This is a genomic window from Meiothermus granaticius NBRC 107808 (genome assembly GCF_003574355.1).
GTDB classification, from domain to species: Bacteria; Deinococcota; Deinococci; order Deinococcales; family Thermaceae; genus Meiothermus; species Meiothermus granaticius.
In genome coordinates, this window is sequence record NZ_QWLB01000028.1 from 1 (window position 1) to 48,974 (window position 48,974).

52 protein-coding genes are annotated in these 48,974 nt (G+C 61.7%); 34 read left to right on the forward strand and 18 right to left on the reverse strand.

Features of this window, described 5'->3' with window-relative positions; translation table 11 throughout:
• Window positions 1-26 precede the first annotated feature (26 nt).
• Genes Mgrana_RS10605 through Mgrana_RS10615 form a run of 3 tightly spaced genes read left to right on the forward strand, consistent with a single transcriptional unit; the run spans window position 27 to window position 2,762 of the window.
• Window positions 27-1,445 carry an MFS transporter gene (locus Mgrana_RS10605; protein WP_170146451.1) on the forward strand — a complete coding sequence of 473 codons (1,419 nt, stop codon included), beginning with the start codon at window positions 27-29 and terminating at the stop codon, window positions 1,443-1,445.
• Between the two features lie 28 nt (window positions 1,446-1,473).
• The gene (gene ubiE / locus Mgrana_RS10610) at window positions 1,474-2,223 is read left to right on the forward strand and encodes a bifunctional demethylmenaquinone methyltransferase/2-methoxy-6-polyprenyl-1,4-benzoquinol methylase UbiE (RefSeq protein WP_119357586.1); all 750 of its coding nucleotides are present in this window, start codon (window positions 1,474-1,476) and stop codon (window positions 2,221-2,223) included.
• Entirely contained in the window at window positions 2,220-2,762 is a 543-nt protein-coding gene (locus tag Mgrana_RS10615; RefSeq protein ID WP_240631331.1) for a hypothetical protein, read from the forward strand. The genes ubiE and Mgrana_RS10615 overlap by 4 nt, the downstream gene beginning before the upstream one ends.
• A gap of 4 nt (window positions 2,763-2,766) precedes the next feature.
• Here the strand turns inward: Mgrana_RS10615 and Mgrana_RS10620 are convergent, their stop codons facing one another.
• The 3 genes from Mgrana_RS10620 to Mgrana_RS10630 all read right to left on the reverse strand — a co-directional run bounded on the left by Mgrana_RS10620 (window position 2,767) and on the right by Mgrana_RS10630 (window position 5,182).
• The gene (locus tag Mgrana_RS10620; protein WP_119357588.1) at window positions 2,767-3,330 is read right to left on the reverse strand and encodes a 5-formyltetrahydrofolate cyclo-ligase; all 564 of its coding nucleotides are present in this window, start codon (window positions 3,328-3,330) and stop codon (window positions 2,767-2,769) included.
• 82 nt (window positions 3,331-3,412) lie between these two features.
• A complete protein-coding gene (locus Mgrana_RS10625) occupies window positions 3,413-4,006 on the reverse strand; it encodes an NAD(P)H-dependent oxidoreductase (protein ID WP_119357589.1) in 594 nt (197 codons plus the stop codon).
• Between the two features lie 54 nt (window positions 4,007-4,060).
• Window positions 4,061-5,182: an acyl-CoA dehydrogenase family protein gene (locus Mgrana_RS10630; RefSeq protein ID WP_119357628.1), complete on the reverse strand. Its 1,122-nt coding sequence runs from the start codon at window positions 5,180-5,182 to the stop codon at window positions 4,061-4,063.
• Between the two features lie 67 nt (window positions 5,183-5,249).
• Here Mgrana_RS10630 and Mgrana_RS10635 point away from each other — a divergent pair, with 67 nt between their 5' ends.
• The gene (locus Mgrana_RS10635) at window positions 5,250-6,032 is read left to right on the forward strand and encodes a YdcF family protein (protein WP_240631332.1); all 783 of its coding nucleotides are present in this window, start codon (window positions 5,250-5,252) and stop codon (window positions 6,030-6,032) included.
• Here Mgrana_RS10635 and cysK read toward each other — a convergent pair.
• Window positions 6,029-6,961 carry a cysteine synthase A gene (cysK, locus tag Mgrana_RS10640; protein ID WP_119357630.1) on the reverse strand — a complete coding sequence of 311 codons (933 nt, stop codon included), beginning with the start codon at window positions 6,959-6,961 and terminating at the stop codon, window positions 6,029-6,031. The two genes, Mgrana_RS10635 and cysK, sit on opposite strands and share 4 nt — an antisense overlap.
• A gap of 95 nt (window positions 6,962-7,056) precedes the next feature.
• Here cysK and Mgrana_RS10645 point away from each other — a divergent pair, with 95 nt between their 5' ends.
• Complete coding sequence (locus Mgrana_RS10645) at window positions 7,057-7,527, forward strand: FKBP-type peptidyl-prolyl cis-trans isomerase (RefSeq protein WP_119357590.1); 471 nt, start codon at window positions 7,057-7,059, stop codon at window positions 7,525-7,527.
• Window positions 7,528-7,535: 8 nt separating this feature from the next.
• Here Mgrana_RS10645 and Mgrana_RS10650 read toward each other — a convergent pair whose 3' ends face one another.
• Window positions 7,536-7,850 carry an FUN14 domain-containing protein gene (locus Mgrana_RS10650; protein WP_119357631.1) on the reverse strand — a complete coding sequence of 105 codons (315 nt, stop codon included), beginning with the start codon at window positions 7,848-7,850 and terminating at the stop codon, window positions 7,536-7,538.
• A 112-nt stretch (window positions 7,851-7,962) separates the two neighbouring features.
• Between Mgrana_RS10650 and Mgrana_RS10655 the strand changes: the two genes are divergently transcribed.
• Window positions 7,963-8,664 (forward strand): DUF4397 domain-containing protein, encoded by a 702-nt coding sequence (locus Mgrana_RS10655; protein WP_170146453.1) that lies wholly within the window; start codon window positions 7,963-7,965, stop codon window positions 8,662-8,664.
• Window positions 8,665-8,724: 60 nt separating this feature from the next.
• On the opposite strand, the gene Mgrana_RS10660 is transcribed toward Mgrana_RS10655, so the two are convergent.
• Together Mgrana_RS10660 and Mgrana_RS10665 are read right to left on the reverse strand one after the other, a co-directional pair.
• Entirely contained in the window at window positions 8,725-9,573 is an 849-nt protein-coding gene (locus tag Mgrana_RS10660; protein WP_119357592.1) for an SDR family oxidoreductase, read from the reverse strand.
• A 9-nt stretch (window positions 9,574-9,582) separates the two neighbouring features.
• Window positions 9,583-10,227: a hypothetical protein gene (locus Mgrana_RS10665; protein WP_119357593.1), complete on the reverse strand. Its 645-nt coding sequence runs from the start codon at window positions 10,225-10,227 to the stop codon at window positions 9,583-9,585.
• Window positions 10,228-10,295: 68 nt separating this feature from the next.
• On the opposite strand from Mgrana_RS10665, the gene Mgrana_RS10670 reads away from it, so the two are divergent.
• The gene (locus Mgrana_RS10670; protein WP_119357594.1) at window positions 10,296-11,342 is read left to right on the forward strand and encodes a GGDEF domain-containing protein; all 1,047 of its coding nucleotides are present in this window, start codon (window positions 10,296-10,298) and stop codon (window positions 11,340-11,342) included.
• A gap of 28 nt (window positions 11,343-11,370) precedes the next feature.
• Here the strand turns inward: Mgrana_RS10670 and Mgrana_RS10675 are convergent, their stop codons facing one another.
• Window positions 11,371-11,772 carry an NADH-quinone oxidoreductase subunit 15 gene (locus Mgrana_RS10675; protein WP_119357595.1) on the reverse strand — a complete coding sequence of 134 codons (402 nt, stop codon included), beginning with the start codon at window positions 11,770-11,772 and terminating at the stop codon, window positions 11,371-11,373.
• 34 nt (window positions 11,773-11,806) lie between these two features.
• Window positions 11,807-12,442, reverse strand: coding sequence for a hypothetical protein (locus tag Mgrana_RS10680; RefSeq protein WP_119357596.1), 636 nt, complete (start codon window positions 12,440-12,442; stop codon window positions 11,807-11,809).
• A 54-nt stretch (window positions 12,443-12,496) separates the two neighbouring features.
• On the opposite strand from Mgrana_RS10680, the gene Mgrana_RS10685 reads away from it, so the two are divergent.
• On the forward strand, window positions 12,497-14,116 hold the full coding sequence (locus Mgrana_RS10685) for a diguanylate cyclase (RefSeq protein WP_119357597.1): 1,620 nt from the start codon (window positions 12,497-12,499) through the stop codon (window positions 14,114-14,116).
• 3 nt (window positions 14,117-14,119) lie between these two features.
• Here the strand turns inward: Mgrana_RS10685 and era are convergent, their stop codons facing one another.
• On the reverse strand, window positions 14,120-15,034 hold the full coding sequence (gene era / locus Mgrana_RS10690) for a GTPase Era (RefSeq protein ID WP_119357598.1): 915 nt from the start codon (window positions 15,032-15,034) through the stop codon (window positions 14,120-14,122).
• A 92-nt stretch (window positions 15,035-15,126) separates the two neighbouring features.
• Here era and dprA point away from each other — a divergent pair, with 92 nt between their 5' ends.
• The 4 genes from dprA (at window position 15,127) to Mgrana_RS10710 (ending at window position 18,265) form a co-directional block, all read left to right on the forward strand.
• Window positions 15,127-16,140, forward strand: coding sequence for a DNA-processing protein DprA (gene dprA, locus Mgrana_RS10695; RefSeq protein WP_119357632.1), 1,014 nt, complete (start codon window positions 15,127-15,129; stop codon window positions 16,138-16,140).
• Between the two features lie 69 nt (window positions 16,141-16,209).
• The gene (locus Mgrana_RS10700; protein ID WP_119357599.1) at window positions 16,210-17,220 is read left to right on the forward strand and encodes a 1-aminocyclopropane-1-carboxylate deaminase; all 1,011 of its coding nucleotides are present in this window, start codon (window positions 16,210-16,212) and stop codon (window positions 17,218-17,220) included.
• A 17-nt stretch (window positions 17,221-17,237) separates the two neighbouring features.
• Entirely contained in the window at window positions 17,238-17,942 is a 705-nt protein-coding gene (locus tag Mgrana_RS10705) for an AzlC family ABC transporter permease (protein ID WP_119357600.1), read from the forward strand.
• Window positions 17,939-18,265 (forward strand): AzlD domain-containing protein, encoded by a 327-nt coding sequence (locus tag Mgrana_RS10710; protein WP_119357601.1) that lies wholly within the window; start codon window positions 17,939-17,941, stop codon window positions 18,263-18,265. Before Mgrana_RS10705 ends, Mgrana_RS10710 begins: the two co-directional genes overlap by 4 nt.
• A 5-nt stretch (window positions 18,266-18,270) precedes the next feature.
• On the opposite strand, the gene Mgrana_RS10715 is transcribed toward Mgrana_RS10710, so the two are convergent.
• Genes Mgrana_RS10715 through mntR form a run of 3 tightly spaced genes read right to left on the reverse strand, consistent with a single transcriptional unit; the run spans window position 18,271 to window position 20,628 of the window.
• Window positions 18,271-18,585, reverse strand: a complete 315-nt coding sequence (locus tag Mgrana_RS10715) for a nucleotide pyrophosphohydrolase (RefSeq protein WP_119357602.1) — start codon at window positions 18,583-18,585, stop codon at window positions 18,271-18,273.
• A 56-nt stretch (window positions 18,586-18,641) separates the two neighbouring features.
• Window positions 18,642-19,922 carry an Nramp family divalent metal transporter gene (locus Mgrana_RS10720; RefSeq protein ID WP_119357603.1) on the reverse strand — a complete coding sequence of 427 codons (1,281 nt, stop codon included), beginning with the start codon at window positions 19,920-19,922 and terminating at the stop codon, window positions 18,642-18,644.
• Entirely contained in the window at window positions 19,912-20,628 is a 717-nt protein-coding gene (mntR, locus tag Mgrana_RS10725; protein WP_119357604.1) for a manganese-dependent transcriptional regulator MntR, read from the reverse strand. Before mntR ends, Mgrana_RS10720 begins: the two co-directional genes overlap by 11 nt.
• Window positions 20,629-20,783: 155 nt before the next feature.
• Between mntR and prfA the strand changes: the two genes are divergently transcribed.
• The 5 genes from prfA (at window position 20,784) to Mgrana_RS10750 (ending at window position 24,164) form a co-directional block, all read left to right on the forward strand.
• Window positions 20,784-21,851 (forward strand): peptide chain release factor 1, encoded by a 1,068-nt coding sequence (prfA, locus tag Mgrana_RS10730; protein ID WP_119357605.1) that lies wholly within the window; start codon window positions 20,784-20,786, stop codon window positions 21,849-21,851.
• An 18-nt stretch (window positions 21,852-21,869) separates the two neighbouring features.
• Entirely contained in the window at window positions 21,870-22,346 is a 477-nt protein-coding gene (locus Mgrana_RS10735; RefSeq protein ID WP_119357606.1) for an NUDIX hydrolase, read from the forward strand.
• Between the two features lie 29 nt (window positions 22,347-22,375).
• Complete coding sequence (locus tag Mgrana_RS10740) at window positions 22,376-23,449, forward strand: glucose-1-phosphate thymidylyltransferase (protein WP_119357607.1); 1,074 nt, start codon at window positions 22,376-22,378, stop codon at window positions 23,447-23,449.
• 89 nt (window positions 23,450-23,538) lie between these two features.
• Window positions 23,539-23,757, forward strand: coding sequence for a type II toxin-antitoxin system Phd/YefM family antitoxin (locus Mgrana_RS10745; protein ID WP_240631333.1), 219 nt, complete (start codon window positions 23,539-23,541; stop codon window positions 23,755-23,757).
• A complete protein-coding gene (locus Mgrana_RS10750; protein ID WP_119357609.1) occupies window positions 23,754-24,164 on the forward strand; it encodes a type II toxin-antitoxin system VapC family toxin in 411 nt (136 codons plus the stop codon). Before Mgrana_RS10745 ends, Mgrana_RS10750 begins: the two co-directional genes overlap by 4 nt.
• 22 nt (window positions 24,165-24,186) lie before the next feature.
• Here Mgrana_RS10750 and Mgrana_RS10755 read toward each other — a convergent pair whose 3' ends face one another.
• Entirely contained in the window at window positions 24,187-25,011 is an 825-nt protein-coding gene (locus Mgrana_RS10755; RefSeq protein ID WP_119357610.1) for a glycosyltransferase family 2 protein, read from the reverse strand.
• A 59-nt stretch (window positions 25,012-25,070) separates the two neighbouring features.
• On the opposite strand from Mgrana_RS10755, the gene Mgrana_RS10760 reads away from it, so the two are divergent.
• From Mgrana_RS10760 to Mgrana_RS10810, 11 genes are all read left to right on the forward strand, one after another.
• Complete coding sequence (locus Mgrana_RS10760) at window positions 25,071-25,604, forward strand: dTDP-4-dehydrorhamnose 3,5-epimerase family protein (RefSeq protein WP_119357611.1); 534 nt, start codon at window positions 25,071-25,073, stop codon at window positions 25,602-25,604.
• A gap of 142 nt (window positions 25,605-25,746) precedes the next feature.
• Window positions 25,747-26,760: a dTDP-glucose 4,6-dehydratase gene (rfbB, locus tag Mgrana_RS10765; RefSeq protein WP_119357612.1), complete on the forward strand. Its 1,014-nt coding sequence runs from the start codon at window positions 25,747-25,749 to the stop codon at window positions 26,758-26,760.
• Window positions 26,761-26,796: 36 nt separating this feature from the next.
• A complete protein-coding gene (locus Mgrana_RS10770; protein ID WP_240631334.1) occupies window positions 26,797-27,522 on the forward strand; it encodes an SDR family oxidoreductase in 726 nt (241 codons plus the stop codon).
• Window positions 27,523-27,612: 90 nt separating this feature from the next.
• Window positions 27,613-27,864 carry a GDP-mannose 4,6-dehydratase gene (locus Mgrana_RS10775; protein WP_119357614.1) on the forward strand — a complete coding sequence of 84 codons (252 nt, stop codon included), beginning with the start codon at window positions 27,613-27,615 and terminating at the stop codon, window positions 27,862-27,864.
• Between the two features lie 167 nt (window positions 27,865-28,031).
• On the forward strand, window positions 28,032-29,270 hold the full coding sequence (locus tag Mgrana_RS10780; protein WP_170146454.1) for an oligosaccharide flippase family protein: 1,239 nt from the start codon (window positions 28,032-28,034) through the stop codon (window positions 29,268-29,270).
• A 15-nt stretch (window positions 29,271-29,285) separates the two neighbouring features.
• The gene (locus Mgrana_RS10785; RefSeq protein WP_119357616.1) at window positions 29,286-30,416 is read left to right on the forward strand and encodes a glycosyltransferase family 4 protein; all 1,131 of its coding nucleotides are present in this window, start codon (window positions 29,286-29,288) and stop codon (window positions 30,414-30,416) included.
• Window positions 30,417-30,423: 7 nt separating this feature from the next.
• On the forward strand, window positions 30,424-31,557 hold the full coding sequence (locus Mgrana_RS16715) for a hypothetical protein (protein ID WP_147021172.1): 1,134 nt from the start codon (window positions 30,424-30,426) through the stop codon (window positions 31,555-31,557).
• Entirely contained in the window at window positions 31,547-32,662 is a 1,116-nt protein-coding gene (locus Mgrana_RS10795) for a glycosyltransferase family 4 protein (RefSeq protein WP_119357618.1), read from the forward strand. Before Mgrana_RS16715 ends, Mgrana_RS10795 begins: the two co-directional genes overlap by 11 nt.
• Before the next feature lie 494 nt (window positions 32,663-33,156).
• Window positions 33,157-34,593 carry an undecaprenyl-phosphate galactose phosphotransferase WbaP gene (gene wbaP, locus Mgrana_RS10800; protein WP_119357619.1) on the forward strand — a complete coding sequence of 479 codons (1,437 nt, stop codon included), beginning with the start codon at window positions 33,157-33,159 and terminating at the stop codon, window positions 34,591-34,593.
• Between the two features lie 2 nt (window positions 34,594-34,595).
• Window positions 34,596-36,203, forward strand: a complete 1,608-nt coding sequence (locus tag Mgrana_RS10805) for an O-antigen ligase family protein (protein ID WP_119357620.1) — start codon at window positions 34,596-34,598, stop codon at window positions 36,201-36,203.
• Window positions 36,200-37,168: a Wzz/FepE/Etk N-terminal domain-containing protein gene (locus Mgrana_RS10810; RefSeq protein WP_240631335.1), complete on the forward strand. Its 969-nt coding sequence runs from the start codon at window positions 36,200-36,202 to the stop codon at window positions 37,166-37,168. The genes Mgrana_RS10805 and Mgrana_RS10810 overlap by 4 nt, the downstream gene beginning before the upstream one ends.
• A gap of 42 nt (window positions 37,169-37,210) precedes the next feature.
• Here Mgrana_RS10810 and Mgrana_RS10815 read toward each other — a convergent pair whose 3' ends face one another.
• Window positions 37,211-38,152 (reverse strand): ribose-phosphate diphosphokinase, encoded by a 942-nt coding sequence (locus Mgrana_RS10815; RefSeq protein WP_119357621.1) that lies wholly within the window; start codon window positions 38,150-38,152, stop codon window positions 37,211-37,213.
• 207 nt (window positions 38,153-38,359) lie between these two features.
• Here Mgrana_RS10815 and Mgrana_RS10820 point away from each other — a divergent pair, with 207 nt between their 5' ends.
• The 4 genes from Mgrana_RS10820 to Mgrana_RS10835 all read left to right on the forward strand — a co-directional run bounded on the left by Mgrana_RS10820 (window position 38,360) and on the right by Mgrana_RS10835 (window position 43,191).
• Window positions 38,360-38,746: a HesB/IscA family protein gene (locus tag Mgrana_RS10820; protein ID WP_119357622.1), complete on the forward strand. Its 387-nt coding sequence runs from the start codon at window positions 38,360-38,362 to the stop codon at window positions 38,744-38,746.
• 226 nt (window positions 38,747-38,972) lie between these two features.
• Window positions 38,973-40,853 (forward strand): peptide ABC transporter substrate-binding protein, encoded by a 1,881-nt coding sequence (locus Mgrana_RS10825; protein WP_119357623.1) that lies wholly within the window; start codon window positions 38,973-38,975, stop codon window positions 40,851-40,853.
• 100 nt (window positions 40,854-40,953) lie between these two features.
• Window positions 40,954-41,967 carry an ABC transporter permease gene (locus Mgrana_RS10830; RefSeq protein ID WP_119357624.1) on the forward strand — a complete coding sequence of 338 codons (1,014 nt, stop codon included), beginning with the start codon at window positions 40,954-40,956 and terminating at the stop codon, window positions 41,965-41,967.
• A 9-nt stretch (window positions 41,968-41,976) separates the two neighbouring features.
• A complete protein-coding gene (locus Mgrana_RS10835; protein ID WP_119357625.1) occupies window positions 41,977-43,191 on the forward strand; it encodes an ABC transporter permease in 1,215 nt (404 codons plus the stop codon).
• A 36-nt stretch (window positions 43,192-43,227) separates the two neighbouring features.
• Here Mgrana_RS10835 and Mgrana_RS10840 read toward each other — a convergent pair whose 3' ends face one another.
• Together Mgrana_RS10840 and Mgrana_RS10845 are read right to left on the reverse strand one after the other, a co-directional pair.
• Window positions 43,228-43,755 (reverse strand): ribonuclease FAU-1 family protein, encoded by a 528-nt coding sequence (locus Mgrana_RS10840; RefSeq protein WP_240631336.1) that lies wholly within the window; start codon window positions 43,753-43,755, stop codon window positions 43,228-43,230.
• Between the two features lie 9 nt (window positions 43,756-43,764).
• Complete coding sequence (locus tag Mgrana_RS10845) at window positions 43,765-46,338, reverse strand: GAF domain-containing protein (RefSeq protein WP_119357626.1); 2,574 nt, start codon at window positions 46,336-46,338, stop codon at window positions 43,765-43,767.
• Between the two features lie 225 nt (window positions 46,339-46,563).
• On the opposite strand from Mgrana_RS10845, the gene Mgrana_RS10850 reads away from it, so the two are divergent.
• Window positions 46,564-47,679: a zinc-dependent alcohol dehydrogenase gene (locus Mgrana_RS10850; RefSeq protein ID WP_119357635.1), complete on the forward strand. Its 1,116-nt coding sequence runs from the start codon at window positions 46,564-46,566 to the stop codon at window positions 47,677-47,679.
• Window positions 47,676-48,410, forward strand: coding sequence for a GNAT family N-acetyltransferase (locus Mgrana_RS10855; protein WP_119357627.1), 735 nt, complete (start codon window positions 47,676-47,678; stop codon window positions 48,408-48,410). The genes Mgrana_RS10850 and Mgrana_RS10855 overlap by 4 nt, the downstream gene beginning before the upstream one ends.
• On the opposite strand, the gene Mgrana_RS10860 is transcribed toward Mgrana_RS10855, so the two are convergent.
• Window positions 48,393-48,974, reverse strand: a 582-nt coding sequence (locus Mgrana_RS10860; protein ID WP_119357636.1) for a phosphoribosyltransferase, incomplete at its 5' end; no start/stop codon positions are given. The two genes, Mgrana_RS10855 and Mgrana_RS10860, sit on opposite strands and share 18 nt — an antisense overlap.

Sequence of the window (48,974 nt, forward strand, 5' to 3'; positions counted from 1 at the left end):
CGGCGGTACTTGGGGCAGAAGACGATGTGGTACTTGGAAGAGTACACGATGTTTTTGTTTTGCTTGTATTGAACGGGGTAGCGCTTCACTGCGACTATTATACAGCAAAGAGCTATCTACGCCCACGTAGCGCTCTTTCAGAGCGCAAACCGCTCACCCCATGCCTGAAGGCAGGGGCTTGCGCGCTTTATTTGGTCAAGGGGGTTTCGGCCTCTGCCTCAGGGGTGACCATACTTCCTCTAACGCTGGGGGTGGTGGTGGGGGCGACCGGAAGCGGTATCCTCTCGGGCCGACTGGGGCGCTACAAAACCTTGCTGATTGTGGGCTCGGTGTGGTTGGTGGGGATTTTCCTGCTGTTGCACTTTCTGCTTCAGGTAGACACCCCACTTTGGTTCGCCATCCTGCTGTTCTTCTTGCTGGGGCTGGGGCTGGGTCCTTCCCAATCGCTGTTGCAGGTGGCCGCACAAAACAATGTGCCCATGCAGCGGATTGGCTCCGCCACCGCCTTCACCCAGTTTGTGCGGCAGATCGGCAGCACCATCGGGATTGCGCTGTTGGGGACCGTGCTTTCCAACAACCTGCACAACGCCACCTGTGCAGCCTTCCCACAAAGCCCCGACTGCCAGCCGGGGGCGGTGGTTCGCAACGCTGGAGCCCAACAAAACACCGATATTGACGCGGAATTTAAGCAACTAGAAACCCTGCTGGTGGCCGCACTCAAAGGGGACGAGGGCGCCTATGCGCAGCTTCAAGCCAACCCCACCATCCCCGCCGAGGTAAAGGCCAGGCTGATTAAGGGGGGAATCCCAGCCCAGTTCAAGCTCCTCGAGGAGCGGGCAGTGGCCGCTGCCAAGGGCGATGTGCAGGCCTACAATGAGCTGGTCAGCGACCCCTTGGTGCCGGCCGAATTCAAGAAACAGCTGGTCAAGGGGGGAATTCCCGCCCAAGTCCAGGCCCAGAACGCCCAGCTGCTGGCCACCCTCGAGAAGGCCCTAGGGGGGGATGCGGCAAGCAAACAAGCCCTGCTGGCCAATCCTCAGGTGCCCCAGCAGATCAAAGGCCTGCTACAAGGCCCCACCCCGCCCGCTCAGGCCATTCCCGGAATCCTGGCCGGGGTACAAAAGGGTCTACAGGCGGCTGAGCCGCAGATCGTGGCCCAAATTGAAGCCCAGGCCATCCCCCAGATCCAGAAGGGCATCGAGCAGGCCCAAGGCCCCGCCCTGGAAGCCGCTACCAGCGCAGCCGTCAAGGGCCTCGAGGAGACCAAGGTCAAGCTCAAGGGCGCCCTCGAGACCGGAATCACCAACGCCGAGCGCAATATCTTCCTCTACGCGGCGGTGTTCATCCTGATCTCGCTGATCTTCACCCTGCTGCTTCCCGACGAGGTGCTCCGGGGGGGAAGTGGGTTTGGAGCCCGGGGGGGCCAGCCCTCGGTCGCCCACTGAGGTTTTCCGTTTCTGGTACACTCATTCCGTGTCTGAGACCCCCCAGGACCGGGCCCAAAAAGTGCGGGAGATGTTTTCCCAGATTGCCCCGCGCTACGACCTGCTCAACCGGATACTCTCGGCGGGGGTAGACCGCCGCTGGCGAGCCGCAGCCGTGGCCGCAGCTCTGGAGCGCCGCCCCCACCGCATCCTGGACCTGGCCACCGGAACCGGCGACCTCGCGCTGCTGCTCAAGCAGCAGGCCCCCCAAGCCGAGGTGGTGGGGGCTGACTTCGCCCCCCCCATGCTCGAGCGGGCCCGGAGCAAGGCTCAAAAAGCCGGTCTGTCCATCCCCTTCATGGAGGCCGATGCCCTAGCCCTGCCCTTTCCCGAGGCCAGCTTTGAGGCCATTACCATCGCCTTCGGGTTTCGCAATTTTGCCGACTACAGCGGAGCCCTGCGGGAGTTGTACCGGGTACTGGTCGAGGGAGGCCGGCTGGTAATTTTGGAATTTCCCCCTCCCCCCCGGAGCAGCCTGGGGCTTCTGTATCGCTTTTACTTCACCCAGGTGTTGCCCCTGATCGGCGGGCTGATCTCTGGCAAGCCCTCGGCCTACCGCTACCTGCCGGACTCGGTGGAGCGCTTTCCGGAGCCCGAGGTTTTGGATACAATGATGCGTTCAGCCGGGTTTCGCACCCGCCACACCCTGCTCACCGGGGGCATCGTGGCTCTCCACCTTGGAGACAAGCCCACTGCGGAAGAGCGGCTCTCGGTCCTGCGCACTGGAGAATCCGCGTGATTGAAATAGACCCTCAGCGCCTCCTTCTGGAGGGCATGGAAAGCGGCAGCTTCCCCGACCTCGAGCCCCTGGCCTTGGCCAAGGAGTATGTGCTCGAGGCGGCCCAGGCCTCTCCCCAGTCGGGCGGGCTGTATGAAAACCCCATCGTGCGGCTGTGGCACAGCCCCGCCGGGCTCTTTTATGAGTTCAAAGAGTTCCCGGCCGCGTTCTACGCCCGGCTAGGGCCGGTGAGGGGTCAGTACCTCAGCCAGGAGGAAGCCCGGGAGCTGGTCTGGGAGGCCTTGGCCATGGCCGATAAAGAAGGGGCCGATCTCAACCTGTTTTACACCCCCCAGCTCATGCAAAGCGATGGGGACTTCTACATGGCCTATACCCTGGACGGCGAGCGCATTGAGCGGGGCCGGGCACGGTATGCCCTCCCCCTCTTCATGCGCTTGCAACACCCCGCGGGCTTGACCGTGCTGCTGCGGCTCGAGAGCGAGTTTATCGCCTTCAAGCTGCCCAAGGGCCAGCCGGTGCTGCAGGGATTAAAGGCCTAGGCCCTCAACCCACCGTCAGCACCTGGTGGGGGGTAGCGATCAAGCTCATGCGTCGCTCGGGCTCACACGGCAGTTCCTCGAACACCATCAGGGTGTGGGCCAGACAGGCCCAGGGGGCGGCCACCTCGAGGCCCCGGTAAGGGAAACCGTATCCCTTCCCGATCCAGCCCAGGGTTTCATCCACGGCCACAGCCCCCACCAACACCAGGTCTATGGCGGTCTCCGCCAAAAGCACCGGCTGGCCCAGCCGAGCCACGTCGCGCACCCGCTTGAGCTGGCTCGGGTGCAGCCCCTCGAGGCTCACGTACTGCCCAGCCTTGTCCGGGTGCGGCAGGATTACCCGTTTGCCCGATTTCATCGCGGCCTCGCGCAACGGCTTCAAGACCTGATCCGGCCCGGCCAGAAGGGTCTCGGCCTTGAGATAGACCGGATTCAACATCAACCGCTCGCTGGCCCGGCCCGCGCCCACAAAGTTGGGATGGTGGCCGTGGGGGGGGGTGGGGTAGGCCGCGGCGCGGGCTTGAGAAAGCGCATTCCAGACGAACTCTCTTACCTCACCTTGGGTCACAGACCTGAGTATAGAGCGCTCTTCCCATGTTTTGAGCCATCCGGCTCTCATACCGGACAGAACCATGTCCTTTTTGAAAGCCCTAGAAGTGCAGGGGCCTCAGCCGCTCGAGCCCGCTCAGGTATTGCCGGTACGCTTCCAGCGCCTCGCGGCGCTCGGCCTCGCTCATCTCCTGTGGGCCATACACAATGAACGGGGGCAGCACCTCGAGGCCGCAGTAGGCCAAAACCCCGTAGTGAATGGGTTCCAAAACCCGCAGCATTTCGCGCTGAGGGGCCGCATCGTAGTAGGGTTTGCGGGTCTGGGTGCTGGTCGCAAGCAGGGCCCGCTTACCCCGCAGCAGCCCGGTCTCAAAGCTGTGGGTCTCGTCGTAGGCAAAGCCATAGGCCAGGGTTCGGTCCAGCCAGCCCTTCATGATGGCGGGCATCCCATACCACCAGTCGGGGAATTGAAACAGCAGCAAATCAGCCCGCCGCACCTTGTCCATCTCCCCTCGAATGAGGTGGTGATCCCCCTCGAGCTCCTTCAGGCTCAGCACCGGATTGAAGCGCATGGTGTAGAGGTCGGAGAGCAGGATGCTGTGTCCGGCTCGGCTCAAGGCCCCTACCGCCGTCTCACGCAGGGCCGCGTGAAAGGAGTGAGGGTTGGGATGGGCGTAGATGATCAGGACGTTCACTGTCTATAGCTTAAGGGAAGCTCGAGCAATCTCTCCCCCGCTCCAGCCGTCTGGTCATTTGTAGAGCTCGCGGGCAATCACCAGCTTTTGAATCTCCGAGGTGCCCTCGTAGATCTCGGTAATCTTGGCGTCGCGGTAGTAGCGCTCAACCCGGTAATCCCGGTGGTAACCGTACCCCCCCAGGATCTGCACCGCCTCACGGGTCACGCTCACCGCAGCCTCCGAGGCAAACAGCTTGGCGGTGCTGGCCTCGAGAGTAAACCTCTCCCCCGAGTCCTTGCGCTCAGCCGCGGCCAGGGTAAGGGCACGGGCCGCAACAATCCGGGTATACATCTCCGCCAGCTTGAAGGAAACCCCTTGAAACTCGCGAATCTTACGGCCAAACTGCACGCGCTCATCCGCGTACTCTTTGGCGATCTCAAACGCCGCCCGGGCCATCCCCACCGCCTGGGCGGCGATCCCCACCCGTCCAGAATCGAGCCCGGCCAGGGCCTGGGCCAGCCCCCGCCCCTCCTGCCCCAGCAGGTTTTCCGCCGGGACAAACACCCCCTGAAACACCATCTCGCAGCTATGGGCGGCGTGCAGCCCCATCTTCTCCTCGGGTTTACCAAAGGAGAGGCCGGGGAAGTCCCGCTCTACGATGAAGCTGCTGATCCCCGCCTCCCCCTTGGCCATCACCGTGTAAACCTGGGCCTGTCCCCCTGAGGTCACCCAGGCCTTCACCCCGTCGAGCTGCCAGCCCCCCGGCACCTTCTTGGCGGAGAGCCGCATCGAGGCTGGGTCAGAGCCGGCGTGGGGTTCCGTGAGGCCAAAGGCCCCAATCCACTCGCCGCTGGCCAGCGGGACCAGGTATTTCTTCTTTTGCTCGAGGGTCCCGAACTTGTTCAGCATGTACTGGGGCAGCCCCGAGGTGACCGAGAGCAGCACCGCTACGCTGGGGTCGGCGGCGGCAATCTCCTCCATGGCCAGGGCCCAGGTCACCGAATCGAACCCCGAGCCCCCCCACTCCTCCGGGGTATTCATCCCCAGCAGGCCGAGCTTCCCGAGCTGACGGAGCTGGGGCCAGGGGTACTCCCCGCTGCGGTCGTACTCCGGGGCCAGTTCCCACAAGACCTCCCTCGAGACCTGCCGAACCATCTCCAGCACCAGCTTTTGGTCACTGGTAAGGGCTGCCATGAAATTCATTGTATTCCAGGGCTGGCGGAGAAAACACGTCATATCTTTAGCCTTTAGTATTGGAGGCGTGAGGCTCGCGCAACGGCTGGGCATCGCTGCTGGCATCAGCTTATTGCTGCTACCGATCGGGATTTTGCTAGACGACGGGCTTTCCAGCCGCTGGGTGTTCTTGCTCTGGTTGCTCGGTAGCCTGCTGGGGCTCACCGTCTGGAGCTTTCGGGTCTTGATCCTGGGGGCGGCCCTGGGGGCTTTGGGGGTCGCCGCGGTGTTGTTTACCCCGCTCCTACCGCGCCTAGCCCAAGCCTTGGTCGTGAGCGAGGCCCCACACCCCGCCGACCTGATCGTGGTTTTAGGAGGGGGGATGCAGTGCGGGAGCGGCAGCCTCGAGGCCTCCTCCCTGGCCCGGCTGGAGAAGGGGTTGGAGCTGTGGAAAGCCGGTTACGCTCCCAGGATCACGCTTTCGGATACGGTGGGGGAAATCTTCGGGGATGCCCGCTGCCCATCGTTAGGGCTCGAGGCGGCCCGGCGGGTCGAAGCCCTGTACGGCCCAGACGGCCCGGAAATCGTGATGCTGCCACAGATGCGCACCACCCACACCGAAGCCCTGGCCACGGCACAAGTGGCCCAGGCCAAAGGCTTCCACCGCCTTCTCCTGGTAACCACCCCCACCCACAGCCGACGCGCGCTCGCGGCGTTCCGGAAGCTTGGCCTGAACGTGACCAGCGTGCCCTCGAGCGAACCCCGCTTCGACATGACCCTGCGGCTGCCCATAGACCGGCTCCGGGCCTTGAGCGCGGTCTCGAGGGAATACCTGGGGTGGCTGATCTACCGGCTTCGGGGATGGGTTTAGGCCCCCGGCTCCCCTTCCGGCTCGGCAAAGAGCGCGGTGCTCAGGTATTTGGCCCCGGAGTCGGGGGCCAGCGTGACCACCCGCTTCCCCGGACCGAGCTCACGGGCAATCTGCAGGGCCCCCCAGATCATCCCTCCTGCGCTCATCCCCACAAACAGGCCCTCCTCTTTGGCCAAGCGCCGGGCCAACGGGAACCCATCCTCTTCGTAGATTTGCAGCACCCGGTCAAGCATGTGCACGTCCAAATTGGGAGGGATGAACCCTGGACCCATCCCCTGGAACTGATGCGAGCCGCTCTGCCCACCGGAGATCACATTGCTGCGGGCAGGCTCACAGGCCACCACGAGCACACCCGGCAGGCGTTCGCGCAGGTAGCGCCCCACCCCCATGATGGTGCCGCCGGTGCCGCTGCCATAGACGAACGCATCGATTCTCCCCCCCATTTGCTCGTAGATCTCTGGCCCCGTGGTCTCATAGTGGGCCCGGGCGTTGGCGGGATTATCGAACTGGTCGGGGAGATACGCCCCCCGCTCACCGGCGATGCGCACGGCCTCTTCCCGGGCCGCCAGCATCCGCCGGGCCGGATCGGTGAGGATGAGCTCAGCGCCGTAGGCCCGCAGGGTGCGCTTGCGCTCCTCGGACATCTGGGCGGGCATGGTCAGAATCAGCTTGTACCCTCTGCTGGCAGCCACCATGGCCAGTCCAATCCCGGTGTTGCCGCTGGTGGGCTCGACAAGGATCTGCCCCGAGCCGGGCTTCAAGAGGCCGCGCTCCTCGGCGTCTTTGATCAGATACCAGGCGGTGCGGTCTTTGATGCTGCCTCCAGGGTTGGCCCCCTCGAGCTTGACCCAAACCTCCGCCATCCCCGGCTCGACCACCTTATACAGGCGCACCATGGGGGTTTTGCCGATGACATTCTCGACGTGCATGAGGTACACGATACGCAAAGGCCGCAGGAGGGATTGTGCTTTGAGAAATCCCCTTCACCTTTCCTCAGGTATAGTGAGGCGCTTGGAGGTTCCCCATGAACGTAGCTAAAGACTCCGTGGTCCGCATTGACTACACCCTGCACGTGGAAAACGAACTGATTGATCAGGGGCAGCTCGAGTACCTGCATGGCCACAGGAACATCGTGGCGGGGCTCGAGGATGCCTTGGACGGTAAAGCCGTGGGGGACAAGGTCTCGGTCAGCGTACCGCCCGAGAAAGGCTACGGCCTTTACGATCCCGAAGGGGTACAGGTGCTGGAGCGCAGGGCCTTCCCCGCCGATGCCGAGTTGGAAGAAGGGGCCATGTTCTATGCCGAAGATCCCCAAGGAAACCCCATGCCTTTCACCATCCTGAACGTAGAAGGCAGCGAGGTAACGGTGGATTTCAACCACGCCCTAGCCGGGGAAACCCTCGAGTTCGAGGTGACCGTGACCGGGGTGCGCCCCGCTACCCCTGAGGAGCTGGCCCACGGCCACGTTCACGGCCCTGAGGGGCACGGGCACTGAGCTCGGGTTCAGCCCCGCCGCAAACCCAGCAATAACCCGGCCACAAAAGCCCCCCCAAAGGGCAGGTTGTTGGTGAGCAGGGCGATAAGGCCGTTCCAGAGGCTGCGCAGGTTTTCGTTTTGAAAGTAGGGCTCCACGTCGCGCTGGATGCGGGTCCAGTCTACGCTCAGGTAGCCCAGCGAGGCCAACACCTGCACCACGATGAAGATGATTCCCAAAAAGATCGCCACCCAGCGCCCTACGGTCTTGATGGCATAGCCGGTAGCAAAGCCCGCGACCCCACCAAAGGTGAGCTGGCCGATGTACGGCTGAATCCAGTCCACACCCGCCATAATGCCACGAAACCTTTAGGGTTATAGGAGAAAACCCCCGGCTTTAACCTCCTTCGCATAACTCTCAGACTCTTGGGTTAGAGTGCGGGCGCGGAGGTATCGCGTGTTCAGACCCATCGCTCTTCTCTCCATTGCCGCGCTCGCCCTGGCGGCCTGCGGATCCCTGGACTCCAGCAAGGCCAACATCCGGTTCGTCCATGCCTCACCCGACGCTGGGGCGGTAGACCTTTTCATCAACGGCACCAAAGCGGTCTCCGGGTATACCTACACTCAGTTCTCCGGGTACACCGGTTTCACCCAGGGAAATCTGGCGGTGAAGGTTTGCCCGGCCAGCAGCGCCACCACCCCCCCGGCCAGCTGCCCGATTGAAACCACCCTCACAGCCAACCCCGGCAAAAGCTACACCATTCTGGCGGTAGGGTCGCTGGCGGGAGGAAACCTGAGCGCCCTCATCGCCACCGATGACCTCACCGCCCCTTCAGTGGGGGGGCAGTTCAAGCTGCGGGTCATCCAGGCCAACCCGGTGAACACCCCGGTGGATGTCTACGTGACCGCCCCCACCACCGACCTCACCACCGTTAGCCCCGCTGTTCCCAGCCTGGCCTATCAAGGCATCACCACGCCCTATTTGGGGATTGCGGCGGGCTCCTATCGCTTTCGCGTCACCTCGGCCGGAACCCTGAACGTGCTGATTGATTCCGGGACCACGGGTTTTCCCCTTTCCAGCGGCAAAACCTACACCGCGGTGGTCGTTCCCCCGGTCGCAAACGTTACCAATGGGCTCATTTTGATGTCAGATAACTAGGGCCGGCTACGACCTGGGCGGGCTTCGGCCCGCCCTACGGCGTTTCCGCGCCCCCTTGCCTTATTTACGCCGCCGGGCGGCCTCGAGGGCATCCCACTGCTCCTGAGTCACCGCGTCCAGCACGTTGAACTCTCCCCCGTTCCAGGCAGTCTCCCCCCCGTCAATGGCCACCACATCCCCGGTGATGAACCCCGCCTGGTCCGAAATGAGGTAGGCTGCCAGGTTGGCCAGCTCAGCGGGGTCTCCGACCCGGCCCAGCGGGACGCGTTTTTCAAAGAGGGCTTGGATTTCAGGGGTAGGCATCAAGCGCGACCAGGCCCCTTCGGTGGGGAACGGCCCCGGTGCAATGGCGTTGAGCCGGATGCCGTATTTGCCCCACTCCGCCGCCAGCGATTTGGTCAGGGCCACCACCCCGGCCTTGGCGGCGGCTGAGGGCACCACGTACCCTGAGCCCGACTGGGCATAGGTGGTGGCAATGTTCAGGACGGTTCCCCGAATGCCCCGGGCGATCCAGCGCTTCCCCAGCTCGAGGGTGCAGTAAAACGTCCCGTGCAGCACAATCCCCAGCACCGCGTCCACCGCCCGGTGGGAGAGCCGTTCGGTAGGCGAGATGAAGTTTCCGGCGGCGTTGTTCACCAGCACATCCACCTGACCAAACCGCCCCTCCACCGCCTCGATCATCCGCTGCACCGCCTCAGGGTCGCGCACATCGCAAGGGGTGGGGTAGACCTCTCCCCCGGTCGCCTGCATCATCTCTTGGGCGGCCTGCTCTAGGGTCTCGGCCCGACGGCTGGTGATGGCCAGCTTAGCCCCTAGCTCGAGGAAGCGTGTCGCCATCGCCCGCCCCAGGCCTGTGCCGCCTCCTGTAACCAACACCACCTTGTCCTTCAACAGCCCAGGTTGAAACATGACCCCACTCTACCGCCGGGGATGGGCCCGGCGATACCACCCGCCCAGCAGCCCCAGGGCCAAGACCAGCAGCAACACCCGATCCCAGCGCAGGATGCGGTATTCAATGTGGTATGTCTTGGCGCCCATGGGGTGGATCCTCCAGGTGTAGGTGGTGCCCTCCACCCGGTCAGCGTTGTGGGCGCTGGCCCGTAGCGGGGTTTGGAGCGAGAGCGAGAGCTGGGGGAGCAGCGCCAGCGAAGCCAACGAGAAAACCTGCCCGGCAGGGGAAAATCCCCCAAGGGCGGGGTTGGGGGGGCCCAGGTTCACCTCGAGCCGGTAGGTCTCTAGCAGCCACCCCCCATGCCGGGTAAGGCTGAAGCGCTCGTCGGTAAAGGCCCCCGTTCCCAGGTTCAGGCCTCCTGAGCCCCACCCCGGCCCCTTAAGCGCGCGCCGGGCGCGGATCGCCCCGGCCTGGGGCTCGAGCGTCCAGCCCTGCCCCACCAACCGACCCACCCACCCCTGCAGGATCTCTTGGCCCTGGGGATTGCCCGGCTCGGGGGTAAGGGTGAGGATCTGCTCCACCCGGCCCACCCAGTCCACCTTGAGCTCGAGGTTGGCCTGGACGCAGCCGGTCAGGAACCCAAGGACCAGCAGCCCAAGCACCCTCAGCATGCCTCGAGTGTATCTCTATGGTCATTTGACAAGCCGCCCAGAAGCGTGGGGCTTAGACTGAGGCAAAGATGTTTGGGCTCAGCACCCACACCCTCGAGAACCACCGGCGTCGCATCATCCTGATCATGATGCCGGTAGGGGCCCTGGCTTGTCTGCTGGGGCGCGAGCTGAGCCATCAGCTCAACCTCTTCGACCTGGTGTTCGAGCCCCTGCTGGCCGCCCTACTGGGCCTTCTGACCCTGCTGATGGGGTTTCGCTGGGTCAGCCTGCGCTTTGTAGAGGCCGGGCTGGTCTGCATCGTCGCCCTATATCAGCTTCTTGGTTTGGCCTACTTCAGTGTAAAGGGGGACCTGTTTCAGGTGGGCCTCTCGGCCACCGCGATGTGGTTCCCGGTGCTGTATGCCCTGGCCTATCTGGTGATGAGCCCCGGAGGAGCCGCGGCGTTTTCGCTGGGATATTTCATCCTGGCGCTGTTGGCCCTTCCGCTAGGGTGGGCTTTCGGGCATCGCTTTAACGGAAGTGTGGTCAACTCGGTGGTGCAGTTTTATCTGGTCAATCTGGTCTACCTCGCCCTAATTGGATTTTATGCCCGCTACCAGCGCGAGCATGACCGGCTAAAGCGGCTGGCCCACAGCGACCCCTTGACCGGCCTGGCCAACCGCCGCCGGGCTGAGGAGCTGATCGCACTCGAGCTGATCCGGTCTACCCGCTATGGTCAGCCTTTCTCGGTGCTGGTTTTAGACCTTGACCACTTCAAGCAGGTCAACGACCGCTACGGCCATGCGGTAGGCGACCAGGTGCTGCGCGAGGTGGGGTTCCGGCTCTCCAAAGCCCTGCGCGAATCCGACGTACTGGCCCGCTGGGGCGGCGAGGAGTTCTTGGTCTTTGCCCCTAATACCGACCTGCAACAAGCTCAGGCCCTGGCCGAGCGCCTGAGCCAGGCCCTGTCCAGCAAAGCGCTGTGGAACGATCTCACGGTCTCAGCCAGCATCGGCGTGGCCACCGCCCAGCCCGGAGATACGGTGGAGGAGTTGGTGTCTAGGGCCGACCGGGCCATGTATGAGGCCAAGGCCCAGGGCCGCAACCGGATCGCGCTGCAATCCGTAGGGGGTTGAGGCCCAAAGCAGCCCCCAGGGCTGGGGTTCAGGCTCGAGCCAAGGCGTTTTTGGCCCGCTCCGCCATGCTGTACAGCCGCTCTTTGGTCAGGGGAATTTTGCCCTCCAGGGCCAACCCCTTGCCCTCCTCCCAATGGGCGTGGTAGTGGATATGCCCACCCGGAACCCGGAACGATACGTGCTTGAGCTCAGCGTGGCGCGGCGAGACCGAGGCCAAAAAGAAGGGCTCGCCTCGAGCGTCCGAAAGCGAGGCCGCCATCACCGTGGTGGGGATCTCGTAGGGACGCTCCATTCGGTAGATGAAGTCCGGGAAATCCGATTCCTTGGTGAACTGCACCCCGTGTTCGGCGGCGTACTCCTTCATCCAGTCCAGCACCTGAACCCAGGCTTGGTACAGCATCTCATCGTGGTGGTCGTGAGCGGCGCTCATAAGCGATAGTCTACCGGAAACGCCCAGGGTGGGGTTACAGCCCGAACCAGGTGAACGGATAATAGGCCTCGAGCTCGGCCTTAAAGGGCTGCACCAGCCGGACATTGGCAGGCGGGGCCTGGGGTTTTTGCAAGGCCACCTGAGGATTGAAGTTGCGGGAGTTAATCTGCCGCAGAATCTCCGCGGGGTCCAGCTTGGGAAGGCCCAGCCCCAGCGCCGCGTACACCTGTCCCCGCACCCAAGCGTACTCTTGGGCCGAGAAGCCCTGGTTGTTCAGGGCCGCCACCTGGATTCGCTTGGCGTCTACGATCAGCGAACCGGACTCGCGGAACAAATCCAAGGCTTTGCGGTAGTCCAGGCTGCTCGAGCCGCCCTGGCTCTGGGCGAGCTGGTTGAAGCGGGCCTCGAGCCCCGACCAACGCGCTCCGAGTTGTTCCTTGACCGCACGTTGCACCCGGATCAGGCGCTCTACCTGGGCTTGGGTGAGCTGGCCGTTCGGGGGCGCGGTATAGGGGTTTTGTCGCTTAACGCCTTGATCGAGGGTGATCACCTGGCGGAAGTCGCTCAGCAGGGCCTGAGCCGGGCGAACGATCCAGGTATACGCGGCCCACCCTCCCAGCAAGAGCAGCACCAAGAACCCCAAACAGCCTATTGTGAGCCAACGGGCCATACCTCTAGAATGGCATAGATCAACCGGCAAGACCACATCTAGGACCCTCAGAGCATGGACGCCACCGCCCTAGACCCCCACACCCCACTGGTCTCCGCCCAGCAGGCCCTCGAGGTCGCGCAATCCAGCGGAGACCCCGCCCGCCTGGGCAAAGCCCACAACCAACTGGCTCAGGTACAAGCCCTCCAGGGAGAGTTCGTGCAAGCCCTGGGCAACTACCTGGCGGGGCTGGAGCAGAGCCGCCAGGCCGGGCACAAAGGCCTCGAGGCCTTTGCCCTGGCAGGCATCGCCACGCTGCAACAGAGTCTGGGCAACTCCCAAGAGGCTGCCAAATACTTCCTGCGGGCGCTGGCCTTGGAGCGCGAAGGCGGGGATCGAGCCAGGGTAGCCCGGCTGCTCAACTGTCTGGGACAGGTCTACCTAGAGACTGGGGACCTGGCCGGAGCCGCCCAGCTCCACCGCGAAGCCCTGGAGATTGCCCGTGAAATTCCAGACCGGCCCGGGGAAGCCTCGGCCCTCAGCCACCTGGGGGTGGTGTATGGACGGCTGGGCCGTCACCTCGAGGCCATCCAGTTTCACCGCCAAGCCTTGGAGATCGCGAGCGGGTTGGGGCAGCCCCAAACCCAAGCCCTGGTGCTGGGCCATCTGGGGTCTGCCCTGGCGGCCCAGGGCGATCTGAAGGAGGCCCTGGAGCTGCATTCGCAGGCCCTCGAGCTGTACCGGACCCTGGGCCAGCGGCCCGGTGAGGCCGACGCGCTGCTGCGGGTGGGGATGGTGCTGCGCGGTTTGGGCCAGTCCGAGGCTGCCCTCCAGACCCTGGGGGCGGCGCGATCCATCGCCCAGGAGCTGGGGGCCAAGCGCACCCTGGTCGAGGTGTACCAAGCCCTCTCCACCACCTACGAGGCCGCCGGTGACCCAGCCAGCGCGCTGGAGCACCTGAAAACCGCCACCGAGCTCGAGCGCCGCCTGTTCCAAGAACAAGGAGCCCAGCGCACCGCCGCCCTGCTGGCGGGGTTCCAGATCGAGAAGGTGCGCCAGGAGGCCGAGTTTGAGCGCATCAAAAGCGCTGCTTTGGCCGAGGCCCTGGAAAAGGCCCAGGCCGCTGAGCAGGCCGCCCGGCAGGCCGAGAGCGAGCAGACCCGTCTTCTGGAACGCACCCGGCAGCAGGCCGAAGAGCTCGAGCGCCTGGCCCGGCAAGACCCCCTGACCCGCTTGCACAACCGGCGCTACCTCGAGGAAAACCTCGAGCGCGAGTTCGCGGCCAGCCGCCGTTACCGCTTCCCCCTGGCGGTGGCTCTGCTGGACATTGACAACTTCAAGCACATCAACGACCGCTTCTCCCACGCTGTTGGCGATGATGTGCTGCGGTTGTTGGGCCAGCTCCTGGAAAACAGCCGCCGCGAGACCGATTTCGTAGCCCGCTATGGCGGCGAGGAGTTCGTTTTGGTCTTCCCCCAGACCGACCAGGCCGGAGCCCGGATCGCCTGCGAGCGGTTGCGCAGCAAGATCGAACGCTTTGGCTGGCAAACCATTCACCCTGATCTTCAGGTGACGGTGAGCATCGGCCTGAGCGATGACCCTCAGGCCGCCAACCACGAGAAGCTGCTGGCCCTGGCCGACGAACAGCTCTACGCGGCCAAACGGGCCGGGAAAAACCGGGTCAAGCCCGAGTAAAGCCTATTCATACCCCAGCTCCCGCAGGGCCTCTGGGTCTTTGCGCCAGTTGGGATACACCTTAACCTGAAGCTCCAGGTAGACCTTTTTACCCAGGAATACCTCGAGCTGCTTTCGGGCGGCAGCCCCGATCTCCTTGAGCATCCGCCCATCCGAGCCGATCACAATGGGCCGATGCCCCTCGCGCTCCACATAGATATAAACCAGGATGTAGAACAGGCCCTCACCCCCACCGGCCGGGGGTGGGCGCAGGGTAAACTCCTCGGTTTTGGTGGCGATGGCGTAGGGCACCTCTTCCTTGAGGCGCTTCATGGCCTCTTCGCGCACAATCTCAGCGGCCCACTCCTCGGGGGTTTGGTCCGCCCGGGCGTGGTTCTCAGGGAAGAAAAAGGGACCCTCGGGGAGCAGGGCCAGGATCTCCTCGCGCAGATCCGCCACATCCCGTTCGTTCTGGGCGGAGAGGCTGCGGGTTTGCAGGCCAGGCAATAGCTCGCGGTAGGCCTCTAAGGCGGCCTCCGGGCGCTTGGCCGCATCCACTTTGTTGCCCACGAGAATCACCGGCACCCGCTCCTTAAGCGGCTTGAGCGCCCGGGCCACCCGCTCGTCCTCTTGGGTGGGGGGATGGCGCAGATCCACCACCCACAGCACCAGGTTCACATCGGCCAGGGCCTCGGTGATCTGGCGAATCATGTACTCCCCCATGGCGTCTTCAGCCGCGTGCCAACCTGGGGTATCCACGAACACAATCTGGCGGTTGCCCTCGGTGAACACCCCCCGCAGGCGCTTGCGGGTGGTTTGGGGCTTGGGGCTGATGGGGGCTGCTTTTACCCCAAGCAGGGCATTGAGCAGGGTGGATTTGCCCACGTTGGGCTTCCCCACCAGGGCCACGAAGCCGGAATAGGTGGTTGGTTCGCTCACGCCTTCAGTATAGGGGTGGGTTGGATTTGAGGGCTCCAAGGCCACGGAGATGCTACAGTCATACCCAACTTGGCCCTATGCTCGAGCCCCCCTTGGATCCCCTGGCGCTGGTGCTGACCCCGCAAATTGGCCCCAAGCGCCTGCAAATAGCCCTCAGGGGCGACGGCAGCTCCGAGAGCCTGGCCCACCTTCTGGGCTCCGAAATCGCCCGCGCCTATCAGCAAACCCTGAAGGAGCAAAAGGCCCAGCAGGAGCGGGAAAAAGCCCAGGCCCTGGGGGTGCACATCATCGGGCTATGGGAGGAGGGTTACCCCGAAGCCCTCCGCCAACTGGACAGCCCTCCTGGGGCGCTGTGGCTCAAGGGGGAGCTGCCGCCGAGCGGGCCTCAGATCGGCATCGTCGGCACCCGCAAGGCCAGCCCCTGGGCCCTGCACTGGACACAGAAAGTTGCCCAGGAGCTGGGACAAAGCGGGGTTGGGGTGATTTCCGGACTGGCCCGCGGCATTGATACCGCCGCGCATCAAGGGGCGCTCGAGGCCGGCGGCTATACCCTGGGGGTGCTGGGGAGTGCGATAGACCGGGTCTACCCGGCGGAGAACCGCCGGTTGGCCGAAAGGATGAGCCTGTTGAGTGAATTCCCGCTGGGCACGCCGCCGCAGCCCGAGCTGTTCCCCCGGCGCAACCGCATCATCGCTGCGCTGTCCAGGGCCATTCTGGTGGTGGAGGCCGGGGAGAAAAGCGGGGCCCTCATCACCTCGAGGTTTGCCCTCGAGCTGGGCCGCGACGTGCTGGCGGTTCCTGGGCGGCCCGCGGATCCGCAGTCGGTAGGGACCAATCGGCTCATCCAGGACGGGGCTGGGCTGGTTTTGTCGGCTGAGGACGTGCTGGGGGCTTTGGGGGTGAGCGCGGTCCGGCGGGCCCCGCCCGAGCTGGAAGGGCCAGAGGCCAGGCTGTACCGAGCCCTGCTCGAGCTCCCGATGGCCCTACCGGAGGATCTGGCCAAAACCACCGACCTGTCGGTACCGGAGGTGCTGTCGTTGCTCACGATGCTCGAGCTCAAAGGCCTGGCTCAGGCCCTGCCGGGGGGGCGGTACAGCCCAGGGTAACCCGGAGCGGTCTCCAAGGCTCAGGAAACGGTAAACTCTTGTTCAAAGGTTTTTCCCAAGGAGCCCTCGATGAACCTCGAGAAGTTCCCCCGCTACCCCCTCACCTTCGGCCCCTCCCCCCTTCAACCGCTCCGGCGGCTTTCGGCTCACCTAGGGGTTGAGATCTGGGCCAAGCGCGAAGACTGCAACAGCGGTCTGGCGTACGGCGGCAACAAGGTGCGGAAGCTCGAGTACCTTCTCCCCGAGGCCCTGGCTCAGGGCTGCGACACCCTGGTCTCGATCGGTGGGGTGCAGTCCAACCACACCCGCCAGGTCGCGGCGGTAGCCGCCCACGTAGGGCTCAAAGCCCATCTGGTACAAGAGCACTGGGTGAACTGGTACGACTCGGTCTACGACCGGGTGGGCAATATCCAGCTCTCGCGCCTCCTAGGGGCCGAGGTGGAGCTAAATCCGGCCGGATTCAGCATCGGGGTTCGCCAAAGCTGGCAGCAAGCCCTGGAAATGGTGCGGGAGCGAGGGGGCAAACCTTACCCGATCCCCGCCGGGGCCTCGGATCACCCCCTGGGGGGGTTGGGGTTTGTGGGGTTTGCGCAGGAGCTGGCCCAGCAGGAACAGGAGCGGGGGCTATTTTTCGACCATGTGATCGTCTGCTCGGTGACCGGCAGCACCCAGGCTGGGATGATTGTCGGCTTTGCCGCGCAAGAACGGCCCCGGCGGGTCATCGGGATTGACGCCAGCGCCAAGCCCCAGGAGACCTTTGATCAGATCCTCAAGATCGCTCGCTCTACCGCCGAAGCCGTCGAGCTAGGGCGGGAGATCACCCCGGAGGATGTGATCCTGGAAACCGCTTACGCGGCCCCCGAGTACGGGTTGCCCAGCCAGGGGACCCTCGAGGCCATCCGGTTGTGCGCGCGGCTCGAGGGGATGATCACCGATCCCGTTTATGAAGGCAAGTCCATGCATGGGATGATTGACCTGATTGAGAAGGGCGCGATCCCTCGAGGGGCCAAGGTACTCTATGCCCACCTGGGCGGGGCTCCAGCCCTCAACGGCTACGCCGGTTTTTTCGTCAACGGTTAGGCCCAAAACGGCAAAGCATGAAGCCCAGTGCAGCCCCAACCACCCCCCCACAGGCTTTTGGGCGTGGGGTATTGCAAATCTTGCCGATCTCGCTGGGCATCATCCCCTTTGGGCTGGTCACCGGCATCGCCGGATTGAACGCCGGGCTCAGCGTGGCTCAGATCACCTTTATGTCCGCGCTGGTCTACGCCGGAGCGGCCCAGCTGGTGGCCCTGCAGCTCATTGGGGCCGGAGCCGGGGTCCCTTTTGTGTTGCTGGCGCTGCTGGTGGTCAACCTGCGCTACCTCATGTACAGCAGCGCGCTGGCCCGGCCCTTCGCAGCGCTCTCCCCGCGCCTCAAAGCCCTGGCCGCGTTCTTGATGGTTGACCAAAACTTCGCCCTGATGATGGGCCAGTACGAAGCCCTGGGCCCTCGGCTGGCCCCCTGGCTGTACCTGGGCGCGGGCACGGTGCTGTGGGGGGTGTGGGTGGCCTCGAGCTATGCCGGGGCCTTGTTGGGGGCCCAGGTGCCGGAGGGTTGGTCATTGGATTTCGCCGTGCCGCTGTGCTTCCTGGTGTTGATGGTGCCTGCACTCCGGAACCGCCCCAGCCTGCTGGCAGCCCTGGTGGGGGGGCTGGTGGCTACCGCCCTGGTGGGCCTGCCCTATCGCTCCGGGCTTTTCCTGGGGGCCCTGGCAGGGATCGCCGCCGGGGTTTGGCTCGAGAATCGAGGCCACCGGTGAAGGGCCCGCTGCTGTGGGGGGTCATCCTGGGCCTGGGGCTGATCGCCTTCGCCCTGCGGTATTACCCCATCGTGCTCCTGGAGCGTTTTCACCTACCGCCGGTGCTGCAACAGGCCCTGCGCTATGTTCCCGCGGCCACCCTAGCCGGGCTGGTGTTGCCTGCGCTCCTCACCCACGAGGGACACTGGGCCCTACACCCGCTCAACCCCCGCCTGATCGCGGGAGGTGTGGCCATATTCTTGGCTTGGCGCTTCAAGAATGTGCTGCTGACCCTGCTGGGAGGAATGGCCACCCTCTGGGTTTTACAGGGACTGGGGCTATAGATAGGCTAGCCCTTGGGGGTCCAGCGGGTGGCGTCGCGTTGGGTGTATTTCTCCATGACCCGCTCAAAGGCCCGTCCGAGATCTATTCCCGATTGGTTGCCCAAGCAGATCAGCACAAACAACACGTCGGCCAGCTCCAACTCCAGATCCCCAGGGTCCTCGCCGGGCTTGGGGACCTTGCCGTTGTGGTGGGCCAGTACCCGAGCCACTTCTCCAACCTCCTCGGTGAGTCGGGCCAGGTTTAAGAGGGGGGGGAAATAGCCCTCTTCAAACTGCGCAATCCAAGCGTCTACCCGCTCCTGCGCCTCTTTAAAGGTCATGGATCTGATTCTCGGGGCTGGGGTAGGCCCCGTCAACCTCACCAGCAGCAAGGCGGTCAGCGGCCAACCAGGGTCTGGAACAGCAGGTACAGGTTGAGCGCGATGATCAGAAGGGCAATCAGCCAACCCACCGCCGTCACCCAGCGGCTATTGACCAGCTCCCCCATGATCTCTGGCTTAGCGGTGAAGACCAGCAGGGGGATCAGGGCAAAAGGAATCCCAAAGGAGAGCACCACCTGCGAGAGCAGCAGGGCCGCGGTGGGGTCATAGCCGATCCAGATCACCACCAGGGCCGGCAGCATGGTAATCAGGCGGCGCAGCCACAGCGGAACGGTGAAGCCCACAAAGCCCTGCATGATCACCTGGCCGGACAGGGTGCCTACCACCGAGGAGGAGATTCCCGAGGCCAGGAGCGCTACCCCAAAGGCCACAGCCGCCAGCGGCCCCAGGAGCGGGGTGAGGGTCTGGTAGGCCACCTCGAGGTCGGCAACTTCAGACCTGCCGGTGAAGAAGAAGGTGGCGGCGGCGGCGGCCAGCATGGCCATGTTGATCAGCCCAGCAAATCCCATGGCCAGCACCACATCCATTCGGTTGTAATGCAGAAGGCGGCGCTTGAGGTCCAGGCTCTCGGTGGGGATGCGGTTTTTGGTCAGGTCGGAATGCAGGTAGATGACGTGGGGCATCACCGTAGCCCCCAGTATGCCCACCGCCAGGTACAGGCTTTCGCCGCCTTGAAAGCGCGGGATAAAGCCCTGCACGAACTCTGGGCCGGGGTGAGAGAGGAACAGCTGAACCACATAGGCCAGGGCAATCACCGCAACCAGCGCGGTAATCACCGCCTCGAGGGGCCGGAAGCCCTGGCTTTGTAGCCCCAAGATGGCAAAGGTAAACCCCGCGGTGAGCACCGCACCCATCCACAAGGGGATGCCGAAGAGCAGGCTCAGGGCCATGGCCGCCCCCAGGAACTCAGCCAGATCGGTAGCCATGGCGATGGCTTCGGCCTGAAGCCAGTAAAACCACACCACCCCCTTAGGCCAGCGCTCGGCGATGTGCTCAGGCAGGTTTTTCCCGGTGACAATGCCCAGCTTGGAGGAGAGGAACTGGATCAGCATGGCCATCAGGTTGGCCGAGAGGATGACCCACAGCAGCAGGTAGCCGAACTGGGCCCCGCCCGCGATATTGGTGGCGAAGTTGCCGGGGTCCATGTAGGCCACGCTGGCCACGAAGGCGGGACCCAGGAAGGGCAGCAACCGGGCCAACCCGCGGCGCCCGCTGCGCTGGGTTAGAACCTCGAGCGCCTTGGTTTGGAGGGCGTGGTCTTTGGGCTTAGCCAGCATCCTGGCCTCCCACCGGGGTGACCCAGATCATCTGAGCCAGGTAGGTGGGCAGCAGGTACCGCTGCTGCTCTACCCTGACCCGGGCCCCTTCCGCCAAAGGCCCCAGCGTCAGCATCTCGAGGCCCACCCCAGGCCGGATCCCGAGCTGGGCCAGCAGGTTGAGCGCGTCCTGATCCTGGGTGGCTACCCGCACCACCTGACCGGATTCACCGTTTTGCAGGGCCGTCAGGCGCCGCGAGGGAGCAGCCGCAGGCAGCTCGAGCCGGGCGCTGGGGATGGGGTCGCCGTGGGGGTCGTAGGAGGGGTGACCCAGCCACTCGGCGATCCGAGCCTCGAAGGCTTCGCTGATGTGGTGCTCGAGCCGCTCGGCCTCAGCGTGAACCTCCTCCCAGCCATACCCCAGGGCTTGGCATAAGTAGGCTTCAATCAGCCGGTGGTGGCGGAGAACCTCGAGGGCCACCCTATACCCCGCCTCCGTCAGCCGTACCCCTTTATAGGCCTCGTACTCCACCAAGCCGAGCTCGGCCAGCTTTTTGAGCATCCCCGTGACCGAGGCCGGTTTCACCTCGATCCGGTCGGCCAGCTCCTGGGTGGAGACCATCGCGGGCTCGAGGTTCCCCACCCCCCCGCTGCTCAGCAGCAAAATTTGCTTGAGGTAGTCCTCCTGCGCTTCAGACAGCGCCCCTTTGGATAAGGATGGGTTCATATTTAGGATCTCCTAAACTTCAGGCTAGCCTAGTTTAGGCAAAACTAAACCCCTCGGTCAAGCCCAGGATCCACAAGGCTGGGCGGGCGGCCTGAAGAATGCCTAAAGTGCGCCCTTCTGCGGTTTCGCGGTATCCTGGTAAACAGTGACCCTTTATGCTCGAGAAACTCTCTTCCCTCGAAAACGAGTACAGGACGCTCGAGGCGCAGCTCGCCAACCCAGCGGTCCTGTCCAACCAACAAGAGTACGGACGACTGTCCAAGCGCTACGCCGAGATGGGGAGCCTGATCGCCGCCATCCGCGAGTACAAGAAGGTGCTCTCCGACATCGCCGAGGCCAAGGAGCTGCAGTTTGACCCTGAGTTTGGCGAGATGGCCCGCGCGGATCTCGAGGCCCTCGAGCCGCGGGTGCCCGAGCTCGAGGCCCAGCTCGAGCGCATGCTGCTGCCCAAAGACCCCCTCGACGATAAAAACGCTATCATCGAAATTCGCGCGGGGACTGGGGGCGAAGAGGCCGCGCTCTTTGCCGCTGAGCTGCGCGATATGCTCATCAAGTTCGCCCAGATGCGGGGCTACAAGCCGGAGATACTCGATACCAGCCTGACCGACCTGGGCGGGGTATCTAAGGTTTCCTTCGCCATCAACGGGCCGGGTGCGTATGGCCTGCTCAAGTACGAGGCCGGGGTGCACCGGGTTCAGCGGGTGCCGGCCACCGAGACCCAGGGCCGGATCCACACCTCCACCGCCACCGTGGCGGTGATGCCGGAGGCTGAGGAGGTGGATGTCCAGCTCGACCCCGCCGACCTCGAGATCACCGTCTCGCGGGCCAGCGGCCCCGGCGGCCAGGGGGTCAATACCACCGACAGCGCGGTGCAGGTGTTGCACAAACCCACCGGCATGATCGTCTCCTGTATGGAGTCGCGTAGCCAGATCAAGAACAAGGAGCGGGCCCTCTCCATCCTGCGCTCGAGGCTGCTGGAGATCAAGCGGGCGGAGGAAGCGGCCAAGCGGCGCGAGGACCGGCTGGCCCAGATCGGCGCGGGGGAGCGCAGCGAGAAAATTCGCACCTACAACTTCCCCCAAAGCCGGGTTACCGACCACCGCATTGGCTTCACCACCCATGATCTCGAGGGGGTGCTGGCGGGCGACCTCAGCGAACTGCACGAAGCCCTCAAAAAAGCAGATCAGGAGCGGCAGCTCGAGGCCCTGTCCCAATCGGCCTAGGGCCGGTGAGGTCAATCCATGCACGGTCTACGACGTGACCTATTGGTCGCCGCCGCGATCCTGATGGACAAGCAAGGGCGGGTGCTCCTGGTCGCCAACGACTGGAGCCGCCGGGGCAAGGTGCGCTATACCCTGCCGGGGGGGATGGTAGAAGCCGGGGAGAGCGTTCTCAGCGCGATCGCCCGCGAGGTGGACGAGGAGACCGGGCTACGCGTCAAGGGGGTAGAGCACCTGGCCTATGTGCTTCAGGTGGAGGATGCCCGCAAGGCCGAACGCACGGTGGCCATGGCCTTCCGCGCCAGCTACGAAGGCTTGCTGAACCCGCGCGACCCCGATGGGCACATCGTCGAGGCGCGGTTCTTCACCCCCGAGGAGGTTGCAGTGAAGCTCGAGGAACACCGCCCGCTGGCCGAGCCGCTGCTGGACTACCTGCGTGGGGAACGGGGGCGGTTCTACGTGTACTCGAGCTGGGGTGGGGAGGGCATTCGGGTATAGCCCTGATTGGGTAGACTATCGCTCGGTCTATGGAACTCAAAGGTCTGATCCTCTCCGGCGGCAAGGGCACCCGCCTGCGCCCCCTAACCCACACCCGGGCCAAGCAGCTCATCCCCATCGGGGGAAAGCCCAATCTGTTTTATGTCGTGGAAGACCTAGTAGAAGCAGGCATCCGGGATATCGGGGTGGTGATCAGCCCCGAGACCGGCGATGAGGTGCGCGAGGCTTTGGGGAACGGGGAGCGCTGGGGGGTTCGGCTGACCTTTATCCTACAGGATGCGCCGCTAGGATTAGCCGATGCGATTAGAACCGCCCAGCCCTTCCTGGGCGACAGCCCCTTTGTGGTGTACCTGGGCGACAACCTGCTCTCCGGGGGGATCGGGCATATGCTCGAGACCTACCGGCGCCAGCACTGCGACTCGGTGCTGCTGCTGACCGAGGTCGAAGACCCCCGGGCCTTCGGTGTGGCGGTGGTAGATGACTCGGGTCGGGTAACGCGGCTGCTGGAAAAGCCCCAAGACCCCCCTTCCAATCTGGCCTTGGTTGGGGTGTACCTCTTCAAGCCGGTGATTCACCAGGTGATCGCCACCTTGAAGCCTTCCGGGCGCGGCGAGTACGAGATCACCGAGGCCATCCAGGGACTGGTGGATCGAGGCCTAGCGGTGGAGGCCCTGAAGGTGCGGGGTTGGTGGAAGGACACCGGCAAGCCCGAGGATCTGCTCGATGCCAATCGGTTGAGCCTGTCTCAGATTGGCCGCCGGATCGAGGGGGAACTCGAGGAAGCCCAGATCGTGGGTGAGGTGATCATTGAAAAGGGTGCGCGTGTGCTCCGTAGCACCGTGCGCGGCCCGGCCTATATTGGGCCAGGGGCCCTCATCGAGGATGGGTTTGTCGGTCCCTATACCGCCATCGGAAAGAATGCCAGGCTGATTGCCAGCGAGGTCGAGTACTCCATCCTGATGGACGAATCCGAGGTGTTGCGCCTGCCCTATCGCCTGGACTCAAGCGTCTTAGGGGAAAAGGTGGTGGTGGATGGCAGCGGCAACACCCGCCGCCACACCCTGCAACTGATCCTGGGGGACCGCAGTCGGGTAAAGCTGTAGAGACCTGCTCGAGCCCCCACCGGCACTTTTGGACTCAAGAGCAGCCCGGCTTGATTCTCTCAAAGTGACCATGTACTATGACCCTAGCCATGAAGGTATCCAAAAGCCATTTCAAAGCCCATGCCCTGGAGCTTTTGCGCCGAGTAGAGGCTACCGGCGAGCCCCTGATTCTGAGCGACCGGGGCCGGTTGGTGCTGGAAATTCGCCCATATCGGGGTGAGGAGGTGCGAAAGCGCCTACAGGGCACTCTGTTGCACTACGAGCAGCCCACGGAGCCCACAGATGAGCCTTGGGAGGCGCTGGCTTGAAGCGCTACCTGCTCGATACCCACGCCTGGGTCTACCTCCTGGCCGACCCCACCCAGCTACCCCAGGGGCTGGAGCCTTTGTTAGAAGAAGCCCGAGCAGAGCAGGCGCTTTTTGTATCGGCCATCAGTGCTTGGGAGGTGGCCGTGCTGGCCCGGAAAGGGCGGCTGGCCTTCACCCCAGGGGCCCGGCGCTGGCTCGAGGACGCCTTGCGGGTGCCGGGCATCGAAGTGGTGCCGCTGGACGCCTACATCGCTTTAGAGGCCGATGGCCTCCCCTTGCCCCACCCCGACCCTGCCGACCGCTTCATTGTTGCGACGGCCCTTCGCCTGGGTGCGGTGCTGGTGTCGCGCGACGAAAAACTGCAGGGGCTTTTGGGGTTGCAAACGCTTTGGAAGCCGGAGGCATGAACCCGCAAAACACCCCCTTGGGTCAAGGCAGCAAAGGCCTGTCCAAACTTCCTTTGCAGACCTCATTCAGAATCAGCCGGTAGCTTGCTCTGCGGGTGGGGTTGGGGTCAAGCCAGCGTCGCAAATGGGCCTCGAGCCAGACCGCTTTCCTGTGCAGGCCGTGCAGGGCGGGGTAGTATTCGCGGGTATACAGCAACCCCCCCCGGTAGCCCTCGGCCAGGAAACGGGGGTCGCTGGGGGTAGAGCTACCGCCGAGGTGTAGCACCCGGCGTGGCACCAGCAAGACCTGCCAGCCCTTGCGGCGGGCTCGGGTACACCACTCGAGGTCTTCGTTATAAAAGAAAAAGCGTTCGTCCATGCCGCCGATTTCCGCCAAGGCAGCCTTTCGGGCCATGATCAGGGCCCCAGAGATCCAGCCCACTGCCCTCGGCCCGTGCAGGCGCCAGTAGTTGGGTGCATAAAACGGCCCAAGCGATTGCAGTTGTCCCGCAGGCGTCTGTAAGGTGGGGCCAGCCAGCGCCGCCTGCGGATGCTCCTCCAGGGCTTGTTGGAGCACCTCCAGGTCTCCGGCGTTCAGGTATATATCGCTGTTCATCTCCACTACCCAGGGACGGCTGGCAGCTTCCAGCCCTCGGTCAACGGCGAACGCATAGCCCCGGTTGGGCACCTCGAGCACCCGCACGTCTGGATGGTGGGCCCGCACCCAGTCCGGACTCCCATCGGAAGAGGCGGTGTCCACGAGTATTTTTTCGGCCTCGGGGTAGTATGCCTCGACCCGCCTGAGGCACTTGCGTAGAATATGCAGGGTGTTGTGGGAGACAATGACAATGGTGAGGTCTTTACTCATGTGACCAGGTACTTTCCAAATATCAGCCTTGATAGGCTTGGATTAGGATAAATGAAGTGATGAGTTTAAACGAGCAAGCCCTTGCTGCCATGGAGTACCAGAGCTATCCAGCTCCTGCTGAGATTCAAGGGGTGGCGCACATTCCTCTGAAAAAGTACCGGGCGCTCGAGGGAGCCTTTATGGAATACCTACGCCTGGGCGCAGGCCAGGTTGAGGGTTTAGCTGCTACGTTTGAGGCCCGGCAAATCTCGGTCTCGTGGGCGGTGCCGGGTCGCATCAACGCCTTTCACATCCACCCCAAGCGCCCCCAGGACGAGGTCTGGTGTGTGCTGGAGGGTAGCTTACAGGTCTGGCTGGTGGATCTGCGCGAAGGTTCGCCCACAAAAGGCCACCGCCGCTCCTTTTTGCTGTCGGGGGAGGCACCGGCGCTTTTGTACATTCCCACCGGGGTAGCTCACGGCTACCGGGCGGGCCATCAAGGGGCCCTGCTCCTGTACGCCATGAACGACCAGTTCAATCCTGCCGACCCCAACGAAGGCCGCCTACCCTGGGACTTTTTTGGCGCAGACCTATGGGCGGACGACAGAGGCTAAGTTGCGCCACACTCGGGTATTGCTCTGGAGCACATCAGGCAGAGTGTTGCGATGTTGTTGTGGGCGCAATTGCCCGGTCTGCTGGCAAAAACGAGTGTTGCAAAACTATCGTGGAGATATTTAGAACCACAGGAGCGATGAGATGGGTTTCAAACGAGTGGTGGTCACGGGTGGGGCCGGGTTCATCGGGGCTAATTATGTGCACTACGCCCTGGAAGCCCACCCCGACTGGCAAATCGTTGTGCTGGACAAGCTAACCTATGCGGGCAACCTGGAAAACTTGCAACCCGTGATGAACCGGATTGAGTTTATCCAGGGCGATATCGCCAACCCTCAGGATGCCCGGCAAGCCTTGCGTGGGGCCGATGCCGTGCTCAACTTTGCCGCCGAGAGCCATGTGGATCGGAGCCTGATAGATGCCTCGGCCTTCGTGCGTACCAATGTCGAGGGTACCCTGGTTTTGCTCGAGGCCGCCCGTCAGGAAGGGGTGAAGCGCTTCTTGCAGGTTTCCACCGACGAGGTCTATGGCGACCTATCCGGCTCGGATCACCACTCCCTCGAGACCGACCCCTTCCGCCCCCGCTCGCCCTACGCCGCCTCCAAAGCCGGGGCCGAGCACCTGGTCTTCGCTCATGGCATCTCGCATGGCCTGGATGTGGTGGTCACGCGGGGCTCCAACACCTATGGCCCCTACCAGTACCCGGAAAAAATCATCCCCCTCTTCATTACCAATGCCCTGGAAGACCGGCCCCTGCCCCTGTACGGCGACGGCTCGGCAGTGCGCGACTACATGCACGCCCAGGACCACGCCTCGGGCATTGACCTGGTGCTACACCGGGGCCTTTCGGGCGAGGCCTACAACCTGGGCGCCCGTGAGCAAATTTCCGGAGTACAGGTGGCCGATGCCATCCTGGAAATCCTCGGCAAACCGCCCACCCTCAAACGCTTTGTGGCCGACCGCCCCGGCCACGACTACCGCTACTCCGTGGATCCTTCCAGGGCCGAGGCTTTGGGCTGGGTACGCAGGCATTCCTTTTTTGGTGGGGGCTTGCGCGAGACCGTGCAGTGGTACGTACAAAACCAGGCCTGGTGGCAGCAAGTGCGGGCGAAAAAGGAACACCAGGGCCTGATGCAGACCTGGTATGGGCAGCGCTGAAATGTCGAGAGTCGGGTGAGAGGAGCCGAGAAAATATTGCTGACGGGCGGAACCGGGCGACTGGGTACTGCCCTGCAGGAGCTGCTGCCTGGACTGATAGCGCCGAGCAGGGAAGAGCTGGACATCACCGACCTGACCAGCGTCGAGCGAGCGCTCGAGCGCTACCAACCCCAGGTGGTGGTGCATGCCGCCGCCTACACCGACGTAGCCCGCGCCGAGACCGAGAAAGCGCTGTGCTGGAAGGTGAATGTGGAGGGCACCCGCAACCTGGTTCGAGCAGCTCTGCGGCGTGACCTGCACTTTGTTCACATCTCCACGGATTATGTGTTTTGGGGCGATGCCGGCGGCTACCGGGAAGACGACCCGGTGGGGCCGGTACGCAACTACTACGCCCTGTCCAAGCTGGCCGCCGAGGAGGTGGTACGAACCTTGCCCTGCTACCTGATTATTCGCACCAGTTTCCGAACTGCGCCCTTTCCCTACCCGGTAGCTTACCACGACCTCTACACCAGCCAGGACTATCTGGAGGTCATTGCGCCGCAGGTTGCGCTGGCTCTGCAAAACCTGGAAAGGATACCCTACAACACCCTTCACATCGCTACCGAGCGCAAGTCGGTCTTTGAATTGGCCCGCCGAACCCGTCCGGACGTTAGACCAGCGAGCAAGCAGGAGGCCGGGGTCTCTCTGCCGGAGGATGTATCGTTGGATGTCTCAAGGTGGCAAGCCCTCAAAGGCGTTTGGCATCTTCATTCGGTACGGTAAGCTATAGAGCGGTGTCTTAGAGTATCCTAACCAACAACAAATAGGCGGAGTTGCCCAAAAATTTGTAAATACCAATAAGGGGTTAAAATAATGGCAAAACGTGTGTTCATTACTGGAATCACAGAACAAGACGGTGCTTATCTAATTAAGCTCTTGCTGGATAAGGGGTACGAAGTTTTTAGTGCCCACTGCTGCAGTACCTCTGTAAACCTTTGGCAGCTCGAGGAACTTGGCATCGCCAATCAAGTAAAGCCGGTTCCTTTTGATTTCCAGCTAAAGATCACTAGACCGGCAAGTTGGGGATTCAAATCAACCCCGAGCTTTACTACCAGGCCAGGGTAGACCTACTACTGGGTAGCTCCGAAAAGGCCAAGAGCAGACTGGGCTCGATGCAGGCCGTCTTCTTTGAACAGCTGATTAGCACTATGGCGTAGGAAGACTTGACTAGAGCAAGACGCTTTAGGTCACCACTCTAAGTAAACCCAATGTTTAGAGTCAAGCAGTTTATCATGAAGATTCTCTATGCATCTACGTTACGGCGTACGATGTGGATACTCCTCAGTTATTTCGCACGTTTCGGATTTCAAGCAGCCAGCTTTTCGCTGGTTGCTCGATCCTTAGGGTCGGACGGATTCGGGGTATTTTCTGCCACACTCGCACTCACTCTATTCATTTCTCCATTTGTCGAGCTCGGTGCGTACACTTTAATCATACGGGATGTGACTGTCAAATCGTATCCACGATTGGTGTTGGGCAGTAATCTCAGCCTGATTTTCTTCTCCTTGCCGATAGGCCTACTGGTCGCCGTCGGAATAAAGCTCATTTTGCTTCCACATATTTCAATGATCTCTTTTCTGGCTGTTGCTCTTGCAGTATTTTTAGGAGGTAGGTTACAAGTCATTGCCTCGGCCATGAATGTCGCCACAGACAAGGCGTGGCGCAATAGTGTTGTGGAAATTATCAGTGGAGTACTCCAGACAATTCTAGCCATCGTCCTTTTGTTAATGAAAGGTTCCGTCGAGATTTGGTGTGCGCTGTTTCTTGCCCAGTACCTAACTGTGGGAATTGCCTCGCTCGGATGGGTGGCTAAGGATATCGGGATCGAAACTGTAAAGCTAACGAGCTTGAGTCGAGGACGGATATGGGAGGGATTGAGCTTTGCGACTTCTACCTCGGCTAGCGGAACTTATACCGAGATAGATAAGACGCTGCTGATCAGATTCACCGACGCCCACATAACAGGCTTTTACGCGGCAGGCTTCCGGGTAGTTCTCTTTGCAGCGATCCCGCTTGTGGCCTTCCTGGCAGCGGTTTCGCCGAGGTTTTTTATCGAAGGGAATTCTTCGCCCCGAGCAGCTTTTGCATTCGCTAAACGAATTATGCCGTACACGCTGGGATTGGGTCTCACAGCATCAGTCGGGCTATGGTTCGTCGCCCCTTTAATACCCGTTGTTATTGGCAGTGATTTCAGCGAGACACCGATGGTTGTGCGATGGATAGCGCTTTATATCCTAATTCAGGCATTCCAGTATCCTCTGGCAGATGCTTTAACTGCCTCGGGACTCCAGACTATGCGTACAGTTGGGCAAATTGCCGGCGTTGCGGTGAATATTGGCCTCAATCTCTGGCTGATACCTGTGTATGATTGGCGTGGGGCAGCATTCTCGGCTTTGATCACTCAGCTATGCCTTCTCATGTTTTTCGCTGGCGCGTGGTGGCACACGCTAAGCGGTAAGCACCACAGGTGAGGTTGGTGAAGCGCCATGAAGACCGTTGTTTTTCTCCGCACAAATCCGATAGACCCTGATCCTCGGATTGAGAAGCAAGCCCGCACCCTAGCTCGATCTGGTTGGGAAGTTTTCGCGGTTGGCTGGGATCGAAGTAGACAATTACCCCCAGAGCAAAAGATGGATATGTTTACTGTATACAGGATAGGACCAAAGTCTGAATTTGGAACAGGTTTTCGCAACTTGGGTGGGTTAATTCTGTGGCATTGGGACTTGTTGAAGTGGCTATGGCGCAGTCGCAATAAGTATACACACATTCACGCAGCAGACCTGGACACCTTATTGCCTGCACTAGCCCTTAAGCTTCTATCGGGCAAACGAGTGGTTTACGACATTTTTGATTTTTTCTCTGAGTCGCGGAAAGGGCCAGGGTTATTCAAGAAGCTTGCCCGCTTCCTTGAGTTGAGAGCGATCGGCCTTGCAGATGCGACTATACTGGTAGATGAAAGCCGCGTAGCGCAGATACGTGGCTCCAAACCAAAACGACTTGAGTTCATACTCAACAGCCCAGAGGAATTTGATATTACCACAAACCCTAGTAGGGCCTTAACAGAATCCTCTGCACAGCTTCGAATCGTATTTGTGGGTTTTTTACAAGATCAGCGTTGGTTGTTCGAGATGTTAGATTTGGTTGAAAAGCACCCAAGTTGGCACTTTGACCTGGCTGGTTTTGGCGATCTCGAGGTCGCTCTGGAGGCGCGGATCAAGAATATACCCAACGCTCGCTTTCACGGACGTATCAGCCATTCTGCGGCTATGGAACTCTCGGCGAGAGCGGATGTACTGTTTGCTATATACGATCCTAGCCTACCCAACCACAAGTATTCCAGTGCTAACAAGCTGTTTGAGGCTATGATGTTGGGCAAGCCTATCCTAGTGGCTAGAGATACAGGTATGGATCAAACAGTGGCTAAATATGACCTGGGTTTCGTAGTGGACTACAAGTCCAGTCAAGAGGTAGAAGATCGTCTGAAGCAGATCGCCCAGTGGGATACAAAAACTAGGCAAGCCTTTTCTGCCCGTGTACGGGAAGTTTACTCTCAGCGGTTTAGCTGGAAAATAATGTCTGAACGTCTGATCAAATTGTATGACACACTCGAAGTTTAGAGGCCATGTGAGTACTCTCTCCAAATCGCAACCTGCCAACTCATTGCATAGTCGAGTATTCACCGCCTTGACGGTTTTGGTCTTGATGGGGTTACTGGGAACATTAGCATCGTTGGTATGGATAAGAATTCTCCCTGAGCGGTATTTCTACGATGGCGAGTATATTAGAAGCTTACTGGGAACAGACTTAAATCCCACCCAAGCCTTTGATACTTTCGTCAACACCGCGTGGGTGTTTGCTATGCTGGGCTTTAGGGCTGATACACCTCGAGAAATAACTTCTGTAATTCTTTTTCTATTAGCCTTCATCCCTACCGCAGCCTGGTTCTTTGCGGGACTGCGCAGACTACAGTATTGGGGTCTAACTTTGCTAGGTATTTGGGTAGCCGTGGGTTCAATATATCAGGGTCAGCTATCTAAAGAAGTGATCGCGCTATGGTTCACATCTTTGATTCTGTACGTGGTCGGTTTCAGAAGACCGGTTGCATGGCTGGCGTTCGTGATACCGCTGGTTTACGCAGTGGCCTTTCGTCCTTATTGGATCGTTATTGCCGCCTTCTGGGGACTGTTCTGGTGGCTATCAAACCGCCGCTGGGCATTCAGCTTGAAGTTATTGGTCTTCGTGGGAGCATTGGTCGCGGCCTCAAGTGTCTACTATTTGTACCAAGGTGAACACATAACTGAAATCCGCGAGCGGCTGAATGAGTTTCGCATTGGATCGGACGTCGCTCAATCTATGATCGTCAACTATCTTCCCAACAATACTATCTTGCATGATGTTGCGAATTGGATCATCTCATGGATGTTTATCTTATTTCCCCTACCCGTATTGCGACTTCTTGAGCCACTTCAGTGGATTTTTTTTGTGCTTGTGGTGTCAACCGTGATAACTTTTTACTGGATTAGCCTGAATGTTCAGCGCGAATCAGGTCGGTTTTCTCCCTTACAGCTACGTCGCGTTCGGGCTTGTCTAACATTTATGATGGCTTTCACCTTAGTACAGGCCATCTTCGAGCCTGACTACGGTTCTGTACTCAAGCATATGACCGATCTTTTACCTATGATTGCTTATTTATTGGCTTTAGGTTTGGCTACGAAGCCAAAACGAGTAAAGCTTCTAAGGAAGAGTCATGATTCGTAGAAATCGCATTCTGATTGCCATTACTCGAGCCGAGCGCGGTGGTGCGCCCAAGCACGTTGTGGACTTAATCATTGGGTTAAGAGAAAAGTACGAGCTTTGTCTGGCGATTGGAGAGGAAGGCTATGTAGTAGACGAAGTCCGCAAAGCCGGTGTACCTGTACACATCATTCCTTCTTTGCAAAGGAACATCTCGCCACTCAAGGACTTAAGAGCTATCTATAGCTTCTCCAAACTGGTCAAGAGCTTTCAACCCGATCTCATTCACGGGCATACCTTCAAGGCGGGGATGGTCAGTCGCCTTGCTGGGGCGCTTAATCGCGTACCTGTAGTGTATACACCTCATGGCTGGAGTTTTATGGATAGAGCGCCCAAGGTTTGGCAGATTGCAGCTCCACCAATAGAGTGGTTTTTGGGTCTTCTAACTCGAAAAGTAATCTGTGTCTCTGAAGATGAGTATAATCTGGCAGTCAAGAGAGGTGTAATCTCTGCCACAAAATTGACAGTTATTCATAACGGTATCGGCGATGACCCACACCGAGCTCGGCCAGGCGCTCATGGCGACCCGACGCAGATAATTATGGTGGCTCGCTTCGCTCCGCCAAAAGCTTATGGTCTGCTAATCCGAACAGTGGCGGGTTTGGAAATTCCGTTTAAACTCCTGCTCGTTGGAGAAGGTCCTCTGGAGCAGGAGGCAAAAAATCTGGTTTTACAACTCGGTTTGTCGGACAGAGTACATTTCCTCGGCACCCGTGCAGATATACCCCAACTGCTGGCCCAATCACACATCATGGTGTTGTCCACCAACTGGGAAGGGCTGCCCATTATTTTGCTCGAGGGAATGCGAGCAGGCTTGCCCATAGTGGCTACAGATGTAGGCGGGAACCGAGAGGTTATCCGGGATGGTGAGACTGGTCTTCTTGTTCCCGCAGGTAGTATTGAGGCCTTGAGGTCAGCTTTACACAAACTTATCGTATCGCCGCCCTTGCGCGAAGCAATGGGAAAGGCTGGCCGCTTACGCTATGAGAAACATTTTATGCTCGAGCGTCAAATGCAGAAAACCATAGCTTTATACGAATCAATCCTCAACAATGAATCTTCCAAGTGACTTGGGTGACCCCGATTGAAACACCTAGGGCAGCGTATCCATTTCAAGTGGGTTCTTGCAACCCCCTTTTTCTTCCTACCGTTGCATGGTCTAGTATTCATGCTCGTTACTGTCCTGGTAGGAATCTACGGGTTGCTGCGCCTTCGCAACCCTTGGTGGGTAGGGTTTGGGGCCTTCGTGTTTTTGGGCAGCATTGGACAAATCCTGGCACCAAGCAGTGTGATACCTGATCTACCCTGGGACAAGAGTTTGAGCGCTACTTCGATATAAGGTGAGGGCCTGCGGTTTGTGCGTTCTGAGCTAGCCTACTTGCTACAACGAGCACCCCAAAAGATTCCTTCGGCATCGTTACGCACTATACTCAAGTATGGCGCGTATCGCCTGGGCCGCTTGGAGGCTTTCCTGCCCAACCGCTTGAAGCAGCACTTTGCTATGAATAAAAAGTACTTCCAAAAAGCTGAGTGAAATCCTTTAGCATGTAGGCCTGGAGGAGTATGCAAGCGCTGAACCATGAAACCCAACCCAGTCCTCCAGCCACTCTGGCCTCTCCGCGCCGCACAGCATGGGCTTTGCTACTAACAGATTCCTTTGCTGTGATGGCTTCCTTTTTGCTGGCGGTCTTGCTGCGTTATGCGTGGGATCGTTCCCTGCTGTGGGAGCTATACCTCAATTTGTGGCCCACACTTTTGCTGTTTCCCCTAGCCTATGGGTTGGCCGGGTTGTATGCAATGGGAATTGCACCGCCAGAGGAGCTGCGTCGCCTGAGCTATGCAACCAGTTTAGTCTTTGTGGTACTAGGCAGTGCAACTTTTATGTACAAGGCCGGGGCCGATTACTCGAGAGGGGCTTTTGTTTTTGCCTGGGGCCTAATGCTGTTTTTGGTACCGCTAGGGCGGGCTTTAGCACGCGAGCTCTGGGCCCGCAAACCCTGGTGGGGAACCGCTGTGTTGGTTTTGGGGGCCGGCCAAACTGGAGAGGCCGTGGCACAGGCTCTGCGCAAACAACCCGGTCTGGGCCTTAAGCCCATAGCCCTCCTAGATGATGATCCGGCCAAACATGGGCGGGAAATAGAGGGAATACCGGTGGTAGGAGGCCTCGAGCAGGCTGCAGCATTTGCCCAGCGCGGGGTACGGCATGCCATTGTGGCCATGCCTGGCGTGCCGCGAAACCATCTGCTAGAGCTCTTTGAAGGGTATGGGGGAATATTCTCTCACCTAATATTGATCCCCAACCTCTTTGGGCTTTCCAGCCTATGGCTTACAACTCGAGACATAGGGGGGGTTTTGGGTCTCGAGGTTCGGCAAAAGCTGCTCCTGGCCGGGCCAAAGATTGTCAAAAGGATCATGGACATAGGTCTGATCGTTTTGTTTTCCCCACTGATTCTGATGGGTACCCTACTGCTGAGCTTGTTGGTGCGCCTGGATTCAGCGGGCCCGGTGATTTTCGCTCATCAACGCATTGGCTGGAAGGGGTCTCGTTTTTATGCCCTTAAGTTTCGCTCCATGATCCCCAACGCTGATCAGGCCCTCCGTGAATACCTGCTTCAACATCCTGAACTCCAAGAGGAGTGGGAGCAAAACCAAAAACTGCGCAACGATCCCCGAATCACCAGAATAGGCCGATTCCTGCGCAGAACGAGCCTGGACGAGTTGCCTCAACTTTGGAATGTGCTAAAGGGAGAGATGAGCTTGGTCGGTCCTAGACCGATTGTCAATGAGGAAGTAAGCCGATATGGCTCGAGCTTCAGCCTCTATCTAAAGGTGCGTCCTGGCCTCACTGGGCTGTGGCAGATTTCCGGGCGCAACGATACCACCTACGCTGAGCGAGTTGCTATGGATACCTACTATGTTCGCAACTGGTCGCCTTGGCTGGATCTATATATCTTGGCTCGTACCGTTGGGGTGGTGCTGTTTGGGAAAGGGGCTTACTAACCTTGCAGCGCTGGTTGGCGTTGCCGTTTGCGCTGCTGCCCCTTCAACCTGCCTGGTTTGGTGGGCTCGCGGCTTTGGTGGGTTTATGGGCCTTGCTGCGGGGTGAGCGCCCACTTTTATGGAAGGCTTTTCTAGCCGTGGGCCTCTTGGGAGCCCTGGGGCAACTCCTGACCCCAGCTTCCATCTATTCCCCGCCCGAACGTCCCAGCTTCCTGGGCAGTCCGCCCAAAACAACCCCGCCTTCCAATCTCATCCGTCCCTATGACCTCAAAACCCTGCACGGCTGGAACCCCAAGGATTTTGATGGAGGCCAGGCCAAACCGGTGGAGCAGGGTTTCTGGTATCTGCCCCGCCACAACCCCATCTCTGGCCATGAGCAAACAGAGTTTCTGACCGATTGGTGGTATCCCCTAAAAGCTGGTCAAACCTACACCCAAAGCTTTTACTTGCGCCATGATGGGCAGCGGGCCAACCTGCAAATTACCTTCTTTACCAACCAGGGCCATCACCCTGTACCCACTCAGATGGAGCCAGCAGCACCGGGGGTGTACCGCGTCTGGGGCAGCTATACCGCAAAAGAGGGGGATGGTTCCTTGCGAGCAATTGATTTTTTGAACCAAGGGGGCGACTTTACCTATCTTGAAGTGGGCTGGCCGCAACTCGAGATAGGTTCTACCCCTACCCCTTATCAGCTGGGCCCTACCGGACTAAAGCCGTTGGACTGGCGGCTGTGGTGGTGGATTGGCACCACATTGATGGGTTTCTTGATGGTTCAGGCCGGGGTCTGGATTTTTCAACAGATCTCCCCCACCCACGCCGCCCTAGCGGTACTGGCAGGGCTGCTCGTCCACCTGGGCTACGCGGGCTGGCAGTGGCTCGAGACCGGGCCAGGGGCCCGGGTAATGGGGCTCACCCCTCAGCCCAACTTTTTGGGCCACGGGGCGGTGATGGCTGCCGGGCTGATCTGGGTGCTGGGGGGTCGGAGGCTGGGAGGGATTGCCCTGGGGGTAGCTGCTTTGCTGCTGTGGATCTCTGGTAGCCGTACGGCCTTCTGGGCCTGGCTCCTGCTGGGGGCAGCTTGGGGGTGGAGCCTGGGGCGGCGCCGCTGGGTGGCCCTGGGGTTGGCAGGTCTGCTGGGAGCGGTAGCGCTCTTTGAGCCCGAGTGGCTGGGCCGCTTTTCCCAGGCGCTGAGCCTGGACCACAATGCCCAGGCCCGGCTACAGTTTTGGCAGGTGGCTCTACAAGCCTTCCGGGAGAACCCGCTGGGGGGCGTGGGGTTCGGGAACTTCACCCCCTATTTCAACCTGTATTCGCCGAAAAACACCATTGAGTACTCCCCTCCGCACGCCCATAACCTGCTCCTCAACCTTCTGGCCGAGGGGGGTGCGCTGGCCTTGCTGGGGGTTGGGGTGTGGCTGGCAGGAATCGTACGCCTCATCGTGCGCACCCGGGCTTGGCCTGTCTTGATCCTTTTGGGCGTTGCCCTAGTGCTCAATAGCTTCGACTTCACCTTTTTCTCGGCCTGGGTCTACTACCCCCTGCTTCTGGCTGTGGCCCATGCCATAGCTGGGGCCCAGGATCAGCCTGGGTCTGCTAAAATGCGCCGGTGATACCTGTTGAAGCCGCAACGACAGATGAGCTGTCCCTAAGAGATATCTACCTGGTGCTCAAGCGAAGGGCGCGGCTCATTCTCGGTTTAACCCTTGGGCTGGCTTTGCTCACCCTACTCTGGAGCTTGCTTTGGCCCAAAACCTACGCCAGCAAGGTAGTGGTAAGCCTAAGTCTAGCCAACCAAACCAATCCGCAAGGAATGCTCAATAACCTTCCCTCGCTATCGGGGTTGGCCCAAGGTTTCGTGGATTTGCAGAGCACCACCCTATTGGCCAAGGATCTGGCCGCAAGCAACCCCACCCAGTACTATCAGGCCAAATTTGATGACAAACGGGGCTTGCTCAACCTGAGCGCCCGTGGCAGTACCCCCCTCGAGGCCAAAGAACGGGCCGAGCGAATTCTAGGGGTGGCTCGAGACTACTTGGGGGGACGCATGGTCGAGGGGGTCCGCTCGAACATCCAGGCGGCCTTGGCCCAGACCCAGCTTGACCTCGAGGCGGCTCAGGAGAGCCTAAAGCGCATTCGGGCTGAACTCAAAACCGCACCGGACGCGGGCCAGGCCAACCCCACCACCGCAGCCGCCCTCGAGGCCCGTCAGGTAGACCCACAGGCTGCCCGGGCCAACAGCCCCGCCTATACCAGCCTTAGCTTGGATGAGTCGCGGTTTCGCTCCCAGGTGGCCCAGCTCGAGGCCCGCTTAGATACCCTTAACCGGCTACTCAACCAACCCGAGGCGATCAACCAGCTCGTAGGCCAGGTATTGCAGGTACAGATCCTGGTTCCGCCCGCTGAGCCCCTGCGCCCCTCCTTCCCCCGCCCGGTGCTCTTTACGGTGGTGGCCGGGGTGCTGGGTTTGCTCATCGGCGTGTTATGGGCCTTCATTGCCGAGGCCCTGCGCCCCCAAGAAGCCGCGGAGGATGCCAGCGCGGCTGCCAAGCCCGCGGAGAGGGCTGCCATCAAGTAAATAGGCTCGTGACCGAAGGTGCGAGCCTTTACCGCTGGAGGGTTACGTAAATAGGCTCGAGACCGACTCCCCCCGGTGAATCCGCCAGATGGCCTCGGCGAAGAGGGGTCCCACCGTTAGGGTCTGCAGCTTGGGGCTGGGGCGGCCCAGATACACACAGGTGTTGGTGGCCGCAACCTCCACGATGGAGCTCCTCTCGATGCGATCCACCGCCGGGCCCACATATACCCCGTGGGTAAAGGCCGCATAGGTGGAGTCCACCCCATTCTGGCTCAGGACATCCACCGCCTGCACCAAGGTTCCCGCGGTGGAGACCTCGTCGTCTATCACCAGCGCCACCTTGCCCTTGACATCCCCCACCAACCCCCGGCTAGCGACCTCGGTGTCAGAAAGGCGCTGCTTATCAATGAACGCGATGGGCAGGGCCAGGCGCCGCGCCAGCGAGATGGCCCTCTTGATGTCTCCAGCGTCTGGAGCCACCACCACCGCATTTTCTAGGCCTTCCACGCGGGTGGCAAAGTAGTTGGCGATCACCGGCTCCGCCGAGAGGTGGTCTACCGGAACCTTAAAAAAGCCGTGCACCTGTGCAGAGTGCAAGGTCATGGTCAGCACCCGGTCGGCCCCGGCAGCTTGAATCAGATCGGCCACCAATCGCGCAGTGATCGAGATGCGGGGGGCATCTTTTTTGTCGCTTCGGGCGTAGGCGTAGTAGGGAATCACGGCGGTGACCCGGGCTGCACTGCTGCTTTTGGCCGCATCAATCATCATGAGGAGCTCGACCAGGTGGTCTTGCACCGGCGGGGTAAGCGACTGGATGATGAAGACATCGCCTTCGCGCAGGCTTTGTTCATAGCGCACAAAAAGGCAGTCGTTGGCGAAGCGCTCAGTGACGCTTTTGCCCAGCGGAACCCCAAGATTCTCGGCGATCTCGCTGGCCAGAGGTCGGTTTGATTGTCCACTAAAGATCATCAGGGGGCGGTCCATAACCGGGTCAAGCATACCGGGTTCTAGGCTCCAGGGTCAGGGGCCAACCGCACTTGGCCTTTGCCCGGAAGTTGGTCTGTCGGCTTACGTTGCTGCCGGTCGAGCGTGCTATATTTTTCATAGGAAACCGGTGTCCCCATGAAGGCGCCGGGTTGCCCAGGGGTTAAAGTTCAGGGGCCAGAGTGGCTTCTTTAGGAGGGATTTTTGATGGTGCAGGAACAGAACGCGATCTCGATCACCCCAGTGGCCGCTGAACGGGCCAAGGAAATCCTGAATCGTTATAACAAGCCGGGCGCGGCCATCCGGGTGTTTATCAAGTCGGGTGGGTGCAGCGGGTACCAGTACGGCATGGCGGTAGACGAGCGCAGCCTTGAGGGGGATACCGAGGTGAAGATGCTGGGGGTAAGGTTGGTGGTGGACCGGATGTCGCTGCCGCTGTTGGTGGGCTCACAGGTGGACTGGGTGGAGAACATGATGGGGGGTGGGTTCAGCGTCAACAACCCCAATGCCACCTCTTCTTGTGGGTGTGGCCACTCCTTCCGCACCGATGGCCAAGCCCCAGCTGGAGAGGGTGGGGGCTGCGGCAGCCACTAGGTTTGGCGGGTAGAGGCTCGAGGCGGCCCGAGGGCCGCTTTTTGCTGCATCCACCAAACGGTGGATGCGGGCCGACTCGAGGTTTTCCCCTTCCAGACAGAGAAAAGGGGGCTTTGCTTGGGGTGCTCCCAACCGTTTTTACGATTGACGCAGGGAAGGGGCTGACTATAATAGGGGCGGCAACAAATGCCACAATTTGCTATACCCCTAATCTCGAGGAGGCGGCATGAAACGATGGAGTAAGTTTACCGTGCTGGGCCTGAGCCTGGTTGCCGGTGCAGCTCTGGCCGGACCCAGCGACAACAGCCTGATCATCGGGGCATCCCAAGAGCCCACGGTGCTGGGTGGAGATTTTTTGAACGTGATCTCCAACCAGGTCATCAAAACTGAGATTGAGCAATACCTCAACGCTCCCCTCACCACCCTCAACCTCAACTCCGAGCAAATCCCGGTGCTGGTCACCGAAGTCCCCAGCGAAGCCAACAAGCGGCTTCGGCTCACCGATATTGGCAATGGGAAACGGCGGCTCCAGCTCGACTACACCCTCAAGCCCGGTCTGAAGTGGTCCGATGGCAACGACATCAGCACCGATGATGTGGCTTTTGTCTTCGAGGTGGCTAAGGCCAAGGGGATGGCCCTGGTCAACCCCGACTTCTGGAGCCGGGTCTCGCTCCAGGTCAAGGACAAGCAAAACTTCACCGTAACCTTCGAACCAGCCTACTACTACGATGCCACGGTCTCCATGGCCGGAGCCAGCCCCAACCTGATTGCCCCTTCGCACCTAATGCGGCCGGAGTGGGAGAAGGTCAAGGCTGCAACCCAGAACCTCAGCCCCGATAAGGACGCCACCAAGCTCAACGAGTTGTACCGCAATTTCTTCCAGCAGTTCGGCTCGCAAGCCTTTATCAACAGCGGCAAGATGGTCTGGTCAGGGCCCTTCAAGGTCACCCGCTGGTCGGCCAACAATGCCATCGAGATGGTGCGCAACCCCAACTTCACCGCCATCACCCCCCAGGGCGGGGCCGACAAGTATGTGCAGAAGGTCACCTTCCGCATCATCCAGAACACCAACTCGCTCCTGGTGGCGATACTGGGGGGCGGGATTGACGCCACCGAAGCCACCTCCATCACCGGTGACCAGGCCCGGAGCAAGCAACTCCTTAGCCGCGCCCCTGGACGCTACGATGTGTGGGCGGTGGCCAACCCCACCTGGGAGCACATCGACATCAACAAATTCCCCATTCAACAGGTCAAGGATCTCACCTTTGACGACAAGCGTACTCGCCAGGCCCTGCTCTACGCCATCAACCGCGAGGCCTGGGTAAAGGCCTTCTTCGATGGTGCGGAGCCGGTCGCCAACTCCTGGGTTGCCAACGTCAACCCGCTGTTCACCGACAACGTGACCAAGTACCCCTACAACCCCGAGAAGGCCAAGCAGCTTCTGGCCGCAGTGGGCTGGAAGCCCGGCCCGGATGGGGTGTTGGTGCGCAACGGCAAGCGTTTTGAGTTTGAGCTGGTGACCACCTCCGGAAACTCCGTGCGCGAGCGTACCCAGCAGCTCTTTATCGAGCAGTGGAAGCAGGTCGGGATCTCGGTTAAGCCCAACAACGCCCCCAGCGCGGTGGTCTTCGCGGATAATTTCATCCAGCGGGGCAGCGAGGGCAAGTGGATGACCTTCATGTTTGCCTGGACTAGCAGCTTGGGCGAGGATGGTTCCTTGTTCCAGTACAAGAACACCATCACCGGAACCGTCAACGTACCCACCAAGGAAAACAACTATGCAGGCCAGAACATCGGGGATTGGCGCAACGACGAGTTTGACAAGCTGACCAGTCAAGGCTCGATAGAGTTCGATGAGGCCAAGCGCAAGCAGCTCTTTGCTCAAGCCCAGCAGATCTGGGCCGAGGATGTTCCGGCGCTACCTCTGCGCTTCCGCTCCAACTACTACGTGACCAAGAAAGACCTGGTGAACTACGTGGGCTCGGCCTACTCTGGGGTTAACGGCTACCCAGGCTGGAACCCCTGGGAGATCGGCTGGGCCAGCCGCGGGGCGGTCAAACTCTACGACCAAACCAAGGTCAGTGGAAGCACCAACCTCGCCAAGTAAACCTCCATCCTTCCAGCCCCTGCCAGGAGGTCTCCTGGCAGGGGCTGTTCCACCCTATGGTGGAGGGACTTGGGCAGCAGGGACGCGGTAAACTGGGGGCGTGTTCGCTTACACCGTGCGCCGTCTGCTGCAGATCATCCCCTTGATGTTTGCGGCTTCAATTGTGATCTTCACGCTGCTGGCTTTGCAGCCGGGAGATCCAACCGACGAGCTACGCCAGGCCAACCCACGGATCACCCAGGAGCAGCTCGAGGCCCTTCGCCACGCCTATGGTCTCGACCAACCGATCTACATCCGCTACTTCAAATGGTTGGGCCGAGCTCTACAAGGCGACTTTGGCCAATCCCGGCAGTATGCGGTACCTGCCGCGCAAAAGGTCTTTGGGGAGCGCCTGCCCAACACCTTGATCCTCTCCGGCAGCGCCTTCCTCTTGGCCCTGTGCGTCGCCATCCCGGTGGGGATTTTCTCGGCGGTGCGGCAGTACAGCCTGGCGGATAACATCGTCACCACCCTGACCTTCTTGGGCTTCTCGGTCCCGGTATTCGTGCTGGGAATCTTCTTGCTTTACACCTTCGCGGTCTGGCTGCCGGATAAAATTCCTGGATTCCCGGCCTTTCCTCCGGTGGCTGAGGTGCCCTATACCCCCTTTTCCGAGGTGCGTTCGGGAACCACCAGCTTCTGGATCTTCCTGCGCAACTGGGCCTGGAACCTAGTGCTTCCGGTGGTTGCCCTTTCGCTCATTCAGATGGCCTCCTGGACCCGCTTTATGCGCGGGAGCATGCTCGAGGTGCTCAACCTGGACTTCGTTCGAACCGCACGCAGCAAAGGGCTGTCGGAGCGGACGATCCTCTACAAACACGCCCTGCGCAACGCCCTGATCCCCATCGTAACCCTGGTGGGCCTGAGCATTCCTGGGGTACTGGCCGGAGCGGTGGTTACCGAGAGCGTATTCTCCTATCAGGGGATGGGCAGATTGATCCTGGACTCGTTGATCAGCAAAGACTACAACGTGGCCATGGCGGCTTTGGCCATGCTGGCCCTGATCACAGCGATCTTCAACCTGGTGGCCGATTTGCTCTACGCGGTGGTAGATCCGCGCATTCGCTACAGCTAAGGAGAACGGATGGCAGTCCAAGCCCCTTCCATACCCCAACCTCGGTCACAGACCCTATGGGCCCTGGCCTGGCGGCGCTTTCGCAAACACAAGCTGGCCCTGGCGGCTTTGGTATATGTTTGCTTGCTGATCGCAGTGGCGCTCTTTGCCCCGATCCTGGCGCCCTATGACCCCACCGCCCAGCCCTTGAGCGGTGACTTGGCCTCACAGTACTTCCAGCTTCCCTCAGCCCAGCACTGGCTGGGCACCGATGAGCTGGGCCGAGACGTGTTCTCGCGCATTCTGTATGGGGCCCGCATCGAGATGCTGGTGGGGTTCACCGCGGCCTTGGTCAGCTTGTTCATCGGGATGGTGCTGGGGATCCTGGCCGGGTATTTCTCTGGGCGGCCCTTCCGCTTCTACCAGGGACCGCTAGCCCAGGGAAGCTCCTGGCAACCGCTGGGGTTTGCGCTGTGGCGGGTGATCTCCTGGGTAATCTTCTATGGGCTGCTGTACTTCATAGCCGACCTGGCCTGGACCTTGGCCGGCGACGGGGTACGGGCCTTCTTGGGAGGCGAGCGGGGGGGGCACTGGTTTGCCCTGCTGGGGCTGGTGGTGAGTTGGGGCGCGGTGTTGGCCGCAGGGATATGGGGGCTTTTTGCCAAGTTTGGCCTGGACCTCGATGTGGTGCTCTCGCGCTTCATTGACTTCATCCTGACCATCCCCAGCCTGCCGCTGCTCCTGGTGCTCTCGGCATTGCTGCGCGACTCGCAAGGAGCGGTGGGGCAGTGGGCTCAGGCCACGCTGGGCCCCGCCGCCTCGGTACTGATCATCATCACCGTGCTGGTGATTTTTGGCTGGATCAGCACCGCTCGCCTGGTGCGCGGGGCGGTGCTCTCCTTGCGGGAGCAGGACTTTGTGACGGCCGCGCAGGCCCTGGGCTCCAGCGAGGTGCGGGTGATGTTCCGCCACCTGCTGCCCAACGTCACTGCGCCGCTGGTCATCAACACCACCCTCGAGGTCGGCAACGCCATCCTGAGCGAGTCCATCCTGTCCTATCTGGGCTTCGGCATCCAGGAACCGGTGCCGAGCTGGGGCAACATGCTCAGCCGGGCCCAGGACTACTTGTTCTCCGCCCCCCACCTGCTGTTCGCTCCGGGGATTATGATCTTCCTGACCATTCTGGCCTTCAACTACCTGGGGGATGGCCTGCGCGATGCCCTCGACCCGCGCAGCCGCCTGTAGGGCGGTAGGCCCTGCCTGCCTCGCTTCGATCCGGTATCAGAGGCGCTTTAGCCAGCCCCGGTCTTCCTCGGCGGGTCGTACGGGCCAACGCCCTTCTTGCACGTGCAGCCTGACCTCTTCCACCGCTTTCTGGGCCGACTCGATCCAGGCTTCTGGATAGGCCCCAGCCTTGGCGGCAAACTCCTCTTGGTCGACCACCAGGCAGGTGTGGTCGGCCTTGCAGCGCACATCGAGCTCGAGGTCGTACTGCCAGATCCGGCCAGGCTCGAAGCGGGGCGGGGTTTGAATGTTCCAGTAGTACTCCAAAACCCGGCCCTGGGGGTCTAGGTCGGGCCCACCGGAATACCACCCCCCTTCGAAAAAGGCCACGTAGCCCTGATGGTCAACCGGCAGGGTCTGGCCCCGGCTCTCATGGTGGAACTCGAAGCCCAGGGGCATGTGCAGCAGCACCGCCCCCTCGCGGATCTCTACCACCTGGCCCATCCACCAGTAGTGAAGCCGCTGCTGCGGATACTTCCAGAACTCCAGGCGCAGGGTCTGGCCCTGCCGGTAAGGGGGACGCACCCCCTCAGTTTAGTTCAGGTAGGGCTCTTCTTCTGGATGGGCCTCGAGCCAGGCCGTTAGGGCACAGACCACCTGCCCATCCAGGGTAACCCCCGACTGGCGGGCCAGCTCCGCCAGGGCCTCGCTCCGGCTCCAGGCCCGTTTGTAGGGCCGGGCCTGGGTGAGGGCATCATAGACATCCACCACCGCAAAAATGCGGGCCTCGAGGGGGATGGCTTCCCCCTTGAGCCCCAGGGGATACCCCGAACCATCCAGCCGCTCGTGGTGGTAGCGCACCACATTGAGGGCGCTGGGGGGAAGAAAGGTCAGATCCTGGACCATCCCAAAACCGATGTCGCAGTGCCGCTTCATCAGGCTCCATTCCTCCGCATCCAGCTTGCCCGGCTTGAAGAGAATCGCATCGGGGATGGCCAGCTTACCCAAATCGTGCAGATAGGCCCCCAGGCGCAGGCCCTCGAGGTCATCAAAACCCAGCTGTTGGCCCAAGGCCATCGAAAGGGCCACCACCCGGTCGGTATGCCCTTTGGTTTCGATGTCCCGAAGTTCCAACCCCAGCCCCAGGGAGCGCAGGGCCGCCTCACGGGTCTGGGTGATCTCCTCGAGGTAGGTCACCCGCTCCAAGGCCCGTTCCACCCGCCGCGCGGTGGTCTCGAAGAGGGCGATGTTTTCTGGGCTGATCGGGCGGGGGGTTCCAAAGCTGCCCAGGGCCAGCATCCCGTGAACACGCCCCCCGGTCCACAGCGGGGTATACACCACCGAGCGAAGGCCACTGGCCTTGACCACGGGGTTACAGGGCTCCCATGCGGCGTAGTCCTCGATGCACATGGTTTTCCCGGTCAAGCGGTCCTCATGGATGGGAAAGGTTTGGAAGAAGCTCTGCTGAGCAGTATCACAGCCTACGGTAAACACCTGCTTGGCATGCAGCAGGTCGTCCTCTTCTGGGTGCAGGGCATACAGGGCCGCCGCATTGAAGCCGGTCAGGGAGAGCAGGGTCTCCAAAGCCCGGCGGGCGATTTCCAGCGGGTCGCTGAGCGTCTCGAGGTCGGCGGACATCTCCACCAAAGCCCGGTAGTCCTCGGCTTGTTTACGGGCGGTCTCTAGGGCATGCTGCCGGGAGATGGCCACCCCTGCCACCTTGGCCAGCACCTCGAGGCTATAGCGGTCTTGGGGGGCAATCTCGCCCCCGGCCCCGGCGGTGTCCACCGAAAGCACCCCCACCACCCGGCCCTCAGGGTCGCTGAGCGGCACCCCCAGGTAGGCTGCGGTGGTTCTAGTTCCCGATAGGTATACAGCCTGGGGCGTGCTCGAGGCATCCGGGAGATACAGGGCCGAGCGGCGGGCCAGCACCTCCCAGGCCAGCCCGGCCCCCCGGGCCCGCCGGGTTCCCACCAGCCCCTCCGCCAGATACCCTGCCGCAGCCACCACCTCCATCACCTCGGCTTGGGGGTCATAGAGGGAGAGCAGCGCGGTGGAGGCTTTGGTCCAGACCAGGGCCTCCTTGACCGTGAGCTCGAAGACCTCCCGGGTAGAGCGGGCCGGGGTCAGGCTTTGCCCGGCCCGGGATAGGGCCTGAAGGCGGCCCAGCTCGCGTGCTTGAGCGGCCTGGGCCTCGAGCCGCCCCAGCACCTGCCCCACCCCTCTCCCCAGCGCCTCCAACAAGGAGCGGTCTTCGCGGGAAAAGGGGTCCCTCGAGTACAGGTTCAGTACCCCCAAGACCTCGCCCGCCGCATCGAAGAGCGGAACAAAGACCCCGTACTTTTCAGGCTCGTGCTCGAACCCCGGCAAGTTGTAGACTTCCGGATTATCCAGGTCGGTCATCTGTATGGCCCGCTCGCGCGCGGCTTTCCAGGACATCCCTCGCCCCTCGGGAATCCGCCTTCCAAAGGGTTCACGCCAATTAACCCCTGCCACCACGATCAGCTCATGCCCCTCGCGGCGCAACACCGCAGCCCGCTGCTCCCCCAGAATCTCCAGGGCCAGCTTGGGGAGGGCCTGCCATAGGGCCTCGGCTTCCCGAAAACCCGAGAGGGTACCCAGCGCACGCGCCAGCCCTTCCTCGCGACGCAACCGGGCCTGGGTGCGCATGCGCTCCTTTAGGGTTTGGAGCACCACCCCCAGGCTCAGGGCCAGCTCCTGGGCTAGCTCCCGGGCCTCTGCTGAGGGGGGTTCATCCGCGCTGCGGTCCAGGCATAACCAGGCCTCCACCCGTCCCTCTAGCGGAACCGGTACCACCAAGGCCCAGCGGAACTGGGCCATCTCGAGCCTGTCTGGGGGCTCGAGCCCGCTCAACTCCAGACGCACCGCATTGACCCGGGCAACCCCGGCCAAGGCCTCCTCCAGGCTGCCGCCATACCAGCGCAGTTCGCTGTCCAGGCTCAAGCGATACCCGGTAGGCTCCAACTGGTAACCTTGCAGCGCGATGAAGCGGTACACCCGGCCCTCCCGCAGCAGCACCGAACCGGCGCTGAACCCTGGGATCAGCTCGAGGGCCCCCTCCAGCGCACGCCGCAGGAGGGTTTCCACGTCTGGGCTGGCGACCAGGCTACGCAACAGGGTGAGCAGTTGCCGGTGGGGGTCCAACATCAAGTATCTAGCTTAGGGGAGTGCCGCCGGAACTCGAGGTTAGCCATCACAAAACCCCGATACGGGAAAACCCCCACCCCCCTGCAAAACGGTCTCAAACCCAGCAGGGAGGCAATTGCGCCCCCTCTCCTTTCCCTAAACCCCCTTTGCCTTCAAAATAAGGGCATGCTTCGCAGCGTGGCCGCCCCCGCCCTGGCCAACACGGCCCCCGCTAGCCGGGCGCTCATGCAGGCGCTGGTGTTTTATCCTTCAATCCCGCGCTATGTGGCCAGCCGGATGCTGGGCAAACGCTACCCGGCCCGCGCGCTGCCCCTGCGCCTGAGCTCCTTGCCCGAGCCGGAGCGCCCGGAGGGGTTCGAGCGACTCAAGGTGCGGCTGAGCGGAATCTGTGGCTCGGATCTGGCCCTGCTCTACGGCAAGAACTCCCCCTCGCTCTCCCCTATGTTTTCCTTTCCGGCGGTGCTGGGGCATGAGATCCTGGCCGAGCTGGGGGGGGTGCGGGTGGTGGTCAACCCGGTGTTGTCGTGCCTCGAGCGGGGCTTGCCGGAGTGCCCCGCCTGTGCCCGGGGCGACGACCATCTTTGCCAAAACGTCACCGAGGGCAACTTTGCCCCTGGGATGCTGGGGTTTTGCGCCGATCTTCCGGGCGGCTGGGCCCAGCGGATCGTGGTCCATCGGGAGCGCATCTTCCCGGTGGATGAGCGCGTTCCCGATGAACGGGCTGTGCTGACCGAGCCGATGGCGGTGGCCGTTCACGGCATTCACACCGCCTTAGCCCGGGATTGGCCCAAGGAGCTGTTGGTGGTGGGGGCGGGAACCATCGGCCTGGTTACGGTTAAAGCCCTGCGGGTGATGGGCTATACCGGAGTGCTGCACGTGGTGGCCCGCCGCAGCCGGCAAGCCGAGCTGGCCCGGTCCCTGGGGGCCGATCATATCCACCCCTCCACCCAAGCGGCCCAGCAAGCCACCGGGGCCCGGCGCTACCGGGGCCTTCTGGGGGCTACCGCATGGCGGGGCGGCTACGAAGCGGTGGTCGAGGCTTCTGGCTCGCCGGGGGGGCTGCAAGAAGCCAGTTGGGCGGTGCGCGAGGGGGGGCGGGTGCTGCTGCTGGGGGCCCCCGGAATGGCCCTGCACGACTTCTCGCCCTATTGGTTCCGTGAGGTTCGGCTTTTCGGCAGCTACTGCTATAGCTGGGACACCTTCGCCCAGACCGTGAAGATGCTGACCGAGGCTGAGGGGCTGGAAGCCCTGGTGAGCCAGCGTTTTCCCCTCGAGGCCTGGCCCGAGGCCTTAGGGGCGGCTTCCGCCAAGAAGGGCGTAAAGGTGGTTTTTCAACCGTGAAGCCCGCCGCACCCCGCGCAGGGCCTGGCTCGAGGTTCAGCGTGCGCCAGGTGACCGATCCGCACGACCCCGCGGTCGAGGCCTTTGGTCGTTTGCAACAACAGATCTACTTTGAGCCCGAGCTGCTGATCCCGCCCCCGGTGATCCGGGCCCTGCTGGCCCTTCCCGCTGGCGAGCGGGGCAACTTCCTGGTGGTGGCAGAAGAAGGAGGGGTTTTGCTGGGGGGAACCTTTTTCCATTACCTTCGTCTGCCCAATACCGGGTTTTCCAGCTTCATGGGGGTTGCCCCGTCGGCCAGGGGCCAGGGGATTGCCCGGCGCCTGCACCAACAGCGCTTCGCGGTGCTGGATCAGGCCGCAGGGGGGAAGGTGGAGGGGGTTTTCATTGACGTGGTGGCCCCCGAGCGGCTTAGCCCAGAGGCGCTCGAGGCCGAACGACGGGTCGGCTCAGACCCGCTGGCCCGCCGACAGGCCTTTGCCGCGCTGGGGTTCAGTCGGGTGGATCTGCGGTATGAACAACCGGTGGGGGGGCCTGGGGGAGGGCCGGTGACCCATCTGGACCTGCTGTATTGCCCGCACCAGCCCACCGAGTGGGTTCCCACGGAGCGGGTGCTCGAGACCCTGCGGGCCTACTGGCGGCCCTGGCTGGGGGAACAACGGGCTGAGCAGGAAGTGGAAAAGCTGCGCCAGCGAGCCAAAGGAGCCCGGCTGCGGCTACTCCCGGCGGCCTGACTCGGCCAGGGCCTGCAGCACCTCGGCATCCGAGGTTTGGGGAAACTCCAAGTACCACTGGCCCACCGCCTCAAACCCGGCGGGGACCAATGGGCACACCACCGCATCGGCCAGGTGGGCCAGCTCCTGTAGGGTGTTCTGGGGGGCCACCGGAACGGCCACCACCACTCGAGACGGGCCCAGCGCCCGCACCGCCGCGATGGCCGCCTTCATGGTCGCACCGGTGGCCAGCCCATCGTCCACCAGGATCACGGTCTGACCCTTCAGTTCAGGGAAGGGCCGGGCTCCACGGTAGGCCTGCTCGCGGCGGGCCAGCTCTTCCCGCTCCCGCGCCCGCACCGCCTGGACTGCTGCCGGAGAGATTCCCAACTGCCGAATCAACCCCTCGTTCAGCACCTCTCCCCCCCCAGCCGCGATCGCCCCCAGGGCCAGCTCCTCGTGACCGGGCACCCCCAGCTTGCGCACCACCAACACATCCAGAGGGGCCTGAAGGGCCTTGGCCACCTCGAGCGCCACCGGTACCCCCCCTCGGGGCAGCCCAAACACCCACACCCCCCCCCATCC

Coding starts and splice junctions, on each gene's coding strand:
- Mgrana_RS10630 (WP_119357628.1), bottom strand. CDS start 5,182: ATGGCAGCCCTTACCAGTGACCAAAAGCTGGTGCTGGAGATGGTTCGG.
- cysK (WP_119357630.1), bottom strand. CDS start 6,961: ATGCACGTCGAGAATGTCATCGGCAAAACCCCCATGGTGCGCCTGTAT.
- Mgrana_RS10645 (WP_119357590.1), top strand. CDS start 7,057: ATGAACGTAGCTAAAGACTCCGTGGTCCGCATTGACTACACCCTGCAC.
- Mgrana_RS10660 (WP_119357592.1), bottom strand. CDS start 9,573: ATGTTTCAACCTGGGCTGTTGAAGGACAAGGTGGTGTTGGTTACAGGA.
- Mgrana_RS10665 (WP_119357593.1), bottom strand. CDS start 10,227: ATGCTGAGGGTGCTTGGGCTGCTGGTCCTTGGGTTCCTGACCGGCTGC.
- Mgrana_RS10670 (WP_119357594.1), top strand. CDS start 10,296: ATGTTTGGGCTCAGCACCCACACCCTCGAGAACCACCGGCGTCGCATC.
- Mgrana_RS10675 (WP_119357595.1), bottom strand. CDS start 11,772: ATGAGCGCCGCTCACGACCACCACGATGAGATGCTGTACCAAGCCTGG.
- Mgrana_RS10680 (WP_119357596.1), bottom strand. CDS start 12,442: ATGGCCCGTTGGCTCACAATAGGCTGTTTGGGGTTCTTGGTGCTGCTC.
- Mgrana_RS10685 (WP_119357597.1), top strand. CDS start 12,497: ATGGACGCCACCGCCCTAGACCCCCACACCCCACTGGTCTCCGCCCAG.
- Mgrana_RS10700 (WP_119357599.1), top strand. CDS start 16,210: ATGAACCTCGAGAAGTTCCCCCGCTACCCCCTCACCTTCGGCCCCTCC.
- Mgrana_RS10705 (WP_119357600.1), top strand. CDS start 17,238: ATGAAGCCCAGTGCAGCCCCAACCACCCCCCCACAGGCTTTTGGGCGT.
- Mgrana_RS10715 (WP_119357602.1), bottom strand. CDS start 18,585: ATGACCTTTAAAGAGGCGCAGGAGCGGGTAGACGCTTGGATTGCGCAG.
- Mgrana_RS10720 (WP_119357603.1), bottom strand. CDS start 19,922: ATGCTGGCTAAGCCCAAAGACCACGCCCTCCAAACCAAGGCGCTCGAG.
- mntR (WP_119357604.1), bottom strand. CDS start 20,628: ATGAACCCATCCTTATCCAAAGGGGCGCTGTCTGAAGCGCAGGAGGAC.
- prfA (WP_119357605.1), top strand. CDS start 20,784: ATGCTCGAGAAACTCTCTTCCCTCGAAAACGAGTACAGGACGCTCGAG.
- Mgrana_RS10735 (WP_119357606.1), top strand. CDS start 21,870: ATGCACGGTCTACGACGTGACCTATTGGTCGCCGCCGCGATCCTGATG.
- Mgrana_RS10740 (WP_119357607.1), top strand. CDS start 22,376: ATGGAACTCAAAGGTCTGATCCTCTCCGGCGGCAAGGGCACCCGCCTG.
- Mgrana_RS10745 (WP_240631333.1), top strand. CDS start 23,539: ATGAAGGTATCCAAAAGCCATTTCAAAGCCCATGCCCTGGAGCTTTTG.
- Mgrana_RS10755 (WP_119357610.1), bottom strand. CDS start 25,011: ATGAGTAAAGACCTCACCATTGTCATTGTCTCCCACAACACCCTGCAT.
- Mgrana_RS10760 (WP_119357611.1), top strand. CDS start 25,071: ATGAGTTTAAACGAGCAAGCCCTTGCTGCCATGGAGTACCAGAGCTAT.
- rfbB (WP_119357612.1), top strand. CDS start 25,747: ATGGGTTTCAAACGAGTGGTGGTCACGGGTGGGGCCGGGTTCATCGGG.
- Mgrana_RS10775 (WP_119357614.1), top strand. CDS start 27,613: ATGGCAAAACGTGTGTTCATTACTGGAATCACAGAACAAGACGGTGCT.
- Mgrana_RS10780 (WP_170146454.1), top strand. CDS start 28,032: ATGAAGATTCTCTATGCATCTACGTTACGGCGTACGATGTGGATACTC.
- Mgrana_RS10785 (WP_119357616.1), top strand. CDS start 29,286: ATGAAGACCGTTGTTTTTCTCCGCACAAATCCGATAGACCCTGATCCT.
- Mgrana_RS10795 (WP_119357618.1), top strand. CDS start 31,547: ATGATTCGTAGAAATCGCATTCTGATTGCCATTACTCGAGCCGAGCGC.
- wbaP (WP_119357619.1), top strand. CDS start 33,157: ATGCAAGCGCTGAACCATGAAACCCAACCCAGTCCTCCAGCCACTCTG.
- Mgrana_RS10815 (WP_119357621.1), bottom strand. CDS start 38,152: ATGGACCGCCCCCTGATGATCTTTAGTGGACAATCAAACCGACCTCTG.
- Mgrana_RS10820 (WP_119357622.1), top strand. CDS start 38,360: ATGGTGCAGGAACAGAACGCGATCTCGATCACCCCAGTGGCCGCTGAA.
- Mgrana_RS10825 (WP_119357623.1), top strand. CDS start 38,973: ATGAAACGATGGAGTAAGTTTACCGTGCTGGGCCTGAGCCTGGTTGCC.
- Mgrana_RS10835 (WP_119357625.1), top strand. CDS start 41,977: ATGGCAGTCCAAGCCCCTTCCATACCCCAACCTCGGTCACAGACCCTA.
- Mgrana_RS10845 (WP_119357626.1), bottom strand. CDS start 46,338: ATGTTGGACCCCCACCGGCAACTGCTCACCCTGTTGCGTAGCCTGGTC.
- Mgrana_RS10850 (WP_119357635.1), top strand. CDS start 46,564: ATGCAGGCGCTGGTGTTTTATCCTTCAATCCCGCGCTATGTGGCCAGC.